Annotated in this window: 43 protein-coding genes (2 of these 43 cut by a window edge); 23 read left to right on the forward strand and 20 right to left on the reverse strand. The window is 67.2% G+C overall.

The window, feature by feature from the left end; genetic code table 11:
• Positions 1-649, forward strand: partial view of a LysR family transcriptional regulator gene (locus BMW54_RS16550; protein WP_090058245.1) — the 3' portion only. Its footprint begins 338 nt before the window's first position; the window shows 649 of its 987 coding nt (coding positions 339-987); its start codon lies off the left edge, out of view; it ends in the stop codon at positions 647-649.
• A 97-nt stretch (positions 650-746) separates the two neighbouring features.
• Positions 747-1,868, forward strand: a complete 1,122-nt coding sequence (locus BMW54_RS16555; protein ID WP_090058248.1) for a serine hydrolase domain-containing protein — start codon at positions 747-749, stop codon at positions 1,866-1,868.
• Positions 1,869-1,877: 9 nt separating this feature from the next.
• Here BMW54_RS16555 and BMW54_RS16560 read toward each other — a convergent pair whose 3' ends face one another.
• Together BMW54_RS16560 and BMW54_RS16565 are read right to left on the reverse strand one after the other, a co-directional pair.
• A complete protein-coding gene (locus BMW54_RS16560) occupies positions 1,878-3,425 on the reverse strand; it encodes a winged helix-turn-helix transcriptional regulator (protein WP_090058250.1) in 1,548 nt (515 codons plus the stop codon).
• A 9-nt stretch (positions 3,426-3,434) separates the two neighbouring features.
• Positions 3,435-4,229 carry an undecaprenyl-diphosphate phosphatase gene (locus BMW54_RS16565; protein WP_217642670.1) on the reverse strand — a complete coding sequence of 265 codons (795 nt, stop codon included), beginning with the start codon at positions 4,227-4,229 and terminating at the stop codon, positions 3,435-3,437.
• A 158-nt stretch (positions 4,230-4,387) separates the two neighbouring features.
• On the opposite strand from BMW54_RS16565, the gene BMW54_RS16570 reads away from it, so the two are divergent.
• From BMW54_RS16570 to BMW54_RS16580, 3 genes are read left to right on the forward strand one after another with little or no spacing between them, the layout of a single operon-like run.
• Positions 4,388-5,905 carry an efflux transporter outer membrane subunit gene (locus tag BMW54_RS16570; protein ID WP_090058254.1) on the forward strand — a complete coding sequence of 506 codons (1,518 nt, stop codon included), beginning with the start codon at positions 4,388-4,390 and terminating at the stop codon, positions 5,903-5,905.
• Positions 5,902-7,317, forward strand: coding sequence for an HlyD/EmrA/EmrK family protein (locus BMW54_RS16575; RefSeq protein ID WP_090058257.1), 1,416 nt, complete (start codon positions 5,902-5,904; stop codon positions 7,315-7,317). Before BMW54_RS16570 ends, BMW54_RS16575 begins: the two co-directional genes overlap by 4 nt.
• A gap of 3 nt (positions 7,318-7,320) precedes the next feature.
• Positions 7,321-8,868, forward strand: coding sequence for a DHA2 family efflux MFS transporter permease subunit (locus BMW54_RS16580; protein ID WP_090058260.1), 1,548 nt, complete (start codon positions 7,321-7,323; stop codon positions 8,866-8,868).
• 219 nt (positions 8,869-9,087) lie between these two features.
• Here BMW54_RS16580 and BMW54_RS16585 read toward each other — a convergent pair whose 3' ends face one another.
• The 5 genes from BMW54_RS16585 to BMW54_RS16600 all read right to left on the reverse strand — a co-directional run bounded on the left by BMW54_RS16585 (position 9,088) and on the right by BMW54_RS16600 (position 17,031).
• Positions 9,088-10,908, reverse strand: coding sequence for a peptidoglycan-binding protein (locus tag BMW54_RS16585; protein ID WP_090058261.1), 1,821 nt, complete (start codon positions 10,906-10,908; stop codon positions 9,088-9,090).
• A gap of 17 nt (positions 10,909-10,925) precedes the next feature.
• Positions 10,926-11,510 (reverse strand): hypothetical protein, encoded by a 585-nt coding sequence (locus tag BMW54_RS18640; RefSeq protein ID WP_139206130.1) that lies wholly within the window; start codon positions 11,508-11,510, stop codon positions 10,926-10,928.
• Between the two features lie 89 nt (positions 11,511-11,599).
• Complete coding sequence (locus tag BMW54_RS16590) at positions 11,600-12,631, reverse strand: lysozyme inhibitor LprI family protein (protein ID WP_175472900.1); 1,032 nt, start codon at positions 12,629-12,631, stop codon at positions 11,600-11,602.
• An 833-nt stretch (positions 12,632-13,464) separates the two neighbouring features.
• Positions 13,465-15,147 carry an acid phosphatase gene (acpA, locus tag BMW54_RS16595; protein WP_090058263.1) on the reverse strand — a complete coding sequence of 561 codons (1,683 nt, stop codon included), beginning with the start codon at positions 15,145-15,147 and terminating at the stop codon, positions 13,465-13,467.
• Positions 15,148-15,210: 63 nt separating this feature from the next.
• A complete protein-coding gene (locus tag BMW54_RS16600; protein ID WP_090058265.1) occupies positions 15,211-17,031 on the reverse strand; it encodes a family 43 glycosylhydrolase in 1,821 nt (606 codons plus the stop codon).
• Positions 17,032-17,276: 245 nt separating this feature from the next.
• Here BMW54_RS16600 and glnA point away from each other — a divergent pair, with 245 nt between their 5' ends.
• The 3 genes from glnA to BMW54_RS16615 all read left to right on the forward strand — a co-directional run bounded on the left by glnA (position 17,277) and on the right by BMW54_RS16615 (position 20,826).
• Positions 17,277-18,689 (forward strand): type I glutamate--ammonia ligase, encoded by a 1,413-nt coding sequence (glnA, locus tag BMW54_RS16605; RefSeq protein WP_090058267.1) that lies wholly within the window; start codon positions 17,277-17,279, stop codon positions 18,687-18,689.
• A gap of 85 nt (positions 18,690-18,774) precedes the next feature.
• Positions 18,775-19,554, forward strand: coding sequence for a glutaminyl-peptide cyclotransferase (locus BMW54_RS16610; RefSeq protein WP_090058270.1), 780 nt, complete (start codon positions 18,775-18,777; stop codon positions 19,552-19,554).
• Between the two features lie 99 nt (positions 19,555-19,653).
• A complete protein-coding gene (locus tag BMW54_RS16615) occupies positions 19,654-20,826 on the forward strand; it encodes an OprO/OprP family phosphate-selective porin (protein ID WP_090058272.1) in 1,173 nt (390 codons plus the stop codon).
• Positions 20,827-20,860: 34 nt separating this feature from the next.
• Here the strand turns inward: BMW54_RS16615 and BMW54_RS16620 are convergent, their stop codons facing one another.
• The 7 genes from BMW54_RS16620 to BMW54_RS16650 all read right to left on the reverse strand — a co-directional run bounded on the left by BMW54_RS16620 (position 20,861) and on the right by BMW54_RS16650 (position 32,123).
• The gene (locus BMW54_RS16620) at positions 20,861-22,426 is read right to left on the reverse strand and encodes an alpha/beta fold hydrolase (protein ID WP_090058274.1); all 1,566 of its coding nucleotides are present in this window, start codon (positions 22,424-22,426) and stop codon (positions 20,861-20,863) included.
• Positions 22,427-22,620: 194 nt separating this feature from the next.
• Positions 22,621-23,397 (reverse strand): 3-hydroxybutyrate dehydrogenase, encoded by a 777-nt coding sequence (locus BMW54_RS16625; protein ID WP_090058277.1) that lies wholly within the window; start codon positions 23,395-23,397, stop codon positions 22,621-22,623.
• 92 nt (positions 23,398-23,489) lie between these two features.
• Positions 23,490-24,998: an alpha/beta hydrolase gene (locus BMW54_RS16630; RefSeq protein WP_175472902.1), complete on the reverse strand. Its 1,509-nt coding sequence runs from the start codon at positions 24,996-24,998 to the stop codon at positions 23,490-23,492.
• Between the two features lie 287 nt (positions 24,999-25,285).
• Positions 25,286-26,947: an alpha/beta fold hydrolase gene (locus BMW54_RS16635; protein WP_090058281.1), complete on the reverse strand. Its 1,662-nt coding sequence runs from the start codon at positions 26,945-26,947 to the stop codon at positions 25,286-25,288.
• A 221-nt stretch (positions 26,948-27,168) separates the two neighbouring features.
• On the reverse strand, positions 27,169-28,854 hold the full coding sequence (locus BMW54_RS16640; RefSeq protein WP_090058283.1) for an alpha/beta hydrolase: 1,686 nt from the start codon (positions 28,852-28,854) through the stop codon (positions 27,169-27,171).
• Between the two features lie 117 nt (positions 28,855-28,971).
• A complete protein-coding gene (locus tag BMW54_RS16645; RefSeq protein ID WP_090058285.1) occupies positions 28,972-31,149 on the reverse strand; it encodes a glycoside hydrolase family 3 N-terminal domain-containing protein in 2,178 nt (725 codons plus the stop codon).
• A gap of 164 nt (positions 31,150-31,313) precedes the next feature.
• Complete coding sequence (locus BMW54_RS16650) at positions 31,314-32,123, reverse strand: BUD32 family EKC/KEOPS complex subunit (RefSeq protein WP_090058288.1); 810 nt, start codon at positions 32,121-32,123, stop codon at positions 31,314-31,316.
• 330 nt (positions 32,124-32,453) lie between these two features.
• Between BMW54_RS16650 and BMW54_RS16655 the strand changes: the two genes are divergently transcribed.
• The 6 genes from BMW54_RS16655 (at position 32,454) to BMW54_RS16680 (ending at position 42,757) form a co-directional block, all read left to right on the forward strand.
• Entirely contained in the window at positions 32,454-33,218 is a 765-nt protein-coding gene (locus tag BMW54_RS16655; protein WP_090058290.1) for an ABC transporter ATP-binding protein, read from the forward strand.
• Between the two features lie 38 nt (positions 33,219-33,256).
• Positions 33,257-35,608 (forward strand): ABC transporter permease, encoded by a 2,352-nt coding sequence (locus BMW54_RS16660; RefSeq protein ID WP_175472903.1) that lies wholly within the window; start codon positions 33,257-33,259, stop codon positions 35,606-35,608.
• Positions 35,609-35,645: 37 nt separating this feature from the next.
• Positions 35,646-37,025 carry a sigma-54-dependent transcriptional regulator gene (locus tag BMW54_RS16665; protein WP_090058295.1) on the forward strand — a complete coding sequence of 460 codons (1,380 nt, stop codon included), beginning with the start codon at positions 35,646-35,648 and terminating at the stop codon, positions 37,023-37,025.
• 7 nt (positions 37,026-37,032) lie between these two features.
• Entirely contained in the window at positions 37,033-38,379 is a 1,347-nt protein-coding gene (locus tag BMW54_RS16670) for a sensor histidine kinase (RefSeq protein WP_175472904.1), read from the forward strand.
• 498 nt (positions 38,380-38,877) lie between these two features.
• On the forward strand, positions 38,878-41,571 hold the full coding sequence (lanKC, locus tag BMW54_RS16675; RefSeq protein ID WP_090058300.1) for a class III lanthionine synthetase LanKC: 2,694 nt from the start codon (positions 38,878-38,880) through the stop codon (positions 41,569-41,571).
• Between the two features lie 163 nt (positions 41,572-41,734).
• The gene (locus tag BMW54_RS16680) at positions 41,735-42,757 is read left to right on the forward strand and encodes a L,D-transpeptidase (RefSeq protein ID WP_090058303.1); all 1,023 of its coding nucleotides are present in this window, start codon (positions 41,735-41,737) and stop codon (positions 42,755-42,757) included.
• A gap of 43 nt (positions 42,758-42,800) precedes the next feature.
• On the opposite strand, the gene BMW54_RS16685 is transcribed toward BMW54_RS16680, so the two are convergent.
• The gene (locus tag BMW54_RS16685; RefSeq protein WP_090058304.1) at positions 42,801-43,703 is read right to left on the reverse strand and encodes a LysR family transcriptional regulator; all 903 of its coding nucleotides are present in this window, start codon (positions 43,701-43,703) and stop codon (positions 42,801-42,803) included.
• A gap of 233 nt (positions 43,704-43,936) precedes the next feature.
• On the opposite strand from BMW54_RS16685, the gene BMW54_RS16690 reads away from it, so the two are divergent.
• Entirely contained in the window at positions 43,937-45,775 is a 1,839-nt protein-coding gene (locus BMW54_RS16690) for a tetratricopeptide repeat protein (RefSeq protein ID WP_254779420.1), read from the forward strand.
• A gap of 13 nt (positions 45,776-45,788) precedes the next feature.
• Here the strand turns inward: BMW54_RS16690 and BMW54_RS16695 are convergent, their stop codons facing one another.
• Both BMW54_RS16695 and BMW54_RS16700 read right to left on the reverse strand, forming a co-directional pair.
• Positions 45,789-46,553 (reverse strand): SDR family oxidoreductase, encoded by a 765-nt coding sequence (locus tag BMW54_RS16695; protein ID WP_090058309.1) that lies wholly within the window; start codon positions 46,551-46,553, stop codon positions 45,789-45,791.
• 90 nt (positions 46,554-46,643) lie between these two features.
• The gene (locus tag BMW54_RS16700) at positions 46,644-47,546 is read right to left on the reverse strand and encodes a hypothetical protein (protein ID WP_090058311.1); all 903 of its coding nucleotides are present in this window, start codon (positions 47,544-47,546) and stop codon (positions 46,644-46,646) included.
• A 261-nt stretch (positions 47,547-47,807) separates the two neighbouring features.
• On the opposite strand from BMW54_RS16700, the gene BMW54_RS16705 reads away from it, so the two are divergent.
• The 5 genes from BMW54_RS16705 to BMW54_RS16720 all read left to right on the forward strand — a co-directional run bounded on the left by BMW54_RS16705 (position 47,808) and on the right by BMW54_RS16720 (position 51,041).
• Positions 47,808-48,164: a carboxypeptidase-like regulatory domain-containing protein gene (locus BMW54_RS16705; protein ID WP_090058313.1), complete on the forward strand. Its 357-nt coding sequence runs from the start codon at positions 47,808-47,810 to the stop codon at positions 48,162-48,164.
• Between the two features lie 60 nt (positions 48,165-48,224).
• Positions 48,225-49,490 carry a flavin monoamine oxidase family protein gene (locus tag BMW54_RS16710; RefSeq protein WP_090058315.1) on the forward strand — a complete coding sequence of 422 codons (1,266 nt, stop codon included), beginning with the start codon at positions 48,225-48,227 and terminating at the stop codon, positions 49,488-49,490.
• A gap of 72 nt (positions 49,491-49,562) precedes the next feature.
• Complete coding sequence (locus tag BMW54_RS16715) at positions 49,563-50,240, forward strand: cupin domain-containing protein (RefSeq protein ID WP_090058317.1); 678 nt, start codon at positions 49,563-49,565, stop codon at positions 50,238-50,240.
• Positions 50,241-50,321: 81 nt separating this feature from the next.
• Positions 50,322-50,480, forward strand: coding sequence for a hypothetical protein (locus BMW54_RS18855; protein ID WP_175472906.1), 159 nt, complete (start codon positions 50,322-50,324; stop codon positions 50,478-50,480).
• A 9-nt stretch (positions 50,481-50,489) separates the two neighbouring features.
• On the forward strand, positions 50,490-51,041 hold the full coding sequence (locus tag BMW54_RS16720) for a GNAT family N-acetyltransferase (RefSeq protein ID WP_090058320.1): 552 nt from the start codon (positions 50,490-50,492) through the stop codon (positions 51,039-51,041).
• Here BMW54_RS16720 and BMW54_RS16725 read toward each other — a convergent pair.
• The gene (locus tag BMW54_RS16725) at positions 51,038-51,925 is read right to left on the reverse strand and encodes an alpha/beta fold hydrolase (RefSeq protein WP_090058322.1); all 888 of its coding nucleotides are present in this window, start codon (positions 51,923-51,925) and stop codon (positions 51,038-51,040) included. The two genes, BMW54_RS16720 and BMW54_RS16725, sit on opposite strands and share 4 nt — an antisense overlap.
• 52 nt (positions 51,926-51,977) lie before the next feature.
• Positions 51,978-52,910 carry a PNPOx family protein gene (locus BMW54_RS16730; protein WP_090058324.1) on the reverse strand — a complete coding sequence of 311 codons (933 nt, stop codon included), beginning with the start codon at positions 52,908-52,910 and terminating at the stop codon, positions 51,978-51,980.
• A 163-nt stretch (positions 52,911-53,073) separates the two neighbouring features.
• On the opposite strand from BMW54_RS16730, the gene BMW54_RS16735 reads away from it, so the two are divergent.
• Entirely contained in the window at positions 53,074-53,973 is a 900-nt protein-coding gene (locus tag BMW54_RS16735; RefSeq protein WP_090058326.1) for a LysR family transcriptional regulator, read from the forward strand.
• 16 nt (positions 53,974-53,989) lie between these two features.
• Here the strand turns inward: BMW54_RS16735 and BMW54_RS16740 are convergent, their stop codons facing one another.
• Positions 53,990-56,188 (reverse strand): hypothetical protein, encoded by a 2,199-nt coding sequence (locus BMW54_RS16740; RefSeq protein ID WP_090058329.1) that lies wholly within the window; start codon positions 56,186-56,188, stop codon positions 53,990-53,992.
• Between the two features lie 213 nt (positions 56,189-56,401).
• Here BMW54_RS16740 and BMW54_RS16745 point away from each other — a divergent pair, with 213 nt between their 5' ends.
• A complete protein-coding gene (locus BMW54_RS16745; RefSeq protein WP_090058331.1) occupies positions 56,402-56,869 on the forward strand; it encodes a hemerythrin domain-containing protein in 468 nt (155 codons plus the stop codon).
• A 133-nt stretch (positions 56,870-57,002) separates the two neighbouring features.
• Positions 57,003-57,671, forward strand: the beginning of a protein-coding gene (locus tag BMW54_RS16750; protein WP_090058333.1) for an ATPase domain-containing protein. 822 nt of this gene lie beyond the right edge of the window; only the first 669 of its 1,491 coding nucleotides appear in the window; it begins with the start codon at positions 57,003-57,005; the stop codon falls past the right edge of the window.

Raw genomic sequence — 57,671 nt, forward strand, 5'->3', positions numbered from 1 at the left:
ATTCGAGAGCCGTTATCCCGATATCCGCCTCGAACTGACCATGTGCGATTTCCCGTTCGATCTGAACGAGGAAGGCTTCGATTGCGCGATCCGCATGGGCGAACTGGCGGATTCCAGCCTCATCGCCCGCAAGATCGGGCACTTCAGCAACGTGCTCTGCGCCGCGCCCTCGTATCTGGCGCGGCACGGCCGGCCGGTGTCGATCGACGACCTGAAGCGGCACAAGACGGTCAACTTCGTCCATCCCAGCACCGGCAAGCCGTACCAGTGGCAGTTCGACTCGCCCGGTGGCCGCGTCTCGGTGGACGTCGACGCGAACATGCTGATCAACGACGGCGAATCGGTGATCCAGGCCGCGATCGCGGGCCTCGGCGTCATCCAGGCCCCGCATTGCCTCGCCGCCACGGCGCTGGAGAAGGGCCTGCTCGAAATCATCATGACGGACACGATTTCCACCGGTTCCAACCTGTGGATCGTCTACCCGCAGAAGCGCCACCTCTCGGCCCGGGTGCAGGCCTTCATCGAGTGGACCAGCGAACTGTTCACCCGTACCAGCGAGCCCAAGTGCAAGCTGGTCGAGCAGCAGCAGGCCGAGCTGGCCCGGCTGCGCGCGAACCCGCCGGCGATGGAGATCGCGGCCGTCGCCTGATCCCCGATACGGCGCCTTCATGAAACTTCATCGCGGTTTCAGGCACTTCAGGCGCCGTCACGGTTGACTCGGGGCTCCACCAACGGAGCCCCGGACCATGCATCGCATAACGCGTCACCTCTGCTTTCTCACCCTGATTCTTGTGTCGTCCACCGCCGCGGCGGGCCGTTACGAGCCACCTCGGGCGGCGTCCGACGGCTGGGCCGTGGCGGACGCCGGCACGCTCGGCTGGAACACCGCCACGCTCGCCACCCTCGACGACAAGGTCGCCGACGGCACCTATAAGAAGATCACCAGCCTGGTCGTCGCCGACCACGGTCGACTGGTGTTCGAGCGCTACTTCAACGGCGGTTCGCCCGAACTGCTCAACGACGTGCGCTCGGCCACCAAGAGCGTCACGGCGATGCTCGTGGGCGCTGCGATCCAGCGCGGCGCCATCCGCGACGTGAAGGCGCCGGTCTACGCCTTCTTCCCGGAGGTGCGGCTCGCGCACCCCGATGCGCGGAAGGCCACCATCACGCTCGAAGACCTGCTCACGATGAGCTCGATCTGGGAATGCGACGACGAGAATCCGTTCTCGTCCGGTAACGAGGAGCGGATGTACGTGACCGAGCGGTGGCTCGACTTCGCGCTCGACCTCCCGATCCGCGGCTACGCGCCATGGGTGACGCGTCCGAAGGACTCGCCGCATGGCCGTACGTTTGCCTACTGCACGGCCGGCAGCTTCGTCGCGGGCGCCGTGGTGGAGCGCGCCACGAAGCAGCCGCTGGCCGCGTTCGCCCACGACGTGCTGGAGGCCCCGCTCGGCATCACGGCGGTGCGCTGGAACACGTCGAGCGAAGGCATCGGCATGGGCGGTGGCGGCACGCGTTACCGGTCGCGCGACCTGGCGAAGCTGGGCCAGCTCGCCGTCGACGGAGGACGCTGGCAGGGCAAGCCGGTGCTGCCCGCCGCGTGGATCGACGCGATGCTCACCGTCCGCGCGCAGGCGCGGGACGATGCGGATTACGGCTACCAGTGGTGGCAGTTCCGCTTTCCGGTGCACGGCGTGGAAACGAAGGTATGGGCCATGAGCGGCAATGGGGGCAACTACGTCTTCGTCCTGCCCGAGCGCGGACTGGTCGCCGTCGTCACGAGCCAGGCCTACAACCAGGGCTTCGCGCATCCGCAGTCGCAGGGGATATTCCGGGACATCGTGCTCGCCGCGTTGCCGCGTTAAGGGCCTGGCTCAGTGCGACCCCAGCTCCGGCGGGCACCAGGGCGCCTCCCGCACCCGCTGCCGCTCGGCGGCGACGCGGCGTTCGATGGCGTCCACGACGTCGGTGAACGCGGGTGCCCGGCGCAACGAGGCGAACAGGGGCGACACGCGCAGGTAAGCGGCGTCGCGCCAGCCTCTCTCGACCGCGTCGGACAGCGCCGCGAGCGCGCCCCCGGTGTCGCCCGCCGCCTGGAGCAACAGCGCGAGCTCCAGCCGGCTCGCGGGCCAGGGATCGTCGTGCAGCGCGGTGCGCAGCCCGGCGATGCGTTCGCGCAGCCACGCCGGATCGACGGGGGCCTCGCCATGCAATGCCGCCAGCGTGGCAGGCAGGGACGCGTCGGGCCGCAGCGCTTTCGCTTCGGCGAACGCGTGCGCGGCCCCGGCGCGGTCGCCACGCGACAGCGCGAGTTCGCCGTCGAGCTGGGCGAGTTCGGCGCGCGCCGTGCCACGGGCGCGGGACTCGGCGACCGCCGCGCGCGCGTCGTCGAGGCGTCCCTGCGCGAACAGGAACGCGGGCCAGGCGATGTTGCCGAAGACGTTGTCCGGCGACAGGTCGAACACGTGGCGGTAATGGGTTTCCGCCTGCGCGGTGAACCCGAGCAGCTCGTATTCGCGAGCCACCTGCACCTCGCGGAAGCGCACGCGCGCCGGATCGCCGCGCATGTCGAGGTTCGCGCGCAGCGCGTCCGCGAGGCGGCCCTGCTCCTGGTACAGGTAGGCCGCCGACGCGCGGCTCGCGTCGTCATCCGGATCGAGGCGGACGGCACGCTCGTAGCCGCCGATCGCGCCGGCGATGTCGCCGAGGCAATCGCGCGCGTAGCCCAGGGCCGACCACGCGTTGCCGCTGTCGGTCCGGACCGAGACGGCGCGCGACGCCAGCTTCAGCCCCTCGCGGGCCTCGTCGGCACTCGCGTTGTAAAGACATGTACGGGCGGAACGGGCGCGACTGGCGCCTGCGAGCGCGTCGACATCGTCCGGCGCGTCGCGTAACGCGCGCTCGTACAGGGCGAGCGCGCGTTCATTGTTCTCCCGCTGGCCCATCGCCGCGTACCAGCGCGCACGATCGAGCACGTCGCGCTGCGCGCTCGCGGGGGGCTTGCGGTCGTGCGAGAGGAACGCCAGGGCGACGCCTCCGACCGCGAGCACGCCGACGGCGGCGACGGCGGGCCAGAGGAAGCGGCGATGCGCTCCACCATTCGTCAGCGGCACGGGCGGGGCGCCCAGCTGGTAACCGCGCCCGCGCACCGTGCGCACGTAACGCGGCTGCCTGGCGTCGTCACCCAGCGCCTGGCGCAGCAAGCGCACGCGCTGCGTGACGGTCTCCTCGTTCACCACGGCCGGCGCCCAGACCTCGGCCATCAGTTCGTCGAAGCCGACGACGCGGTCCGCATGCTCCAGCAGGCAGGCAAGCAGCCGGAAGCTGAGCCCCGTCACGTCGAGCCACCGGCCATCGCGCTCGACCCGCTGGCGCGCGAGGTCGATGGTGAGGTCCAGTAGCCGGTAACGGGTGCCATCCATGGAAGCGGGTCAGCCTCCGGCGGGAAGGAGCAGCAGCAGCGCGATGCCGAGCGCGATGCGGTAGACCGCGAACGCGGTGAAACGATGCGAACGGATGTAGCCGAGCAGCCACTTCACCGCCACGAACGCGACGATCGTCGAGACGACGAAGGCCACGCCCAGACCGGTCCAGTCCTCGCCCGCCGCGCCGCCGTGCGTGAACGTCTTCAGCAGCTCGTAGCCGGTGGCGGCGTACATGGTGGGGATGCCGACGAGGAAGGCGAATTCCGTGGCGGCGGCGCGATTGTTGGTGCCCGCGAGCATCGCGATGAAGATCGTCGCGGCGGAGCGCGACGTGCCGGGAAAGACGCCGGCCACGATCTGCGCGAGGCCGACCAGGATCGCCACCTTCCACGTGATGGCGGCGCGCTCGGGGCGGTTTTCCGCAAGCTTCTCCGCCAGCATCATCCAGATGCCGCCGGCGATGAGGGCCCAGGCGATGGGCGTCACGGTCTCGGGAAGCTTGAAGCCCAGCTTCGCGACGACCAGACCGAGCACGGCGGTGATCACGAACGCCACCGAGAGCTTCATCAGATAATCGCGCGTCTCGGGACGCCGCCAGTTGACGACGAAGCTCCACAGCGTGCGCCAGTAGATGAAGGTCACGGCGAGGATCGCGCCGGCCTGGATCGCAATGTTGAAGAGGTCGGAGCGCGCACCGAGCCAGCGTTCGGCGATGAGCAGGTGGCCCGTGCTGGAGATGGGGAGGAACTCGGTGATCCCCTCGACGATGCCGAGGAGGATGGCGCTGAGCAGATCGTTCACGTGGCGGGGATTCCAGTGGGGGACGACGGCATAGCTTAGCCGCTGCGCGCCCCGCACCGTCACGCGGCGCCCACGCGGGGCGCTGATATCGTCCCGATACGTGACGGAGGGCGCATCTCGCCCGTCCGGTTCGCAAGAACTTTCCATACGGACCTGCCATGGCGTTTCTCCTCCATTCGCCGGGCCGCCGACGCCGTGACCTGCGCGTCGCCGTCGTCGTCGCGGCGTTCCTGCTCGGTGCGTGCGCACCGCCGGTGCGGCCCCCGGCTTTCGTTCCGCGCGACGAGGTGCCCATCGCGGGCCTACCCGGCGGCAAGGCGGGGTGGCCGCCCGCCGAATGGTGGCGGAGCTACGCCGACGCTCAGCTCGACCGGATCGTCGATGTCGCGATGCGCGGCTCGCCGAACATGGAGCAGGCCGAGGCGCGCTATCGCGCGGCCTTGCGCGCGGTGGACACGGCGCGCGCGGAGCTGAATCCGCAGGTACGCGGTCTTCTGACCGGCAGCCACGGCTACAGCGATGTCGACGTGCGCGGTGAAGCGCCGGGTGCGGCGGGCAACGCGCAGGGCTTCCAGCTCAATCCGGGCAACAGCTGGAGCAACAGCGGCGTCGCGGGCGCGCTGGCGACGTGGGACCTGGATCTGTGGGGCCGGCAGAAGGACGCCGTCGCCGCGGCGGTGGGCCAGGCGCGCGCCGCGGAGGCCGAACGCGCCTCCGCTGCCGCGTCCCTGCAGTACAACGTGGTGAACACCTATTTCGACTGGCAGGCGCAGGAGGCGCGTCTCGCCGTCGCCAGGCACGCCGCCGAAAGCGCCACGCAGTATCGCGAGCTGGTCGCGCTGCGGGTGCGCAGTGGCCTCGACGACCCGACGGCGCTCGATCAGGCCGATGGCCGCGAAGCGCAGCTACGTCTTTCGGTGGCGCGGCTCGAAGGCGCGGCCGAGCTCGATCTCGTCCAGCTCGCCGCGCTCGCGGGCGTCTCGCCGAAGGAACTGGGCACGCTTGTCCCGTCGCCCCTTCCGGTCGCGGACACGAGCCTGCCCGCCGACGCGCGTCTCGGCCTGCTGGCGCGTCGACCCGACATCGCCGCCGCGCGCTGGCAGATCGAGGCCTCCGCGAAGAACATCGACCAGGCGCGCAAGGCGTACTACCCCAACGTCAGCCTGACCGGACTGGGCGCGTTCCTGCGCACGTATCCCGACCTCGGCTCCGGCACGCGGACGGATCTCACGCTTGGCAACATCGGCGCGTCCGTGCAGCTGCCGATCTTCAGCGGCGGACGTCTTCGTGCGCAGTACGAAAGCGCGCAGACGCAGCTCGACACCGCCGTGGCCCAGTACGACGCCGCCGTCGTGCAGGCGGCCGGCGAGGTCGCGCAGGGCGTCGCCACGCTGACCGCGCTGGCGGCGCAGCGAGCGCAGGTGGACCGTCAGTACGATGCCAGCGCCGCGCAGAAGGCCAAGGCGGCGGACCGCCGTTCGAAAGGCCTCATCGACGACCGTACCTGGCTCGACGCGGACATGCAGCTCGACCAGCAACGCGACGCGCGCCTGCAACTCGCCAGCCAGACGCTCTCGGCCAATCTCTCCCTCATCCACGCGCTCGGCGGCGGTTACCGCGCCGACGACCTGCCCGATCTTCCGGCCGCGGATGCCGGCAAGGACTCCACCCGATGACTCCCGAAAACGAAGGCCCGCGCGACGCCAACGACGACACCCCGCCGCCGCAGCCGTACAAGTACCGCTACAAGTACCTGCACAAGTACGGGGACGCATCGCCGCGTGGCGAGCGCGACGACGACACGGACGACGAGAAGAACGATGGGAAGGGCGAGGACGAGAACGCCCGGAAGGATGGCGAGCAGGGCAAGGAAGAAAAGAAGGAAGATGGCAAGAAGGACGACGACAAGAAGGAAGACCCGAAGGCGAAGCGGAAGAAGGTCATCGTCCTGTCGGTGATCGCGGCCGTCTTCATCCTTGCCGGCCTCACGTGGCTCCTGCTGTACATCTTCGTCTTCTCGCAGCGCGAAACCACCGACGACGCCTACGTGAAGGGCGACATGGTGACGATCTCCTCGCGTGTCGCGGGAACCGTCGTCGAAGTGGCGGTGGAGGAAACCGACCGCGTCCACGCCGGGCAGGTGTTGATCCGGCTGGATCCGGTCGACGCACGCGTGAGCCTGATGAACGCCGAAGGCCAGCTAGCGCAGGCCGTGCGCGAGGCGCAGGCGCGGATGCAGCAGGCCAACCAGGCCGACGCCGCGATTCCCCAGCGCCGCGCCCAGTACGAACAGGCACGCGACGAGTACAACCGGCGTCATCCGCTGCTCGAGCGCCGCGCCGTCTCGGCCGAGGAAGTCGACACGGGACGGCGCCAGATGCAGCAGGCGCTCGCGGCATTGCAGGCCGCGGAGCGCGAGGCGGCGGCCGCGCATGCGCAGGTCGACGGCACCACCGTGGAGGATTACCCGGCCGTGATCCAGGCACGCGCGCAGTTCCGCAACGCGTGGGTGAACAACGGGCGCAACGCGATCGTCTCGCCGATCGAAGGCTACGCGGCGCGGCGCCAGGTGCAGGTGGGCCAGCGCATCCAGCCGGGGCAGGACCTGCTCACGGTCGTGCCGCTGCAGGACCTGTGGGTGGACGCGAACTTCAAGGAGACGCAGCTCGAGCACATCCGCATCGGCCAGCCGGTGAAGATCAGCACCGACATGTACTCCGACGTGGAGTACCACGGCAAGGTCGTCGGCCTCAACGCGGGCACCGGCAGCGCGTTCTCACTGCTGCCGGCCGAGAACGCGACGGGCAACTGGATCAAGGTCGTGCAGCGCCTGCCGGTGCGCATCGCGCTCGACGCCGAAGACCTGCGCCGCCATCCGCTTCGCGTCGGCCTGTCGACCGACGTCAACGTCGATACCCATGATCGCGATGGCAAGGTGCTGGCCGAGACGCCGCGCACGAAGCCGCTGGCGGTGACCAACGTCTACGAGCGCGAGATGGGCGAGGCCGACCAGCGCGCGGAGGAGATCATCAAGGCCAACACCGTCGACGCCACACCGAAGCCGTTACCGGCGCGACGCGGCGCCTGACCGATGGCGGAGGCGAAGCAGGCATCGGCGAAGCCACCGCTGAAGGGCGGCGCGCTCGCGTTGCTCACGGCAGGTGTCGCGCTCGCGACGTTCATGGAGGTGCTCGACATCTCCATCGTCAACGTCTCGGTGCGCACCATCGCCGGCAACCTCGGCGTGAGCAGCAACGAAGGCACGATGGCGATCAGCGCCTATTCGATGGCGAGCGCCGTGATGCAGCCCCTGACCGGCTGGATCGCGAAGCGCTTCGGCGAAGTGCGCACGTTCACGATTTCCGTGCTGCTCTTCGTCGTGTTCTCGGCCATGTGCGGACTCGCGCAGAGCATGCCGATGCTGATCGTGTTCCGTCTCTGCCAGGGTGCGGTGTCGGGTCCAATGGTGCCGCTGTCGCAGACCCTGCTGCTCAACAACTACCCGGTGGCCAAGCGACCCATCGCGCTGGCGCTCTGGGCGATGACGGTCGTCGTCGCGCCCGTATTCGGCCCGATCCTGGGCGGGTGGATCACGGACAACTACCACTGGTCGTGGATCTTCTTCATCAACATACCGGTCGGCATCTTCGCGCTCGTGATCACGTACGCGCTGCTGCGCGATCGCGAATCGAAGACGGCGAAGATGCCCATCGACGCGGTGGGTCTATTCCTGCTGGCGGTTGGCGTGGGCTGCCTGCAGTTCATGCTCGACAACGGCAACGACGACGACTGGTTCTCCTCGACCAACATCGTCATCCTCGCGATCGTGGCCGTCGTCTGCCTGACCTTCCTCATCGCCTGGGAGCTGATGCACAAGCACCCGGTGGTCGAACTGCGCCTGCTCACCAAACGCAATTTCCTCGTCGGCGTCCTGTGCCTGTCGCTCGGCATGTTCGCGTTCTTCGGTGGCACGGTGGTGATGCCGATGTGGGTGCAGGAGGTCCTGGGATACACCGCCACATGGGCCGGCTTCGTCGTGGCGCCGATCGGCGTGCTCGCGATCATCATGTCGCCACTCGTCGGCGCCTTCCAGAACCGGTTCGACCTGCGCGTGCTCAATACCGTGGGCTTCGCGATCTTCGCCGGGGCGTCGTTCTACATGGCGAACCTGAGCACGAACGCGCCTTACAGCGAGCTGGCGATACCGCGCATGTGCATGGGCGCGGGCGTCGCGCTGTTCTTCGTGCCCGTGAACCAGATCATCCTCGCGGGCCTGCGCGACGATCAGGTCGCGAGCGCGTCGGGCCTGTCCAACTTCTTCCGTACGCTCGCGGGCAGCATCGCCACGGCCGTGAGTACCACCATGTACTCGCATCGCACGACGTATCACCACGCCGTGCTGTCCGAGAACGTGACGGAAGGCGGGCGCGCCACGACCGAATACCTCGACCGGCTGCAGACCTTCGGTGCGCAGGGGCCGACCGCCAACGCCGCGCTGAACCGCATCGTCGACATGCAGGCGGCGACCCTCGCGGTGAACGACGTGTTCTGGGTCTTCGGGCTGATGTTCGGCATCGCGATGATCGCGGTGTGGTTCGCCAAACCACCCTTCGCGCCGGGCGGCACGGGCGGCCACTGAACAGGGATCGGTGCAAGCACCCATCGCCGATACGATCGGCTCCCACCCATGCGGGGCCGCTCTGGTGGGAGCCGATCGCATCGGCGATCCCGCGGCAGCGGGCAGGGTGTCGGTGTAGCCGCTCCGCCATTCCTTGCCCGGAAACGCCAGTGTCTCGAGCCCGATCCGTCGCGTGATGAAGCGTGCGATGTAACGGTAGGGTAGATCGCGTGCGCTACGTCACAGGGACGGTCCGCTCCTGCTCATCTGCTGTTGCTGAGCCAGGTACTCGGACCGCACCAACGCCTGCTGCTGATCGTACTCCGCAATCTGCGCGACGGCCTGCTCGGGCTCCGGGGGCGCCTTTTTAAGGTCGACGGTAACCGGCAAGGAGAGAGCGCCATTGCCGAGGAAGCCCATCGTCAGGTTCCGCTCGTCCAGGTGACAGATGCTCAGGTTGTCGGCCGTGATTCGGCTGGTGTGGCAGGCGGCGGTGAACTGGAGCAGGCGGTCCTCCGAGGCGTCGGGTATGCGGCGGCCGAGTTCGGTGTAGAGGGCGTATTGAGCGTTTTCCGGGTGCCGGGGATCGTTGAGGTAAGGACCAAGCTGGGTGGCTGCGGCCCGCTCATCCACATAGGAGGGCACAGGAATGGCATCGGGCATTTGGTGTTCCGCGTATGGCGGCGCGTTCGGCCGCTGCCACTCAATCGGACGGGATTCGATGTTGCTCTTCTGAAGATGGTCGAGCGTCGGCAGCGCGCGAAGTTGCTGCGCATGCTCGTTCTGAAGGCCAGCGATGAACGCACGGCTCTCTATTGTTCGCCGTGTCACCTCATCGGCCACACCACTGATTTCGAGACCTTCCTGATGCTGAAATCGCGCGACGGCTGCCCTGGTGTACGAGTCGTATGAGCCATTCACCGAGAGGGGCTCGTTCCGGTAATCGACAAGTCCCAACTTATTGAGGTTTTCCTGGAGCTGCATCGTCGCCTCCGCGTCCAAGGGATCCGGCATTCCAGCAACTGTCACCGATGCTCGAAGTGATTGGCGCGAGTGAGCGGCATTCAGGTCCGCGTTGTCCATCATCGATACGTCGAACGATGGTTGCAGCGAGCCAACGACGTGACTGTGGCCTATGGACTCGTATGGCAAATCCCCGTCCCAGACCTCGGCGACGTTGATCTCGCCGTTCTGGAACGCCTCATCAGTCAGGTAACGCGCCATCGAGGGCGACCGCTTTGCCGCGTCAGCAAGAAACCTCTCTCTAGCCGGGGCAATCGCCTCAGATATGGTCGGGACCGCTCCAAACTCGGACGTGAGGTATTGATAGTCCCTGTTCGCCAAATAAATTACATTGGTTTCAGAGCGGGATTGTTGGCCATCAAAGTTCTGTCCGAAGCGTCGCTCCAGTTCATCAATATGCTGACGATTGTCGCGGATGATCTCATAGACCCTCCTTGCTTCCGTGGCGGTCACTGCCCGGGGATCGTCGTAGAGACCAAAGATCTGCGCCTCCATGGAACGCGCCTTGCGCAGCCCCACCTCGACACCGGCATTGCTCCCCCAGCTGTTGTATCGCATCTCGTACCAGGCAGTTGCACGGTCGCCCCGGCGAACGGCGTCCCGGAAAGGCTGCATTCGCGAGACAGCCGATCCGACACCGCGGTTATAGGTCAGTGCGACGTAAGCCGCTCGCTCGACGGAAGGCGGCATACCCAACGTGTTCGCAGGACCCTCGTAATTCGCAAGCGTCGAAGAAGACAATAGGTTGCTAGCCTCGTCCTTCGTAAGCACCCGACCGAACTTGACTGCGATACTTGTCTTCTCGTGTGCCGGCGCGGCGTCAACCTTCTTCAAATGTTCGCGCTCAGTATCGCTCAGGCGAATCCCCGCTTTCTCCCAGATGGCGAGATTGTCGTTGCGATTGAACGTATACCCATAGCCCGTAGTAGCCTTGCCATCGTCCAGCCTGTAGACGACGCCCTTGAAGCCTTCGATCTCCTGGATAATATTTGCGCACAGCTTCCGGTAAGTGCGATCGTCGAGTTCCCTGTACTTCATCAACTTCTCCTTGCCATCTATTCCATACCTCGGTTCGCACCTTTGCAGGCACCCGCTAATTGCTCGACGGCCGCTTCAGCTAACGCAGCGGCTTGCCTTCTCAGCACGGTTTCACTAGGAATGCTCGATATGTCCGGGTACCTCGCGGGCTCGATCGTGCCCACGACGCTCCAGACCAGGGTGTCGGATCGCTCAACGATTCGAGCCCGGAGCAGAGCACCCGACCGGCCGCTTCGGATACCGACCACCGCGCCCGTAGTACTCACGCTGCCCATCACTGAACCCGCATACCCTTCGTCGAGACGAGACGCGCCAGCCAGGCCAGCATCGTGCTGGCCACACACCTCGTTGCCTTCCTGCAAAAGCGTCAGATAAAAGAAATCGCATTTCGCAAGATCGTCGGATCCTGATGGCGAGCATGTGAGGCTCACCCAGCGCCCCGTGAGCGACGTTGCTGACAGGACCGTCGCCTCTTCTCCTTGCCCGCCGCGCTTGCGGCCATCGCCAGAAACGCCGATTGCAGAGGCCTGCGACGCGACAACAAGCACCGCAAGCAACCCTGCCGCGACGCCAAGAGGGCGCGCATAATAGGGATATGTCATCACTACTCCTTGCAGGGCACATGGAAGCCCTTCGTGATCGCCGGTCCCGACGACTTGCCGAAGCGTTGCTAAAAGAACCACCTTCCTTCTCAGGGAGGTAAGGTCCTCTTGTTCTTGGCGAGCGCGTTACGAAGCGATGCCTCGTCAATTCGTTCCATAGGCATCATCCGGAAGTCTCTCGGATAGGACGCCACTTCCTGAATGATCCTCACGGCAGCATCCGCAGGTGTGGAAACGTCTCTGTAATAGCTTTCTGCTCTCGAGAGGTGCCACTGATCTTTCTTCATGGCGAACGAGTAGGAATACGAACCACCACGGATATTGACGTTCCTGAAAGTCACCCGTCGGTGCTTAACCTCGAAGTCATCGTTGAGTTCCAGAGGCCCTGCGCGCCTGTTAGCGACGTTGTTCTCGCAGTCGACCGCCTGGCTCGACCGCCCGAAGATGTTCTTCTTCCCGTTAATCGCAGCAACGACGAGCTCGCACCGGTAGGCAACACGATCCTCCCAGCCACCGGGATCCATAGGCTCCGACTTCCCCGGGCTCCGCAGGATCAAGGCGTGCGTCGTCTCGCCGCCTGGGGCGCTAACGTACTTGTACGCAAGCACGGCTTTGTCCCCAACGACGGACGAGCGCATTGCCTCGGGCAGCGATAATGCAAACGCTGCAAGGTCGGCGGCATCGTGGCGCGCCTTTTCCAGAACGTCTTCCAGCACATGCGCCCGTGCAGCAGTCTGTATCAGGTAGCACGTAGCGATGCTCGTTCGCCCCTCCAGCCCGGCGGCTTCCGTTGAGTTACAGAAGCTGTCCTTGGCCTGGATCCACGCCCGCTCCTCCGCACGCAATTTGCCATTACCGTTATCGCCAAGTGCGTCCATCGCGCGCTTGTACGCCACGTTCAGACGATGGTCCTGGGACTTGTACTCGTCGTCCGCGCAGACCAATGCCGCGAATTGATCCTCTCCAGCCCTCCGCACACACTCCGAGTACCTGGAAAAGGGACCAAGGTCGACAGACGCGACAGTTTTTCCACTAAGCAGGCCGCTCAGGACGTCATCCTTTGCGTCCTTTGCGCCGAAAGGAGACATCTTCTGCTGGTGATCATCCGTGGGTGCCGCCATCGCTGGCGCCGGCCTCGAACACCCACCCCCGCCGACGGCCATCGCAAGGAGCAGCGCACAGGCCAAGGGCAAACGAGGCAGCTCATCCCGCGCTCCATGACGTACTTGCAAACGCATACTCTTTCCTTGAGGGATCGCGCCGGAGACAAGGGCCGGCCATGAGTCCTCGGCACGGTACGTCAACCTTCGGGTGCGATATATGGAAGTTTTCGGAAAAGTGTCTCAATCGTCCTGCGCCCTCTTCCACGTCAGCCGCGCATGCGCCTGCGCCGTGCCGCGGACCATAGGGCTCGTGGTTTCACCGGCTGCCCGCGACGCGCGTCGGACAGCTTGATTGACGCCGCGGATGGCGTCAGCGCGTGAAAGCGGCGCGCAAGAGGACAAGCCGGGTCATACGGCCGAGCGTCGTGCCTGATTTCGGCATCGCGATGATCGCGGTGTGGTTCGCCAAACCACCCTTCGCGCCAGGCGGCACCGGCGGCAGCTGAAGAGGGATCGGTGCAAGCACCCATCGCCGATACGATCGGCTCCCACCCTTCGGTAGCACCCTCACCGGGTGACCGAGACCAGGGTCGCTCTGGTGGGAGCCGATCGCATCGGCGATCCCGCGATAGCGGGCAGGGTGCGGGTGTAGCCGTGCTGTCGGGCCTTCGCGCCAGGCGGCACGGGCGGCCACTGAAGAGGGACCGGTGCAAGCACCCATCGCCGATACGATCGGCTCCCACCCTTCGGTAGCAGCCTCACCGGGTGACCGAGACCAGGGCCGTCCTGGTGGGAGCCTATCGCATCGGCGATCCCGCGGCAGCGGGCAGGGTGCGGGTGTAGCGGCTCCGTCAGACCTTGCCCGGAAACGCTAGCGTCTCGGTCAGATCACCCGGCGCCGGACCGCCGGCGGCCACCATCGCGTCTTCGCGCATCTTCAGGCCCGGCAGCTTCTCGAGCCCGAAGCGTCGCGTGATGAAGCGTGCGATGGAACCCGTGTCGTAGATGGTGTGCTCGACGTGGCCCTTCTTCGCGAACGGCGAGATCACGAGCGCGGGAATGCGGGTGCCCGGTCCCCAGCGATCGCCCTTCGGCGGTGCGACGTGGTCCCACCAGCCGCCATTCTCGTCGAACGTCACCACCACGAGCATGTTCTTCCACTGCGGGCTCTTCTGCAGCGCATGCACGACGTTCGCGATGTGGCGGTCGCCGGCCTCGACGTCCGAGTAGCCGGCATGCATGTTGAGGTCGCCCTGTGGCTTGTAGAACGTCACGGGCGGCAGCTTGCCTGCGGCGACATCGGCCAGGAAATGGTTCGTCGACGCCGTCTCGCCAAGTCCGCCGTCGCGCAGGTGCCGCTTGCGCGCGTCGGTTCCCGGTGCGAGCGACACGAAGTAATTCAGCGGCTGATGGTGAGGCTGGAAGTTCGGCGTCTGCGGGAAGCTGGCGTCGTCGCCATCGCCCTTGCCATCGAGCGCGGCCTGGAACGCGCCGCCATACCAGGCCCAGTCGACGTCCTTCGCCGAGAGCATGTCGCCGATGTGCTTGTGCGTCTGCGCGACCAGCGTGTTGGCGCTCGTCGCATCCGCGAGCAGCGGGTTCGTGCGGTCGACGTTGAAGCCCGGCGAGTACGGCGGGCCGATCGTGTTCACCGCGTAGAAGTCCGGGGTCAGCGTGTTGTGGTGCGCGAACTTCGGCTTGCCGTCCATCGCGCTCTTCGGCGAATCCTCGGCCATCTTCAGGCGGAAATCGGTGGGTTCACCGCTTTCCGTGACCGCGATGTTGAACTGCGCCGGACTCTTGTCGGCATTCGGATAGAACGGCGGGCGCGCGGCGACGAGGTACTGGTGGTTGAGGAACGAGCCACCGAAAGCGCCCATGAAGAAGTTGTCGCACAGCGTGAATTGCTCGGCGAGCCGCCAGAGACGCAGATGGACCGGTGCGCTGGCGTAGTGGCCCATGGTCAGCGCGCCGTTGTCGCCCCAGGCGACGAAGCCGTCGTTCTTTCCGCCGTTGATCTGCAGCTGGTTGTTGTAGAACGCATGCACGAGGTCGCGCGTGACCAGGCCGTGCGGCAGCGGCGTGCCGTCGCCGGTGTGCAGCGCCCACGGCGCGTTCGGCAGGCCGGTGATGTCCTTCTCGCCGATCTTGTACGTCTTGTGGTCGACGACCTGTTCGTGCGGCACCATTCCGCCCCAGATCGGCGGCAGCGTCTTCAGCGGCGTTCCGTCGCGATCGCGCTGCACCAGCCGCTCGGCGGGCACGGCGCTCAGCGGCTGCTGAAGACCGGGGAAGTCACCGAAGAGGTTATTGAAACTGCGATTCTCGGCGTAGATCACCACGACGTTGTGGATGTGCTTCGCGAGCAGGGCGTCGAGTGCCTTGCCGCCCGGTGCCGGCGTCGGGGCGAGCTTGCCGTCGGCCGCCGCGGCATCGAGGCCACCGAGCGCGAGCAGCGCGCCAGTCGTGGCCATGCCGCCAAGCAGGCGTCGACGTCCTTCGTCGGGCGTATCGTCGTCGTGTCGGTTGGTCATGCGAAAACCCAAGGAAGTGGAACGATTCCCGCCGTCGGGCGGGAGCGCGCTCGCGCGCGAAAGCTACGGAGCGATGACAACGGTCTGCGACAAGGCCGAAACGCCACGCTCGTCGAACGCCTCCACGGCCACGACATAGCGAACGCCCTTGTTCAGAGCACGGAGCGTAAACGATGTGGGCTGGTCCGCGAAACGCTGGTACGTGGCATGCAGGCGATCGGCGGCGAGGCCCCAGCGCACGTTGTAGCCCACCGCGCCCCCGACGGGCGCCCACGAGATCGTGGCCTCCCGGGAATCGGTGCCGCGCGTCGCCGTGACGCGAACGGGCGCGGCGGGCGCAGGACCTTCCGCGTTTCCGAAGACCCGCAGGTCCGAGATCGCAAGATGCTTCGCGCCGGCATGTTTATGCACATAGCGCACATAACGGAGCTTCGTCGGGTGTGTCAGTTCGATGTACGCATTGGGTCGATCGCGTGACTCGTTCGAGAGATCGGCGAGCACGTTCCACCGGCGGCCATCGAGTGAACCCTGAAGTACGAATTGCGTCACGAGATCGGGAGCGTCGCCGTAGCGATCCGATCGGTAGTCGGCGTAATTCACCTGTACGGCGCGCACGGTGGGCGTGCCACCTAGGTCGACCGTGAGCGTTTGACCGGCCGTGTTGTCGCGGGCCACCCAGAACGAGCGCGGGTTTTCGTCGGTCACGGTGGACGCGGGGTGGTCCGGTAGCGAAGAGGACGCGGTGACGGGCTTGCGATACGACAGCAGCATCCATCCGGTGAACGTGCTTTCCCCGTCGCGCAGCTTGTGATCCGGCATGCGCTGGGGAAAGTCGCCGAATCGCGTATCGATCCACATCTGGCCGTCGTCATGCCAGCCGGCAGGGAACAGGTCGATGCGACGTTCGAACGTCCAGTTCACGCCGAGCCACGCGGTACCCGCGTTCCAGGCGTTGCCGAACGCGTCTTCGAACGTCGAGCCATGGCCCGCGCCCGTGACGAAGCCGCCCGGCTTGTAGCCCACGGGGTTGTACGGGGCGTATTCGAACGGTCCGAGCGGCGCCCTGCCGACGTAAACGCCGGTGCCGTAGACGTTGTACTCGGTGCCGGGCGCCGCGTACTGCAGGTAATAGCGGTCGCCGTGCCGGTTCATCCATGCGCCCTCCATGTACGCGGGCCGGTCGCCCAAGGTGTGATCGGGGCCGAAGCGCTCCCAGCCGTGATTCGCGGGATCGAGGTGGATGAACGCCGCCGGCGTCGTCAGGAAGGCGAGCCGCTTGCCTTCGCCCTCGTCGGAGTCGAGCCGTAAATCCATCCGCGCGCCGTAGAGCGGGTGTCTGTCCGACGAACCCCAGTAGAGGTACACCTGGCCGTCGTCATCCCGGAACAGGCCCGGATCCCACGGCCCTGGCGGCAGCGGTCCGTTCGCTACTCGCGTGCCGGTCTCGTCGTACTGCGTCGCGCCCGGTACCGCTGGCAGCTGCCGCGTCCAGAACGACCAGCGACCATGCGCGGGATCGGTCGAGACCATCAGCGGGCGCGGCGCGAACGCGGACTGCATGAGAAACAGCTTGCCGTCGGCCACGAGCGTCGCCGGCGCGACCTCGCTGTCGAAGGGCCAGTGATCCGGCTTCACGAAGCGCCAGTCCACCAGATCCTTCGACACCCAGTACCCGTCGGCCAGCGTCTGGAACAGGTAGTACGCACCGTCGTACCGGACGATCGCGGGATCCGCGCCCGTGCGGTACGAGATCCCCTCGTTCATCTGCTCGAAGTTGTAGCGGTAGTCGATGTCGATCGGGTTGGCCCAGGTGCAGGGCGCGGTTTCCGCCACGGCGGCGGACGTGGCGACAGCGATGAACGAGGCGAGTAGGGCGAAGCGCATGGCGGCGGCCGGGGGGCGGGAACCGCCGCATGGTGCCAGCGTAAATCCCGTTACGCCCCGAGGCGCCGACATCGGACCGGAGGAGGTGCAAGATCCGTCCTGTTGCACCATGTCGGTGCATTTGCACATGGCCACCTCGCCCGGTCTATGATGCCGGGGCTTGGCCCAGGCCGGTCCGCGAGACGCGGAGGCGCTGGCACAACGTTTGCTCCGTCCCCGAAGCCCAACACCCATTCGAGGTTTGTATGTCCGCCGTCTCCAAAGTGCTGAACCTGATCAAGGACGAGGAAATCGAGTTCGTCGACCTGCGCTTCGCCGACATCCTCGGCAAGCACCATCACGTGACGTTCCCCTCGCATGCCATCGACGAAGGCACCTTCGAAGACGGCAAGATGTTCGACGGCTCGTCGATCGCGGGCTGGAAGGGCATCAACGAGTCCGACATGGTCCTCATGCCGGACCCGGAAACGGCGCACCTCGATCCGTTCAGCGCCCACAAGCAGCTGATCATGCATTGCGACGTGCTCGAGCCGAGCACCATGCAGGCCTATGGCCGCGATCCGCGTTCCATCGCGAAGCGCGCCGAGGCGTACCTGAAGTCCACTGGCATCGCCGACACGGCGTTCTTCGGTCCGGAGCCCGAGTTCTTCATCTTCGACTCGATCCGCTGGCAGAACGACATGGGCCGCGTGTTCTACGAGATCAACTCGGAAGAAGCCGCGTGGGCCTCGCGTTACAAGTACGACGGCACCAACACCGGCCACCGTCCGGGCGTGAAGGGCGGCTATTTCCCGGTCAGCCCGGTCGACAGCCTCGGCGACCTGCGCGCCGACATGTGCAAGGTGCTGGAGTCGCTCGGCCAGGTGGTGGAAGTGCACCACCATGAAGTCGCGAACGCCGGCCAGTGCGAGATCGGCACGCGCTTCAACACGCTGGTGAAGAAGGCCGACGAACTGATGACGATGAAGTACGTCATCAAGAACGTCGCGCACCAGGCCGGCAAGACCGTGACGTTCATGCCGAAGCCGATCGTCGGCGACAACGGCTCGGGCATGCACGTGCACCAGTCGCTGTCGAAGAACGGCGAGAACCTCTTCGCGGGCGACCTCTACGGTGGCCTCTCGCAGACCGCGCTGTGGTACATCGGCGGCATCTTCAAGCACGCCAAGGCCATCAACGCCTTCGCCAACTCGACGACGAACAGCTACAAGCGCCTCGTCCCGGGCTACGAGGCACCGGTCATGCTCGCCTACTCGGCGCGCAACCGCTCGGCCTCGTGCCGCATCCCGTACGTGTCGAGCCCGAAGGGTCGCCGCATCGAGATCCGCTTCCCGGATCCGATGCAGTCGGGCTACCTGACGTTCACCGTGCTGATGATGGCCGGCCTCGACGGCATCCTGAACAAGATCGACCCGGGTGCGCCGGCCGACAAGGATCTCTACGACCTGCCGCCGGAAGAAGAGAAGAACATCCCGCAGGTCTGCGCGAGCCTCGACGAAGCGCTGGTCGCGCTCGACAAGGATCGTGAGTTCCTCAAGGCGGGCGGCGTGTTCACCGACGACTTCATCGACGGCTACATCGCGCTGAAGATGCAGGAAGTCACGCGCTACCGCGCGAGCACGCATCCGCTCGAGTTCCAGATGTACTACGCCATCTGATCCTCCCGGATCGCGTGCGTGCGACGAAAAGGGGCGCTCCGGCGCCCCTTTTTCTTATCATGCGCCGTCCGCCATGGAGTCTCTCGTGCCCAGGTTCCCGTATCTCCGCCTCGCCGTGGTCGTTCTATCCCTCGCGTGCGTCCCCTCGCTTGCCGCGGCGACGATCCCGGTCTACGGGTACAAGATCGTGCGCGAATTTCCGCATGATCCGGGCGCCTTCACCGAAGGTCTCTTCTACGAAGACGGGTTTCTCTACGAGAGCACCGGTGAACTCGGCGCGTCGACGGTGCGCAAGGTCCGCCTCGACACCGGCGAGGTGGTACAGCAGGTCGATACGCCGACGGGCTATTTCGGCGAGGGCATCATCACCTCGGGCACGAAACTCGTGCAGCTTACCTGGCAGGACGGCGTGGCCTTCGTCTACGACAAGGCCACGATGAAACTCGCGGGCGGCTTCCGTTATCCCGGCGAAGGCTGGGCGCTGACGCGCGACGCGACGCACATCTACATGAGCGACGGCACGCCGACCATCCGCGTGCTGGATCCGGCCAGCTTCCAGCGCACCGGGTCGATCGACGTCACCGCGAACGGGAAGCCTGTGCGGCAGGTCAACGAGCTGGAGTGGGTCAAGGGCGAGATCTACGCGAACATCTGGCAGACCGAACGCATCGCGCGCATCGATCCGAAGACAGGCCATGTCGTCGGCTGGATCGATCTCGCTGGACTGCTCGATGTCTCGAAGCTCGACAATCCGGTGGACGACGTACTCAACGGCATCGCTTACGATGCCGCGCACGACCGCCTGTTCGTCACCGGCAAGCATTGGCCGAAGGTGTTCGAGATCCGGTTGGTTCCGAAACGCTGAGTCGCGCGCCGGATTGATCGGCGTCTTCCGCGCAGGGTAAGGTCGGGGGCTGACTCGCGCGCCAACCTCCGTAGCGCGCCCTGGAAGGGGCAAGGATCCTTGAAGACGTTCATCATCGGCGCGCTGGCGTTGCTGGCGCCTTTCGCCGCCAGAACCGCCGATTTCAGCTGGCGCGAGCACTGGCCGACCCATCATGTCTTCGCCGACGGTACCGATCTCGGCCTCATGCTGAAGTACCAGTACGACGTCGATCGCTTCTCGCACGACGGCGATCTTTACGAAAATGCGCAAAGCTTCCGGCGGAAGGAGCTGGGATTCTTCGTGAAGAAGAAGGGCGTCTACGACGCCATGGGCCTGTTCGATTTCCAGGCGAAGGTATGGCTCGACGTGTTCTTCCGGATGCAGACCAAACCCGTGGTCGGCACCGATCTCGGCGCCGTGCGCGTCGGCTTCACGAAGACACCCGTGGGTTTCGAGGGCAACACGAACACCGGCAGCACCTCGTTTCTCGAAGCGTCGATTCCCATGCAGGCCATTTACGCCAACCGGCGGATCGGCGTGGATTGGGCCCTGACGCGGAAGCGGTATCTGCTGCAGCTGGGTTACTACAACGGCGGCAATCTACAGGGCAAACTCGACGGCCGCATGGTGGCGGGCCGCGCGGCGTGGACGCCGCGCAACGATCCCGGCGACGTCCTGCATCTCGGGATCTCGGCGTCGCGCGAAGTTCCCTACGGCAGTACCGACGGCCGCGGTCGCTACACGCCGCCCGGTATTCGTCTGCGGGCCGTGCCCGAGGCGGGGCTCGCCACGACGCGTCTCGTGGACACCGGTGTGCTCGCCGTCGCCGACCACGTCGACCGGCGGGGTACCGAACTTCTGTGGATCGGTGGCCCGTGGTCCGTGCAGGGCGAATACCTCGACGCCCGCGTGAAGCTCGTCGACAAACCGGCGTACAGGGCCCACGGCTGGTACGCGTTCGGAAGCTGGGTGTTGACCGGTGAATCGCGTGGCTACAGCGGTGGCAACAACGCGGACGTCGTTCCGAAAGGACCCTGGGGAGCGGTCGAGGTGCTGCTTCGCTACAGCACGCTCGACCTGGACGACGGCCCGGTGCTCGGCGGCACCGAGCACGACTGGACGATCGGCGCCAACTGGTACGTCACGAAATACCTGAAGCTGCAGGCCAACTATGTGCGCGCCGTGAGCGATCGGCGCGACGTACGCGCCGATCCGCGCATCCTCGAGGTGCGCGCCCAGATCATGTTCTGACGTTGTCGCACGAGTCGGACGCCGCCCGGCGAGATCACTTCGCCGGCGGATTCTCCGGTGGGCGACAGTTCGTCAGCGGCATCGACGGCAAGACGCCTTCGCCGAGATACCGCGCCACGGCGCCGCTCACACAGGGACGGTCGTGACGCGTGGCTACGGAGTGCCCGCGTAATCCACGCGCGACGACGAGCTTCGCGTTGGCGTGCGTCTGCATCGACATGGCGGCGCCGCGCAGCGGCGCTTCGGCGTCGAACTCCGCGTGCACCATCAGGAACGACCGCATCAGCACCGGGACCGACGACGGCCCGAATGCGCCCGGCCAGTAGCTGCACACCATGCCCTGGAAGAGCTCGTTGCCGACGCTGCCCGGCCACGACGCGTCGAGTTCTCGCACGCGCTCTCGCCAGTAGCGGCTGTCGGCGCCCCAGTAGCCATCGTTGCAACGGGCCGCGAAGGCGGTCGCGATCCGTGCCGGCGCCGCGTCAACGGCACGCGGGCCGAATCCGTAGGCGTCGGCATCGCCCTGGCGATCGCCGGCCGCCAGCAGCGAAGCCGCGGCGGCCCGCACGTCGCGGGCGATGACCGCATCCGGCGCAAGCGGCGCCGTTGCCAGCGCGTCGCCGAGCGCCGCCGCCGTGAGGCCCGCGTCCGCATCGAGCTGGCGTCCCATGGCGAGGGCCGCGGCGACGTGGACCGCGTCGACCATGCCCGGCGCCCACGCCGCGCGCCATGCTGGCGGGATACGAGCGATGCGTGCGCGTACGTCGGCGGCGTCGCTTCCCCAGCCGTAACGCGCCGGTGCCTCGACGAGATCCGAGATCGCGCGACGCAGCGTGCGGCCGCGCTCGGCGATGCGGGCCTCCATGGCCTCGGCGACCGAACCGTCGATATCCCAGCTGCCGTCGAGCAAGAGGCGATCGACGCGCCGAGGATGTCGCTCGGCGTATCGGGCCGCCACCCAACCGCCGCGACCGGTGGCGAGGATGTGCAGTCGTTCCTGCCCGAGCGCCTCGCGCAGGCGCTCGATGTCCGCGATACGCGGCTCGGTTCCGATGCGGTCATGCATGGGATCGTTGCGGCATGCGGCGGCGATCGCGACGGCCAGCTGATCGGCCGCGGCGAAGTTGGCATCGGTCATGTCGATGCCGAGCGTGCGATGCCGCGGCAAGGCCGCGGTCGCGCTGAGGCAATCGTGTCCTTGCGCATCGTCCATGCGTCGGGACGCGAGACCGACGAGGTCCATCCGGCGCGATAGTTCGCGCCACGTATCATCCCCCGCCCGCCACGAGGCGGCCGTGGCGGGCACGGCAACCCGGACGGGATCGGCGAATTCGTCGGGCTCGAGCAGAAGCGTGCCGTCGTGGCGGTCGCCGCGGGCGCTGTCCGCGACGACCCGCACCACGTCGAGCTCCAGCGTGCCGGATGTCGGATCGGCGTAGTCGCGCGGCACGATAAGGCGGGCGCATTCGGTTCGCGACGCGACGTCAGGGGCGGCCGCCCCGCAGGCCGTCCAGGAAAGCGGGGCGACGGATTCCGCGGCGGCGGGGAGCGCGGCCGCGAGTGCTCCGGCGAGGAGCGTGAGGGAAACGATGGTCTTCATGGCGATCCATGTCCAGGGTGGACCCCGGCGGGCTTGCCGGCCGGAGGTGCCCGTGTGGGCGCCGGTAGCGTAGCGACCGCCGCGGCGAACACGCAGACGCCGACTTCTTCCGCGCGCGTCGTCCACGCCCTCGCGGCGATAGGACGGACGCCAGCACCGCGTCCGCCTGCGCCGGCATCGAAGGTGTCGCGCGCCTACTGCATGTGCCAGCCGTGCGTGACCACGAGCGACTGCCCGGTCAACGCGTTCGAACGGAAGCCGGCGAGGAACAGCGCGGCCTCGGCGATGTCCTCCAGCGTCGTGAACTCGCCGTCGACGGTATCGCGCAGCATGACGTTCCGCACCACCTCGTCTTCGCTGATTCCCAGTTCGCGCGCCTGTTCCGGGATCTGCTTCTCCACGAGCGGCGTGCGCACGAAGCCGGGGCAGATCACGTTCGAACGGATGTTGTCGGGCGCGCCTTCCTTCGCGATCACCCGCGCGAGCCCCAGCAGACCGTGCTTGGCCGCGACGTACGGCGCCTTGAATTTCGACGCGACGTGCGAATGCGCCGAGCCCATCAGGATGATGGAGCCGCCTCGCCCGGAGGCGATCATCTGCCGCATCGCGGCGCGGCTGGTGAGAAACGCGCCGTCCATGTGGATGGCGAGCATGCGCTTCCAGTCGGCGAACGCGAATTCCACCAGCGGCGAAATGATCTGCACGCCGGCATTGCTGACGAGGATGTCGACGGGACCGATGTCGCGCGCCGTCCGCGCGAAGCCCTCGTCGACCTGCGCCTCGTCGGCGACGTCCATCGCGATGCCGAGGGCGCGGTTGGCCATCGACGCCGCCGCTTCGCGCGCGGCATCGATGGCCAGGTCGGCGACGATGACCCGCGCGCCCGCGTTCGCGTAAGCCGTCGCGATGGCGCGACCGATGCCACTGGCCGCGCCCGTGACGAGGGCGACCTTGCCTTCGAGCTCTTTCATCGATGGGTTCCTGAGGAATGTCGCGGACGATTATGCGCGTCGCGCACCCTAGGTGGCATCGTACGAAGGTACGTGGCGGACCGGCGACGGCGTCAGCTTCGCCGCAGTCGCACGCGCAGGGTCTCGCGGATACTGTCGAGAGACGGCCAGCCATCCGCCGCACGTTCCTCGCGGCCCGCGGCCCGCGGCACGAACGGGCACGCCGTGATGCGCTCGTCCGGGAGCGTGCCCGTCAGCAGGAAACGGCCGACCGCGTGCTCCACGCAAGGGGTGTCGGACATACCGAATACACCGTGACCCACCATGCCCTGCGCGACCACCATGCGAGCGTCGCGTGTTCCCTCGAAAGCGCGCAACGCACCGTCGATGGGCGTGATGACATCGAACTCGGCATGCACCATGAGAATCGGCGGAACCGATTCCGCGAGGCGCTGTGTCGGGATGGTCAGGCGCGGCGCATGGGGCCAGAACCGGCAGATGAGGCCGGTGAGTACGGGCCCGCCACCGTGCAGGGGATAGCGCTGCCCGAGCACGCCGGCAAGGTGGCGAAGCTGCTTGAGGTCTTTCGTCCAGCGGCCGTCGCCGCAGGTGGTGCCGAAGTAGACGGCCATATCGGTCATGGACGACGGCGCCTGCGGCGAATCGAGCCGGTCGATGAGCTCGGCGGCGGCATCGCGGACTCGCGCGTCGGTCGTCGCGTCGGGACTGAACACGTGGGCTCGCGCGCGTCGCGTCAATTGCGCGGGGACGTCCGCCCACCGTTCGGCATCCGTCCATGTCGCGCGCATTTCGCGGATCCATTCCGCGAGCGAGAGCATGGCCACCAGTTCGTCGGGCGTTTCAATGCCGCCCAGCCATGCGCGGAGCGCTTCACCGGGTACGGCGCGAATGGCATCCAGCACGCTGGCTTCGGTTCGCTCGCGCCAACCGTAGGCAGGGTCGCGCAACGCGGGCCGTACCGCGCGGCGCAGGAGGAGGTCGTGCGTTTCGGGGGCAAGGCTGTCGATCTGCTGCTCGAACGTGCCGGTGTAGTCCATCGAGGAGTCGAGCACCATCCGTCCGACATGGCCTGGGAAAAGGGCGGCATAGAACGCGCCGACCCAGCTGCCGTAGGACACCCCCAGGAAATGGACCTTCGGCTCGCCGAGTGAGCGGCGCACCTTCTCCATGTCCAGGACGTGCGTATGTGTGTTCACCGTGCTCTGCACCGCGTCGGCGGAGCATGCCGTCGCGAAATCGCGCGCTTCGCGCACGAACGCCGACCAGTTCCAGTCCGCCAGGTCGATGGTGGGATCGGGGCCACCGCTGAAGCCGGGCGGTGTCCCGCAGGTGACGCGCGGACCGCCGCGCAGTCCGCGCGGAACGATCGCCAACAGGTCGTAACGGTCGGCAAGACGACGCTTGTCTCCGTCGATGGCGCTATCCGGCGAGGCGAGCGCCCACGTCGCAGCCACCTGCGGAAGGAAGTCGAGCGGGTTCGCACCGGGGCCGCCGAAATGGAAGAACATTGTGCCCTGTCGTTGGGCCATCTCACCCGCGCGCACGCGGACGAGACCGATGTCGACCGCGCCGGATTCGGGCGCGCCGTAGGCACGGGGCACGGAGAGGGTTCCGCACTGGAGCCTGGGTCCCCAGGCATCCCTCCACTCGGCGTCGACCAGGTCATCGGTGCAAGCCGCCCAGGCGATCGATCCCGGTGCCAGTTCATCGGTGGTTGCCACGCTCGCGGCGGGCGACAGGGTCGCGAGTGCCAGGCTCGCGGAAAGCAAACATGTTCTGAGGAACGTCATTCGAAGGGTCCACGGAAGCGGAGCGCTACCGTAGGTTTCAATCGGCGGGTCAGACAGAGGGCAAGGCCGAGAAATCGTGTCGGCCTTGCCCGAATCGCTTAGCTATGACGGAGCATCCGTCGCAGCTCGTCCTGAGCCATTCGCACGGCGTCACGCTCGTCCGAACGCCCCTCTTCCGTCGCGCGGAGGGTCGGAACGAAGTCGCATTGCGTGTCGTGCGACGTCGGAAGCTTGCCGTCGAGCAGATAATCGCCGACCGAAGCCTCGATGCAGGGCGTCTCCGACATGCCGAAGACGCCGTGGCCAAACATGCCGCGCGCCGTGACCATGTATGCATCGTGCGATGCTTCGAATGCTTTGCGTGCGAGCTTCAGTGGCGTGGCAGGATCGAACTCCGCCTGCACGAGAAGCAATGGCTGCGCCTCCGACAGTGAACTGAGGAGCGGTCGCCACTGGGTGGGGTTGGGCCAGGCCCTGCAGGCGAGCGCGGCGCTGATGCCCTCACCCGAAGCCTCGGGCCTCGTCGTACCGATCTCGTTCGCCAGTGTCCGCAGTCCACGAAGGTCGCGCTGCCACGGCGTATCGCCGCAGATCACGCTGTAGTAGACATTCCAGTCGATGAACGACGTGGGCTTCGGGCGGATCGTCGGTGCCAGCTCGATCGCCGCCTTGCGGATCTCGTCGTCGACGTCGGCCTCCTCGCTGAAGTGGTGCACCCCGGCGCGTTCGATGAGGTCGGCCGCCGTCACGCTGGCCTCGTCGCCGATCCAGTCGGCCATCGTGAGCGCCGCCGCCAGTTGCGCAGGCGTGGTGATCGACGTGGCCCAGGCCTCGCGCGCGAGTGGCGGCATGTCGCCCAGTCGTCGCATCACGGCATCCGGATCGCATCCGAGACCGTAGGCGGGCGTTGACGTGGCAGGCAGCAGTGCCAGACGGCGGAAGAGGTCGCTGCGTTCCGCCGGCTGGTCGTCGAACTGCTGTTCGATGGTGCCCGCGTAGTTCATCGAGGAATCGAGCACCATGCGGCCGGTGTGCTGCGGATAGGTCGCGGCGTAGAACGCGCCCACCCACGTTCCGTAGGAGATCCCCAGGAAATTCATCCTGGATTCGCCCAGGGCGACTCGCGCCCGCTCCATATCTCTTACATGGCCCAGTGTTCCCGCGCTGGCGGGAATGCCATTTTCGCCGCCGCAGCCATGAGCGAACGCGGTGCCCGATTCGATGAACTGCAGGAAGTCGTCGTCGCTGCGGCGGACGGCGGGATCGTGCATGAAGTAGGGGTAGGGATCCTTGCACGTGAAGCGCTCTCCGCCGTGCATCCCACGCGGGATGACAGCGACGAGATCGTAGCGGTCGGCGATGCGACGTCGGTAGGCGGCGGGCGAGTCATCGTCTGGGGTTTCCGACCAGACGTAGCCGTAGAGGGGAAGGAAGCTCAGCGGGTTGCCGCCGGGCCCGCCGAAGTTGAAGAACAGGGAGCCCTGCCTCGCCTCGGGTTTGCCCGCCCGGATCCGCACGACGCCGACGTCGATGAGGCGAGGCAGCGCCTCGGCCTCGCTGAGCGGTGCCTTCATGACGCCGCACTCGAGCCGGTCGCCGAGGGCGTCGATGAACGTGGCATCGACGAACTCGGCCGCGCAGGAGGTCCAGGCGATGGCGGGATCCGCCGCGGTCGATGCCGCATCGGCGGTGCGACAAACCGTGAGCGCCAGCGCGGCGGCGGCGATGGCAAGGGGAAGAGGACGAACGCGTGGTGTCATGGGTGACGCTCCTTGGGGGGAGCGCTCACCTTAAGGACGGCGTCGAGCCGGCGTCAGCGGCGAACGTGCAGCGCATTGGTACGAATGAGCCTCGTCGTTTCCGCGGGCGTCGCCGTCATACGACGTGACAGGCGAAGCACACCGGCGACGTGCGGGCGCCGAGCATTCGAAAGGCCGGGGCCGAGCGCTCGTCCCGGCCCCGGCTCCCGCGTTGCCTGGGTTCAGCTCTTCTCCAGTATTCGCCGCAGGCGCTCGCGCAATGCCTGCAACGAATCGCCCTCGCCCGTACGCTCGTTCACGGCGTCGGCCGGGTCCGGCTCGTAATCGCATTGGATGTCGTGCTCCTTCGGGAGCACGCCATCCAGCAGATAGTCGCCCACCGTCTTCTCGACGCAAGGCGTGCTCGACGCGCTGAACACGCCATGCGCGCGCATTCCGCGTGCCATCACCATGTAGGTGCCCGGCGTCCCAGTGAATGCCTCCCGCGCGGTGACCAGCGGCGTGGCGTGGTCGAATTCGGCCTGCGCCATGAGCATGGGCGGCGCCGACGACAGGGCGCTCAGGGGTGGCCGCCACTGGGTAGGGATAGGCCACTGCCGACAGACGAGGTTCATGGCGAGAAACCCGGCATGGGACTCCGGCTGCGTCTCCCCGATCTCCTTCGCACGTCTCCGCACTGTCTTGATGTCGGGATTCCAAGCGGAATCACCACACACCACGCCGAGGTAGACGTGCTGATCGAGCAGGGGCCGCTCTGCGTCTTCTTGCTCCGACGACCTCGCCGATCCGACCGACCGAAGCATGGACGCATACCGGTTGGCCGCCTCTCGAATCGCTTCATCCACGGCTGGTACGTGACTGAAACGATGGCGTGTCACCCGATCGACGAGGGCCGCGGGTTCGATATCGGGGTCCTTGGCGATCCACTCGGCAAGGGTGAGCACGGCGGCAAGCTGAGCGGGTGTTTCGACGTCGCGGGCCCAAGCTGCGCGAGCCCAAAGAGGCATGTCGCGCAGGCGGTTGATGACGTCGGCCGGGTCGTTGCCGACGCCGTAGGCGGGTTCGGCAAGGGCCGGCAGGAGCGCCTCACGACGGAAGGACGCGCTGCGCTCGTTCGTGACCGCTTCGAAGTGGTGTTCGAACGTGCTTCGGAAGTTGACGGAAGAATCGAGGACGACGCGGCCCGCATGCTCGGGATACGTAGCGGCATAGAACGCGCCGACCCACGTGCCGTACGAGTACCCTAGGAAGTTCAACGTCGGCTCACCGAGGGCGGCCCGGGCGCGTTCCATGTCGCGCACGTGACCGAGCGTACCGACGCTCGCATGCATTCCGGCGGCGCAGCTGTCGGCGAAACGTATACCGCCGTAGATGGCCGTGACCCAATCCTCGTCGCTCTTGAATAACGAGGGGTCCCCGACGCTCGGTTCGGGCTCGCTGCAGGTGAATCGTACGCCGCCGCGCAGTCCGCGAGGAACGACGGCGACCAGATCGTAGCGGTCGGCGAGCCGGCGCCGGTAAGCGCGAGGCGAGCCGTCGTCTTCCGCTTGCGACCAGACCTGCGCCAAGACAGGCAGGTCGTTAAGGGGATTCCCGCCGGGGCCGCCGAAGTTGAGGAAGAGGGAGCCCTGTCGGGCGGCGGCGTTACCCGCCTTGACGCGTATGACGCCGACATCGACCAGCCGGGGCAATGGCGCGTCGTCGTCCAGCGGCGCCTTCATGCTGCCGCATTCGAGACGGCCGCCCAGGTCGTCGATGGAGCCCTCGTCGACCTGCTCCGGCGAACAGGGTCCCCACGCTATGACCGGAGCGTAGGGGGTGGTCTCCGCCGCGGCGGTGCGGCACACGGTCAGCGCCAGCGCCGCGGCGGCGATGGCAAGGGAAAGAGGACGAACGCGTGGTGTCATGGGTGACGCTCCTTGGGTGGGGAGCGCCTACCGTAGGGAGGCTACCGAGCCGGCTTTAGCGGTGGTGTCGGATGGCGGCCGTGCGAGAGTCCCTCGCCGCGTCCGCGGGCGAAGCCGTCAGGAATCGCGGAGCACGAAGCGCGCGCTTTCGCCGGCCGCCGATGAGCCCGCGATCCAGACGTCGAACTCGCCCGGCTCGGCGTCGAAGGTGGTGCCGTCGCGGTGGGTGAACGCGAGGTCCCGTCGCGTGAGTTCGAACGACACGTCTTCCGACTCTCCCGGTGCGAGCATGATCTTCCGGAACGCCTTCAGTTCACGCACCGGCCGGACGCGGCTGGCGACGCGGTCGTGGATGTAGAGCTGCACCACCTCTTCGCCGGCGACCTTGCCGGTGTTCGTCACGGTCGTGGACACGGCGATGGTCTCGTTCCAGCCGATGCTGGCCTGTACCTCCGGTGCCGTGTACGCGAACGTCGTGTAGCTAAGGCCGTGCCCGAACGGGTACAGGGCGTCGAAGGTGATCTCGCGGTACCGCGACTTGAACGCCGGGGGCTGGTCGGCCAGTTCGGGACGACCGGTACGCGGGTGGTTGTAGAAATAGGGCTGCTGGCCGGCATCCTGCGGGAAGCTGACGGGCAGGCGCGCCGCCGGGTTGTAGTCGCCGAAAACCACATCGGCGACGGCCGGACCGGTCTGGCTACCGAGGAACCACGTGACGAGGATCGCGCTGGCTTCTCGCACCTTGCCCGTAAGCGCCAGCGCGCGGCCGTTCTTCAGCAGCACGACGACCGGCGTACCGGCCGCGATCACGGCGTCCGCGAGCGCCTGCTGCGCAGGCGGCACGATGATCTGCGTGCGCGACTGCGCTTCGCCGGAATAATTCTGCGGCTCGCCGATGGCGAGCAGCACGACGTCCGCGCGGCGCGCCGCGGCGACGGCGGCCTCGATGCCGCCTTCGATCGCCGCCTCGATACCGGAGCCGGCGACCACCTCGATCGAGGCGTCGTCGCCGAGCGCGTCGCGGATGCCCGTCTCGATGTTCACGTGACGACGGGCATCGCCGAAGAGCGTCCAGCATCCTTCGAGGTTGTCGATGTCGGCACCGAACGGCCCGATCAGTGCGATCTTCGTCCCCGATTTGCTCAGCGGCAGCACGCCGTCGTTCTTCAGCATCACGATCGAACGGCGCGCGCCATCGCGCGCCAGTGCCGCATGCGCCTCGTTCGTCGACGTGTCGGCCTCGACGGCGGGGTCGAGCGAGCGGTAGGGATTGTCGAACAGCCCGATCGCATCCTTTACCGAAAGGACGCGGCGGACACCTTCGTCGAGCACGTCCATCGGAACCTCGCCCGAGGCGACGAGGTCGCCCAGGTGGTCGGCGTAGAAGCCGCTCTGCATGCTCATGTCGACGCCGGCGAGGAAGGCGAGGCGCGTGGCGTCGCGCTCGTCGGCGGCGAAGCCGTGCGCGATCAGCTCCATGTCGGCCGTGTAATCGGATACCACGAGGCCCTTGAATCCCCACTCGCCGCGGAGGATGTCGGTCATCAGCTCACGATTCGCCGATGCGGGCACGCCGTTGATGTCGTTGAAGGCGCTCATGAAGGTGAGCGCACCGGCATCGAGCGCCGCCTTGAAGGGCGGAAGGTGCACGTCACGCAGGGTCTGCGGCGCGATGTCGACCGCGTTGTATTCCATGCCGCCAGCCACGGCGCCGTAGGCGGCGAAATGCTTCGGCGTGGCGAGCAGCGCGTCGGACGCCTTGAGATCCGGGCCCTGGAAACCGCGCACGCGCGCGGCCGCGAACGCCGATCCCAGCACCACGTCTTCACCCGCGGCTTCCGCGACGCGGCCCCAGCGCTGATCGCGCGCGATGTCGACGGCGGGCGCGAACGTCCAGTGGACGCCCGCCGCGGTGGCTTCGATCGCGGTCGCGCGCGCGGTGCGCTCCGCGAGGTCCGGCTCGAACGACGCCGCCTCTCCCAGGGGAATGGGGAACACGGTACGCATGCCATGGATCACGTCGGCGCCAAACAGCAGCGGAATGCCGAGACGGCTCTCCTCCACCGCCACGCGCTGTGCTTCGCGACCTTCGGCTGCGCCCACGCCGTTGAACAGCGCACCCACGCGCCCGGCCCGCACCTGGTCGAGCACTTCGGCGGCGCCCTTCGCGTTGACCTCCGGATTGATGTCGGGCGCGAAGGGACGCACCGCATCGGCGAATACCCCCAGCTGTCCGATCTTTTCCTCGACGGTCATGCGGGCGATCAGGTCTTCGATGCGGGGGTTACGTTTCATGGGTAAGGCCTTGGGGACGGGATGACGCGGCGGCGGCGCGTCAGGCGGGCAAGGATACCGGCATCCGCACGTGAAGTGGGCACGTAAATGGCGTTACACGTAAACGATTACAGCCTTGGGCCGCAATGACTTCACGCACGTGAAATCGTGAGGCTCCGGAACGGTCAGATGGCGGCCTGGCGCACGGCGTCGACAACCGCGATCAGGACGTCGCAGTCCCCGTCGCTCAGGACATCCAGCAGCAGGGCGGCGATGGCCACGCTGGCGAATCCTTTGCGCATCGCGCCGACGGCAGCCCCGAGCACGCCCATCCGGCGGCCCAACAGGCGGCCGGTGCGTTCGAGAAACCCTAGCCGTCCGGCGATCCGTTGGACCTCGCGTGCCACCTGTGGCTCGACCTCGTGGGCTTCGTCGCGGATGAGGCCGGTGAGCACGTCCATCCGACCGGTGTAGTAGATGCCGACGCCGGTGGTGAACATCACCCAGTCACGGGCCTGCGCCTGCGCGAGGCTCATGATTTCGCTGGGATCTTCCTCGAAATCGATGAAGCCGACACCCTGGTCGCCCACGGTGATGTTGCGCGCGAACGCCTGGCCGAGATAGCCGCCCCGGCGGTGCAGCCTGCCGATCGCGTGCGCCGTCTGCCGGACAAGCATGTCGGCGTCGTTGGCGCTCTCGAGGCGCTTCAGGCGATGCGCCAGCGTCGGACCCATGTCGCTGAGGATGAGGCTGCGCGGGCCCTCTCCGAGGATCCGGGGCACGGGAGCGCCACACGCACGCAGGGCTTCGAGGCGGCGCGCCTCGACTTCCTTCGCACGTTCGCCCACGTGACGCGGCGGCGATCGCAGCGCGTCGACCCCGAGGCGACGGGCGAGACCATTCCAGAGCCGGACCAGTGCGGGGCGAAGCCAGCCGTCGGGGTCGTAGCGCTTCAGCCAGGCGGCGCTGCCGCCAAGGGACAAACGTTGAACCATGAGAGATCTCCGTGCGTCGGTACCTCGCCGCGGCGCCCCCGCTCGCGGTCCGGTTCCGACACGTCGAAACACCGCGCCGAACGAGGCGCGTTCCTCCCCATCAGCGAATTGTAAGGCGCGTCGCACTTTCTAGCGATACCAGGCCTAGAATCAGCTTTCGCCGTGGTTAGAATCTAGTTAAACCATGCGCCCGCGACCGCAGAGTTTTCCAATCGCTGCGTCTTTTCGGCAGCTTTGACCTTTAATTCGCCCGAAACGTGGTGCGCCCCGCGACACGCGTGGACGGCGGCGCTAGGCTTCACGCGAATCGCTCCCGAAGTGAGTGCGCCCATGCAAGCCCCGGATCGGCCCGTGATCGTCGAGATGAGAGGGGTCGGCAAGGTCCTCCAGACCGGGTCGGTCGAGACGCACGTGCTTACCGACATCCATCTGTCCGTGCGCGCTGGAGAATTCGTGGCGATCGGCGGCCCTTCCGGATGCGGCAAGACCACGCTGCTGTCGCTCATGGGACTCCTCGACGTGCCTTCCTACGGCGACTTCCGTTTCGCGGGCGAATCCATGCGCGGCCTCGGCCGAGCGGAACGTTCGCGGCTGCGCAACCAGCACATCGGATTCGTGTTCCAGTCGTTCAACCTGATCGACGATCTCACCGTGGCCGACAACGTCGCGTTGCCCTTGGCCTACCGCAAGGACATCGGCTGGCGCGAGCGCACGAGGATGGTCGCGAGCGCGCTGGCCAGCGTGGACATGGCCCATCGCATGCGACACTTCCCCACGCAGCTGTCGGGCGGGCAGCAGCAGCGGGTCGCGGTCGCGCGGGCGCTCGTGGGCGATCCAGCCATCCTTCTGGCCGACGAACCGACGGGAAACCTGGATCTGCGCAATGGCGAGATCGTCATGGGCCTGCTCGCCCGCCAGCACGCCGCCGGCCGGACGGTGTGCATGGTGACGCACGACGATCGTTTCGCCGCGATGGCCGATCGGACCGTCCGACTCCTCGACGGCCGCGTCGTCGACGAATCGACGTTCCAGCAGCTGCGCAGCGAGTCCGAGTCGGGACTGGAAGCCCTGCGCGCCGGCGATACGCTGTGGTGACATGGGCGACCGAGGTCGCAAGAGCGGGTGGTGCGCTCTTGCGCCAGCCCGCCTTCCTTGCGCTCGCTTCGGTCACTCTCTCCCTGGGCGTCGCCGCGTTGCTCGGTGCATTCACCTTGCTCGACGCGCTGTTCGTCCGCCCGCTCCCGTGGCCCAACCACGAGCGCGTCGTCATCTTCGGCGGGCGAACCGCGGGCGATCCGATGCGCGCGATCTCGCCACGACTTTACGCGGCCATCGCGCCTTCGCCCCTGTTGAAGTCGCATGGTCTTGCCTACATGCCCGAGCCGGTCAACGCGACATGGAACGGCCGTGACGAACTGCTACGCGCCCAGCGCGTCGACGCGGGATTCCTCGATACCCTGGGGGTGCGTGCCGATGCCGGTCGTGTTTTTCGCGGCGGGACCGGCAACAGCGAAGTCATGCTCTCGCATGCCTTGTGGAAACGTGGCTTCGGCGGAAGCGGGGGTGCGGTCGGGAGCACGATCGTCGTGGACGGAAGCGCGATGCATGTCGTCGGCGTGCTGCCGCGTGACTACCGCTTCTTCAGCGATGTCGACCTGCTCATCCTGCCGGTCGCACCGCCCGTGGGCAGCGCCACCGCGGAAAACATGACCGCGGTCGGGCTGCTTGGCCCCGGGGTGGGTCCGGACGCCCTGTCGCGCTCCGTCGCCCTGGCCGTGAACCGCGATGCCGCGGCGTTGCACCTCGGTCCGGACGACATGCCGTGGTACGGGGCGACGCCGATCGACGATCTCGTCGCGCGCACCGGACGCGCACCGGTCTGGCCGTTCGTGTTCTGTGCCTGGCTGGTACTCATCCTCGCCGCACTGAACGTAGCGAACCTGATGCTCGTCCGCTCGCTCCGGCGTTCGCCGGAGATAGCCCTCCAGGTCGCGCTCGGGGCGAGCGGGTGGCGCCCCTTCATTCCCGCCTTGACCGAGGGCGCCACGGTCGCGATCGTGGCCACGCTCCTGGGCCTCCCGCTCGGCACGCTGGTCGTCGTCGTGTACCGCCCGTTCCTGCCGGACCTGTGGATCGCCTCCGCGGCGCCGCCCTTTCCCGAAGTTCGCACGGTATGCGCCACCTTCCTCGTCACGGCCGCGATCGGGCTGGTCGCCGCGCTCTGCGTCGCCGCGCGGCGGACGTCGGACGCGATCCTGCGACAGCAACTCGCCGCGAACGGCGCCGGCATCGGCAGCCCTGGCATGCGTCGCGCACGAGCGATGGTGACCCTCTCGCAGTCGGCGTTGGCGACGGTACTTCTGATCCTCGGCGTCGCCACCGTCACCCGATACATGCAACTCGAGGGACTGCCACTCGGCTTCGATCAGGCGAACACCGCCGTGGTCGAAGTGCATCCGGACCGGAACCGCTATCCCGAGACGAGAAACGTCATGAGCCTGCTGGATGAGATCAGGCGGAAAGCGACGGGGCTGCCCGGCGTGTCGATGTTCGGGTGGTCCAGCGAACTACCGCTCGGCACGCGCTTCGTCATGCCGTTCCGTCGTGGCGACGGCGGTACCGACTACCTGAGGTTCGCGATGGTGACGCCCGGTGCCGCCAAGGCGCTCGGGTTCCAGAAGGTCGCCGGGCGCTGGTTCGACGAGGGTGACGTCGCCGGCGCGCCGGCGGTGGCGATCGTCAACCGCGCCTATCTCGAGAAGATCGACGGCCGAGGACTCGGCGCGGACCTGCGTCAGGCCGGGTCGGCGACCGGAACGGCCCGGATCGTTGGCGTCCTCGCCGATACCCGGCGATCGGAGAGCGGCGACGCCATGGACGGCGAGCCCCTGGTGGTGATGCCTATCGCCCAGGTGACGGCGTCATACGGCGCGGTGCGAAATCTCCTGCCCATCTACGCGGTCCTGCGCGGGCCCGGCGCGCGCGTCGCGGCGCACGAAGCGTTCACCGATCTGGTACGTGGCATCGCCCCAGGGCTTGCGCTCGGCAACGTACGCCCCCTCGACCGGATAGCCAGACTTGCGAACGCGGCCGCGCGACGCGACGCGGTCCTGTTCGCCACGCTCGCCGCGTTCGCGGTGTCGCTCGCCTGCGTCGGCCACTATTCGGTACAGGCTTTCGAGGTAGCCGCGGGAACGCGCACTCTCGCGATTCGTAGCGCGCTCGGCGCAACGCCCGCGGCTCTCGTGACACTGATCGTACGCCACGCGCTCGGCAACGCGGTGCCCGGCGTCGCGCTGGGCCTGCTGGGCGTTCTCGCACTCCGTCACTGGCTGTCGCCGACGCACGCCGGCGCGCAGGCCGTCGATGGTTCCGATGCCGCCACGGGTGCGGCGATCATGATTCTCTTCACGACGCTCGCCGTTCTCGGGCCGGCGCTTCGCGCGGCATCGATCGACCCGTGGCGCGCGTTTCGCCGCGAGTGACGCGCCGTGGCGTCACAACGTCCAGATGAGGTGTGCCATGAAGTTCGATGCCCACGCTGCGGGCGCCGCCGTGCTCGTCGTCGACGACCACCCCGATGTTCGGCTGGCCATGCGCATCCTGCTCCGCGCCGAGGGGATTCGCTCGGTCGAAGTCGACTCGCCGGCGGGCGCGATGAACGCGATCGCTCGTGAAGACTTCGAGTGCGCGCTCGTCGACCTGAACTATGCCGCGGACACGACCTCGGGGCACGAGGGCCTGGAACTCGTCACGCGCATGCGCCACGAAGCGCCGGATGTACCGTTGATCGCGATGACTGGCTGGGGGAGCGTCGACCTCGCGGTTCGCGCCATGAAGCTCGGCGCCGCCGACTTCGTCGAAAAGCCGTGGAACAACGCAAGGCTGGTCCACTCGGTCCGTAGCCAGATCGCGCTGCGGACGATGCGGGACGAAAACCGGCGCCTGCGTGAAGAAGCGGCACTCGCACGACAGTCGGGAGACATACTTCGGGCTTGCGAATCGTCGGCCATGCGCCGTGTGGTGGAGCTCATCGACCGCATCGCCCGTGGTGACGCCCATGTTCTCATCAGCGGAGAGAACGGTACCGGGAAATCGCTGTTCGCGCGCGAGATCCACGCGCGCTCGCCGCGTGCGGAGGAGCCGGTCATCCGCGTGGACATGAGCAGCCTTCCGGAGTCGCGCTTCGCGGACGAGATGTTCGGCGAGGAGGGTCCTGTGTCGCGGCCCGGGCGCTTCGAACTGGCGAACGGCGGCACGCTGATCATGGAAGAAATCGGCAGCATCCTGCCTTCGCAACAGGCGAAGCTGCTGCGCGTCCTGGAAGAGGGCGAGCTCGAGCGTGGCGGCACCATGCGCACACGGCGTGTCGACGTACGCGTGATCTCCACCACGAACATGGACCTCGAGGCGGCCATACGCAGCGAGCGTTTCCGGAGGGACCTCCTCTACCGCCTGAATGCGATGCAGGTGAGATTGCCGCCGCTTCGCGAGCGCTCGGATGACATCGTGCCGCTCGCGCGCCACTTTCTGCTCTACGAGTGCCGGCGGCGGTCGCGCTCCGCCATGTCCTTCGCGCCATCGGCGGAGCGTGCGCTGCGCGGGTATGACTGGCCCGGCAACGTCCGCGAGCTCGAGCACGCGGTCGAGCGCGCGGTGCTCCTCGCGGCGGGAGACGAGATCGACGCCGATTCGCTCGGCCTGCACCGTTCGTCCGGCACCCCGCTGCTGCTCGACACGCTGACCCTGCCGGAAGCGGAGGACCTGCTGATCCGGCAGGCGCTGGCCCGTCATGGCCGGAATCTGCAGAGGGCCGCCGACGACCTCGGCATCTCGCGGCAAGCGCTGTACCGCCGTCTCGAGAAGCAGCGATCCCGTGGTACCTTCGAGTCCGTCGATTGAGGTCTCCATGACGCAGGACGCCAGCGGCATCGCACTCGTGGATGGACGCCTCGTCCGGCTCGGCGCGGCCGCATGGATCGGTGCGAGTCTGGCGCCGACGACGATCGCCGGCGCGATGCTGGTACTCGTCGACAACCTCGGCTGGACGGATCGGCTACTCATCTTCTGCCTCGGCATGGGGGCGACGCTCCTGCTTGGCTGGATCGCGACGAACCGCATGCTCGGCACACTCACCACGGTGTCCGACCTGCTCGCCGCGATGAGCGAGGGAGACCTGGGCATCCGCGGTCGCATACGGCCCGGCTACGACCCGCTGCAGCAACTGGTGCGCGACGTGAACCGTCTCGGCGACGAGCTGCGGGACGGGCGCCGCAAGCGCACGGAGGCATCGCGGTTCCTCGGGAAGACGCTGATCGCCTTGCAGGATCCGATCTTCGTGGTCGACGACCAGAACAGGCTGCGCCTCATCAATCCGGCGGGCCGTCGCCTGATCGGCGCGGAACGCACCTCGGTGGTCGGCCGCGATCTGTCGAGCCTCGCGCTCGGCGAAGCGCTCGAAGCGCCCGACAACGCCGTGATCTCCGGTCGCTTTCCCGGGGGGCATGGGCGCTGGGCGATCCGTCGCGCATCATGGCGCAGTAACGGGCGCGATCACCGGCTGATCATGTTGCGCGACCTCAGCGTCACGCTGGGTGAGGAAGAGCGCCGCGCATGGCAACGACTGATTCGCGTGCTGAGCCACGAACTCAACAACTCGCTCGGTCCCATCGGCTCACTCGCAGGAAGTCTTGCCTCCCTTCTCGGACCGGAGCTCGACGCGGCCGAGGAGATGCGTCTTGGCCTCGAGGCGATCGGACGCCGGGCCGATTCCCTCGGTCGCTTCCTTTCGGGCTATGGGAAGCTGGCAAGACTTCCGCCCCTGCGCCCATCCATCTTCCGGCTGGACCTGTCGCTGCTGCGGCTGGCGGTCCTGGAGCGCCGTCTACGCATCGTGGTCGAGGGGACGGCGCCCGTCACGATCCACGGCGATGAGGACCAGCTCGCCCAGGCGTTCATCAATCTGCTGCGCAACGCGGTGGAGGCGGCGCTCCCCCTGGGCGGCGGCGTCCGCCTCGACTGGTCGGCGGACGAACGCTTCGTCTGCGTCGTGATCGAAGACGACGGACCCGGGCTTCCGGATAGCGATGCCCTGTTCGTGCCGTTCTTCACCACGAAGGCGGAAGGCTCAGGTATCGGACTCAGCCTGGTACGGCTCATCGTCGAGTCGCATGCGGGCAGCGTGGATCTCGTTCCGCGCCGGGACGGCCGTGGCGCCATAGCGAGCGTCCGTCTTCCGCTCGAACCCTTGCGATGACATCGGCGGCTGTCCGGAAGTGGACGGAGGCGTCCGCTTCCGGACGACCGTCTGACCGGATTCGATACGGTCGGCACAAAAACATCACGCGCCAGGCATCGATCGACGCGCAAGCCGCAGTCAGGGTGTTGTCTGCCCGTCCCTGGCGGTCCTAGATTCTGCCCGCGCCCGCACCTTCCGCAGGCGTACGTTTCCAAACCAGCAACGGAGGCACGATGGAGCGGATACTCGATTTACAACGCCTGGAAGCGGACATGGGACAGGCGGACGAAACTGCGACGAACCACAGCAGCTGTAGCAACCGAGGCTGCTCGGCCGCCAACGCGGACGGATTCGAAGAGTAGGGGACGCGCCACGACGCGCGGGAAGCGTGATGTCGTCCGCTGTGGGTAGCGGCGGCGGCATCGACGGAAGACGGGAGGCGAAGGCGGTGGATGGGGCGGAGTCCTCGTCCGCCGCCGGGTTCCGGTCACAACACCAGGGGACGATTCGGCAGCCATGGAGCGACGCACCGAGCTTTTGCAGTACACGGCGGTAGATCGGGAATTCTTCGAACCCTTCGCACGACGCGATGTCGATACCGCCGACTTCATTGAACCCGTAAGACGCATCGTTCCCGGCACATGGACCTTCCACAGGTCGGGCATCTGGATGCAGTGCACACCACCGGGCGCCTGTCTGCCCACCCAGGGATGGAAAATCCACATCTCCAGCGTCGCTTCGACGGCCCGCATCGTGCTCGCCATCGCCGCGGCCACGCTGGTCGCCTCGGGAACGGCATTCAAGTTCGCCGCGGACTCACGCATGCACGCGGCCATCAACGGCAAGCGCTGGCCGCGCGGCGGCTCGGGCAAGTTCATCACGGTGTACCCGCGCGGCGTGGAAGACTTCCGGCGCGTGATCGAAGACCTGCACGAAGCCTTGTCCGGCTATGCGGGACCCTATGTGCTCAGCGACCGGCGCTACCGCGACTCGCGGGTGCTCTACTACCGCTATGGCGGGATCGCGGGCGAGCATCGCACCCTCGCGGACGGACGGCGTGAGTGGCTCTTGCGCCGGCCCGATGGCGCGATGGAGCCCGACGAGCGCAAGCCGCACTTCCACCTGCCCGAGTGGCTGCGCGACCCCTTTCCTCGCGACGACGATGCGAAGGGCATCCGCGGCGCGAACCTCGCGGGCGGCCGCTATCGGATACGCCGCGCTCTGACCTTCTCTTCCGCGGGCGGCGTCTACCTGGGCGACGACCTCGACGAAGGCCGGCCCGTCGTCATCAAGGAAGCGCGGCCGTATGTCGGCGGTGGCGAAACCGCCACCGCGACGTTGCGCAAGGAGTTCCGTCTGCTTCGTCGCCTCGCGCCGTTGCACGTGGCGCCGCTCCCCGTCGCGCACTTCCAGGACTGGAAGCACAGTTATCTCGTCCAGGAGTACATCGAGGGCGATACGTTACGCAGCTGGCTCGCGCGCCGGTACCCGTGGCTGAAGACGCGCGCCGGGCGCAAGGACGTACTTGCCTACCTCGACGACGTCGTGCGGGTTTTCACGCGCATGGCGCAGGCGGTGGAGCGCGTGCATGCGGCGGGTGTGTCGCTGGGCGACCTGTCGTTCCACAACTGCATCGTCATGCGGGATGGCGACATCCGCCTCATCGACATGGAGGCGGCGGTCGAAGATGGGCTCGATATGCCCCTGGACGTGCGCACGCCTGGCTTCGCATCACCGCGCCCCCGGCGTGAAGAACCGGTGGACACCCGCGCCGAGGACGCATACGCGTTCGGCTCGAACCTGCTCGCGGCGATGATGCCCATGAACGCGATGCTGCCGCTCGACCGCGACGCGGCGCTGCGTTTCACGCGCACGATGTGCCGCGACATGGGCTATCCGATGGTGTTCGTCGAGACCATCGACGCGCTGTTGTCGAGCGACCCCGCGCGGCGTCCGTCGCCGACGGCGGCGATGGACACGTTGCGAGAGGCGGTCGAGGCGCTTCACCGCGATGACGGGCCGTCACCTGCGCGCCCCGCGACACATCCCGGCGCCATGGACCCCGCCGGCGAGCTCTTCGCATTCATCGACGCGATGGCGTCCGTGGCACGTCCGGACCGCTTCGTTCCCGCCGGTCCCGAAGTATTCGAGAGCCACCCGTGGGGCGTCGCGCACGGTGCCGCTGGCGTTCTCCATGCCTACATGCGCGGCGGCCGCCGTGCGCCAGAGGGTTTGCTTTCTTATGTCCTCGCCGGTGCGCGCAGCAAGCGGGACCGCGGGTCGAGCCTGATGTATGGCGACGCCGGCATCGCCTGGGTGCTGTTGGACGCTGGCGAGCGGGAAGCGGCGTTGACGTTGCTCAGGGCTCCGCTCGACGAGGCTATCCGGGCGCGAGCCGGGCTCTACGACGGCATGGCGGGGTGGGGTCTGGCGCGGCTGAAGGCCTGGTACGAGACGGGCGATCACGATTTCCTCGATGCGGCCATCGACGTGGGCGAAACGCTGTTGCACGACGCCGGTTACGACCGGGGTGGAGATGGCACGCTGCACTGGGAGTCGTCCCGGCCACAGCCGGTCGGACTGGGGCATGGCGCCTCGGGGGTCGCGCTCTTCCTTCTTCACCTGCATGTCGCGGCGGGCGCGAACGCGCGCTTCCTCCACGCGGCGCGGGAAGCGCTGGCATTCGACATCGCGCAACGCCGCGCGAATCCCGATGGCGATCCCAGCTGGCCGAAGCAGGTCGATGGGGTGACGCTGTACCCGTACCTCCGGCATGGCACGGCGGGCGTGGCGGCCGTCGCCGCGCGATTCCACGCGGTGACCGGCGAGCAGCGCTACCTCGATATGACGAAGGAAATGCAGCGTGACCTCATGCGACGGCACGCGATCTCGCCCGGCATGGCCGAAGGCCTCGCTGGCATCGGCGAGGTCCTGCTCGACCTCGCCATGCTGTTCCCGGATGGCGAGGAGGCCTATGTCGCCGCGGCCCGCCAGGTGGCAGGGGGCATCGAGCCGTTCCTCATCCGCCGTGCCCAGGGGCTCGCGGTGCCTGGCACCGAACTGCTCCGCCTGAGTTGCGACCTCGCCACCGGCAACGCAGGCGTGGCCGCCTTCTTCGATCGACTGCGGCGTGGCGCCTCCGCGTCGTTCATGCTCGACGAACACCTCCCGATGGTCCACGTGCATCGTCAGGTCCACGCGGCCGCCTGACACGCGATGGCGCTTCCCTAGGCGTCGTCGCGCAAGACGGCTCCCACCGGCGCCGGTGCCGGTGGGAGCGGGACGAAGCGCGTGGACAATCGACGGCACGAACGTACTCGCGCGCATCCGCCGATGCGGCTAACCTGCGGCGCATCGGGGATCTGGAGTCGTCATGAAACGCTTGCTCATCGGCATCGCGCTGTCCGTCGCGCTCGCCTCGGCCGCTCAGGCCGCCGTACCCATCTGGGGCTCCCTCCAGTCGAGTCCGGCGGATACGCCGCCATCCGCGCTCAAGCCCGGGCAATGGATCTGGGGCGCCCGCGACAAGTCGCCTGGTCCGATGGCGGTGATCGTCAGCCTCACCGAGCAGCGCGCGTACGTGTATCGCAACGGCATCCTGATCGGCGTCAGCACGGTAAGCACCGGCAAGAAGGGGCACGAAACACCGACCGGCGTGTTCTCCATCCTGCAGAAGGACAAGGACCACCACTCGAAGAAGTACGACAACGCGCCCATGCCCTATCAGGAGCGCCTAACCTGGGATGGTGTGGCGTTGCACGCCGGTGGTTTGCCGGGGTATCCGGAGTCGCATGGCTGCGTGCACATGCCGACGGAGTTCGCGCGCCTCCTGTTCGACACCACGAACATGGGCATGACGGTCGTCGTGGCCGAGGAAGGTACGGCGCCGGTATCCGTGGTGCATCCCAGCGCCGTCATTCCGATCGACCCGCGCAACGGCGCCGATCTCGCGCTGGCGCCGCTGGCGGATGGGCAGCCCTATCGATGGACGCCCGATGCGTCGCCGAGCGGTCCGATCTCCATGGTCCTGAGTGTCGCGGACGGCACCGTGATCGTGATGCGCAACGGCATCGAGATCGGACGCAGCCGCGTGCAGGTCACCGACCCGCTGGTGGGCACGCACGCCTTCATCGTCGCCGCGGGCTTCATGCCGGAACGCAACGGCCTGCGCATGCCGAACTGGATCACCATCGGCATTCCCGGCCACGGTGACGAAGCCGGCAAGGTCGTCAGCGAGGCGCTGGTCGATCGCGTCGCGGTGCCACGCGAATTCATGGAGAAGGTGCTGCCCCTCCTTACCCCGGGTTCCGTCCTCCTTGCGACCGACGAGAGCATGCAGCCCGAATCGACGGGCCCGAAGGTCAAGGTTCTCGACTCGAACCCGCCGGGCGTCTGAGCGAGCATTCGCCTGGCCGCGCCTTCGGCAAGGAAGCCGACCGTCAGAACTCGAAACCGTCGTCGCCGATGGCCTCGACGAGATACGAGACGAATGACGCGATGCGCGCCGAGATGGCGGTGTTGCGGTAATACACCGCGTTGATCGGCTGACGGTGCTCGGACCAGTGTTTCTCCAGCACGGGTACCAGTGCGCCCGATGCGCGATCGGCGCGTGTCATGAAATCGGAAAGGCAGACGATGCCGTTCCCTTCCAGGGCGAGATGCCGGAGCGTCTCGCCGCTGGACGAACTCAGCGTCGGCCGGATGTGCACGTTCTGCCCCTTCTGGTCGAGCACGGGCCAGTGGTTCAGCGAGTCCGGCTCGGTGAAGCCGAGCAGCGAATGCTTCGCGAGGTCGGCGACCTTGCGGGGCGTGCCCGCCTTCGCGAGATACGCCGGGCTGGCCAGGCAGCGCACGCGGCTCGTGGCGATGGGTCGCGCGTGCAGCGTGGAATCCTTCAGGCGCCCGATCCTCAGCGCGACGTCGGTGCGACGTTCGAGGAGGTCGATGTAGCCCTCGCTGCTGTGCAGCTCCAGCTCGACATCCGGGTATCTCGCGCGATAGCCCGCGACCAGCGGCACGACGACGTGGAGCATGAAGGGCGACGCGGCATCCACACGCAGTCGCCCGGCGGGACGACTGCGACGCGACGCCATCTGTTCCTCGGCGCCTTCCACGGCCGCGACGATTTCTCGCGCACGCTCCAGGAACGCCTCGCCCTCCTCGGTCAGCTCGAGACGGCGCGTCGTGCGTCGGAGCAGCGTGGTGGACAGTTTCTGTTCGAGCCGACCGAGGGTGCGGCTGGCGGCGGAGACGGTCTGGTCGAGTTGCTGCGCGGCGGCGGTGATCGATCCTGTGTCGACCACGGCGATGAAGTTCTGGATCTCGTCGAGCGTGATGTTCATCGTTGCCGCCTGCGTAAGGATGAATCGCTTATACGAGGCTTTTCGGGCAAAGGTAAAGCGGTGCGCCGAGACTTGCGCAAGAGAGCGCCGGAAACGCGCAATTCGCGTAAAGGTGTGACGCGCGTCCCCCTTTATTGGTGCTAGGGTGGTTGCCCGCGACCGTCAGGGCCGGTCGCCCACGTCCGGCTTCCACCCCGTGTGGATGCCGACATCGGTGCAGGGAGCGCCAGCCCATGGGAATGACGCGCGTGACGATCCAGGCCGCCCCGGTTCCGGCATTCCGGTACCGCGTCTTCGTCAGCTACAGCCATCAGGACGACGGCTGGGCGCGTTGGCCGCACCGCGCGCTGGAGAGTTACGCGGTGCCGAGGAGGATGATCGGCCGTCCCACTGCGTTCGGATCGGTACCGCGAAAGCTTTGGCCTACCTTTCGCGTGAGCGACGAGCTGGGGCGCCGGGACGTACAGCGCCGGACGCGTCGTGCCGTCGCACTCGCCGTCGTCGCCGCCGGCGTCATGGCGATCACGAGCGCGCTCGCGGTGCAGGCGTGGCTCGCGCGGCACGCTGCCGAGCGTCGGCAGAAAGAGGCCGAGGATCTCGTCGCGTTCATGCTGGGCGACCTCAACGACAAGCTCGCACAGGTCGCGCGCCTCGACGTCATGGCCGCCGTCGACGATCGGGCGATCCGCTATTTCCAGGCGCAGCCTGCCGACGAGCTGAGCGCGCGCTCGCTCGCCCAGCGCGTGAGCGCGCTGGAAAAGATCGGCAGCGTGCGGCTCGACCAGGGCCAGCCTGGCGACGCGCTCGCCTCGTACCAGGCCGCGCTGCCCCTGGCTGCGCGACTCGCGGGCAACAGGCCGCAGGATGCGGCAAGCCAGGCCGCGTTCGCGGAAGTGCATGGGTTCATCGGCATCGTCCACTGGCGGCAGGGCCGCCTCGACGACGCGCAGACGAGTTACGCCGCCGCGCAGGCGATCCTGCGACGCGCGCTCGAGCAGACGCCCGACGATCCCGCACTCACGTTCCAGCTGGCCCTGGTGGACAACCACATCGGACACGTCATGGAAATGCGTGGCCAGCTCGACGATGCCGATAAGCAGTACCGGCGCATGCTCGTGCTGATGCGGCGCCTCGTCGACCTGCAGCCGGCGAACGGCGAGTGGGCCGAATCGCTCGGCATCGCGTACAACAACCTCGGCAAGCTCGCGTTGATGCGTGGCGACCTCGGGGACGCCGTCGCCAAGTACTCGCTCGACGAGCGCCTGCAGACCCGGCTATCGCTTGCCGACCCGAAGAACATCGACCGCCGCGGCAACCTGATCAGTGTCCAGGCGATCCTCGGTCGCACGCAGGCGCTCGCGGGCGACGTCGCATCCGGAATGGAGCGCCTGCAGCACGCCGTGGACGAAGCGACGGAACTGGCCGCGCTCGACCCCAGCAACGCCGACCTGCAGGAGCAGATCGCCTTGTATGGGACCCAACTGGCGCGGCTCCGCCGTCTTTCCGGCGACCTGCTCGCGGCGATCCGTCTGACCACGAAAGCCGAATCGATCTTCCTCCGGCTGACGCGACAGGATCCATCCAACGCCGCCTGGCAGCGTGAGTACGCGGAGACGCTTGTCGAGCGTGCCGCGCAGTCGCGCGCGCTCGGCGATGCCGCCGTGGCGCGACAGCAGGCCCAGGCGGCGCTGCGCCTGCTGACTCCCCTTCGCACGAAGCAGCCCGACGACCGGGCGACGGTGCTGGCCATGGCTTCCGCGCGACTGGTGCAGGCCAACGCCTCGGCCGACCCGGGCACCGCGCATGCGCTGCGCGTCGACGCCTTCCGCGACACCGCCAACGCGAAGAGGGGGAAGGACGACCCGCGCCTGCTCGCGTTGCGCGCCGAAGCGCTGCTGGCGCTGGAGCGCAAGGACGACGCGGCGCCGTTGATCGAGCGACTGCGCGCCGGGGGATACCGCGACGCGGCGTTGCTCGCGGTGTTGCGGGATCACCGTGTCGACTACCCGGCCGACGAACCGCCTGTCCGCCAGGTCGCCACCGCGGACGGTGGAGCGTTGGGATCGCGATGAACGACGCGGTGACCTACCAGTCCACGCGGGCGAACTCGGACTGCGACAGCCAGGCCTGGAACCCGAGTTCGCCTCGCCTCGCGCCGTCGCAGGGCAACAACACGCGTTCCTTCACCCGCGCGCCGAAGTACGGAGCGTCTTCGATGGTACGTACGTCGCACGGCGCTTCCATGATCGTGACGAAACGACGAATCAGGTCGGACAGGCGTTCCCGCTCCGGTCCGCCGATCTCCAACGAACCAAGGAGGGGATCGCTCGACGCGAGTTCCGCGATCACGGCCGCCACATCGGCGGCCGCCACAGGCTCGATCCACGCGGGCGCGAGCTCGACGATCTGCTCGCGCTCGGCCGACACGACGATCGCCACGAGAAACTCGTAGAACTGCGTCGCATGCACGATCGAGAAAGGAACGCCCGACTTGCGGATCCGCTCGTCCTGATAGCGCTTTCCGCGAAAGTAGATGCTGTCGTCGATGCGTTCGGTGCCGACGACCGAAATAGCGATGTGATGACCGACGCCGTTGATCCGCTCGGCCTCCAGGATGTTGTCGATGCCCTTCCGGAAGAAGTCGAACGTTTCTTGCGTGGTGTACGACGATGCGTTGGTCGCGTCGATGACCACGTCCGCACCTGCCAGCGCATCGACCAGGCCTTCGCCGGTGCCGATGTCCACACCTGTCGATCGCGACGCGACCGTCACGTCGTGACCTTCGCCACGCAGACGGTCCACCACATGGTGTCCCACCACACCCTTGCCACCCAGGACGACGATGTTCATGCCTACCTCGCAACGATGACCGGCGACGCGGAGCGGCCGCCGGCATTCGATGCTATGCCGCCCGCGGAAGGCGCGGTAGGCACGGCCGGGTCAAGGGGATGTTTCCCTGGACGAACCAGTCGTCCGGGGATGCTCGCCCAGCCAGAACGCGAGATTGCGGACGTAGCGGTGCGTCGAACGGAGCGCCTCGGGAAACGCGAGCATCTTGTCGCCGGGTGCCTCCGAGACGAACGATGGGCAACCCGCCTGCACGTCCCAGTTGTAGTCGGCGAAGTGGTGGAAGGTGGACTGCGCGATGGCACGGCCGCCCTCGTTCGATGCCTCGAAGGCGACGGCGACGTTGAAGTCGCGGCCGGTGGTCTGGCTCTTTCCGCGCAGGATCACGCGAGCGGACGGGTCGTCCGGCGGCGCGCTGACGGCGCCTTCGTGAGGATGCGCGGGGAGGAAACGGATCACGCCCGTCTCGGATTCCGGATCGGCCAGTACCGCGTGCGCCGGGCCTTCGACGAACACGTCCTGATAGTCGCCGTTGGCGCCCGAGTGGTAATTGGGCCACGAGATATAGGTGGTTTCGCGATCGTCGATGCAATGCCGGCTCGGATCCGGCTCCGGGTTTTGCGAGTGGAAGTGGTGCGCCGCGCCGACCCCACCGAGCGTGCAGACGGAGCTGCCGAGGTCCATGTGATCGCGCGTGACCATCAGCGCTCCGCCTCTGCGGCGGAACCGGCTGATGCCCTCGCAATCGTTGGCCGTGAGACCGTGCCCGGTATCGACCGCGAAAAGCCAGAGCTGGTCGACATCCGACTCGTGCAGGCGCGACAGCACGCTGTCGTCTTGCGGCAGCGGATCGCGATTCCGGGCCGTGACGCGAAAAGCGGCCTCGCCCGTTTCGTCCTGGAGACCCTCGAGATGGGCCTTCAGCAGGCTGAACCGTTCAATCGCCCAGTCGTTGTCGTCGTGTTCGATGGTGGTCTGCAGCAGTATGTTCTTCATGATTCCTACCTCACGCGTCCACCGATCCTACCCCTTCGGACTCCCGAGTATTGGTTCATTGTGTGAAACACGGTCTGGGGGACGCCACCCGGTCGCTTCGAACCGAGGATCGCTTCCCTGGACGCACCATTCGCGGCCGTCCCGCCGCCGCATTCGTATCGTTTTGTAACAAAGCTCCAGACGAGGCCGATCCCGCTTTCCCGCGGCGTCCTCATCGCTTAGATTGCCGTGCGGGCAGCAAACGATGCATAGGGGGAACACATGAAGCACATACTTTCGACGAACGGCATGCGCCGCGTGGCGCTCGTCGCCGCCGTCGCCGTGGGAGCGGCGATCTGCGCGCCGGTGCAGGCCCAGTCGACCGCTGGCACCATCGGCGGTCACGGTCCGGCGGGAGCGAAGGTCGTGGCGGTGAGCAGCGCGGGCTTGCACCGGGATACCACGATCGACAAGAAGGGCCGTTACCGGCTGGGCAACCTGCCGATGGGGACCTATACCGTCACGCTCGACAAGGACGGTACGACGGTGGATACACGCAAGAACATCCCGATCCGTGTCGGTGCCAACAGCCAGATCGACTTCGCGTGCGAGAACGACGTGTGCGAGGCCGGCGGCTGATCACGCGGCGTCGATGACTCCCGCGCCACGATGCGCTCGTAGCGTCCGGGAGATCATCGGGTGACGGGCAAGACGTTCGATGTCGACGTGGCGATCGTCGGCGGCGGTGCCGCCGGCATCGGCGCGGCACGTCGCCTTTCCGGACAGGGTCTGACGGTGTGGTTGCTCGAGGCGTCGCAGCGCCTCGGCGGCCGCGCATGGACACGCCACGTCGATGGCATGGCCCTCGACATGGGTTGCGGCTGGCTGCATACGGCCGACCGCAACGCGTGGCGGCCCATCGCCGAGGACCTGGGCTGGGAGATCGACCACCGCCCCGCGGCGTGGGACAAACCCCAGCCGCATCCACGGTTTTCCGCCAGCGAACAGGCCGAGGCCCATGCGGCGTTCCGTGCCTGGCACGATCGGCTCATGGCCTCGCCGCCGGCATCGGACAAGGCGTCCGACGCGCTCGCCGACGGCGGACGCTGGAACGGTTACCTGCAGGCGATGAGCGGATACATCAGCGGTGCCCCGCTCGAACGCATCTCCGCGGCCGACTACAACGCCTACGAGCGCGCGGCGACCGAGAACAACTGGCGTGTTCCACGTGGCTACGGCACCCTGGTCGCCGCGAGCCTGCCTCCGGACGTGGTGTGTCGCCCGGCGACGCCGGTCGAGCGTATCTCGCTCGGCGCCCCGGGCGTCACGCTGTCGACGCCGTCCGGCACCGTGCGCTGCCGCGCCGCGATCCTGACAATGTCGACCAACGTCCTCACCGGCGACACCCTGCGGCTTCCCGACGCGCTGGACCCATGGCGACACGCGGCCTCGCGCCTTCCCCTCGGCTGCGACGAGAAGTTGTTCCTGCGCATCGATGGCGACATCGAGCTGCCGACGGAAACCGCCCTGATCGCCGATCCCCACGACCCGGACAGTCCGGTGTTCTACCTGCGCCCGCTCGACCGTCCGGTGATCGAAACCTTCCTCGGCGGCCGGAGCGCATGGCGCGTATCGGCCGAGGGCGAAGCCGCGACATTCGACGCGCTTCTCGGGATGCTGGAGGGCCTGCTCGGCAGCGACGCGCGCCGTCACCTGCGCCCCCTGGTCGCCTCGTCCTGGAGCAGCGAGACCTACGTACGCGGCTCCTACAGCCACGCGCTGCCGACTCATGCCGGCGAGCGCGCCGTTCTGGCCGCGCCATTCGAGGACACGCTGTTCTTCGCGGGAGAGGCGACGCACCCCGCGTCGTTCTCCACCGCCCATGGCGCGCTCGAGACGGGAATACGCGCCGCGGACGAGGTTCTCTCGCGGCTTCTGCCGGAACCTCCAGCGATACGGATCTGAGGCGCCGTCTTCCGCTCGATTCCGAGGGACGGCCGGCGTAGATTGCGGCAAACGCCTCGGGAGGGATTCGACATGCGATCGTATCTGACTGTCTTGTTACTGGCCGTCGCTGCGGGCGTCTGGTCGTCGATGTCGCTGGCGGCGGACGATGGTGCGGTCGTGACATCGCGTCCTTGCCCTGCGGGCGTGGCGACGGAACCGCCGGGTCCCGCCTGCCTGCTGGCGCGCAAGGCACTCGGCGCGCTTCCCGACGAGCCGATCTACTGGCACATCGACAATTACCCTGACGAGGCGGCCGCCCGCGCCGCGATGGATCGGCATGGCGCCGTGGTCAGCGACTTCGGCAAGGTGTGGCTCTTCACGATCGCCGGCGAATCGTGGCGCGCCCCGGGAGGAACCCACGTCGCGACCGTGGGGCCGCTGCCCGTGACGAAGGCGGCGTCGTTCGACGCCGAGTACGTGCACTCCTATTTCTCGCCGGGCATGAGCGCGCCGGTGCACAAGCATTCGGGGCCGGAAGCCTTCTACGCCATCGACGGCGACACCTGCCTCGAGATGAAGAGCGGTGTCCACACCGGACATGGTCCCGGAAACACCGTCGTCATGCCCGGCGGAGAGCCCATGTTGCTGATGGCGATCGGCAGCACCCCGCGCCGTGCTTTCGCGCTGATCCTCCACGACGCCGACCTGCCGGCGACCACGCGCGTGACGAACTGGTCGCCCCCGGGGCGCTGCGCCGCGCAGCGGTGACATCGCGGATCGGGCCGTTCACTCCGCGCGCATTCGCATGATGGTTTGCTGGTCGCCTTGACGCACTCACCGAGACGTGACATGGCCAAGCACGACCCACGCGTGACGCACCAAGCGGAGCCCGACGAGACACCGAGCGACGTGGGCGCGTCCGTGCTCGGGCGGCTCGCGGCGGTCGGTCTCGCGGTGCTGGTCGTCGTCGCCGTGCTGGTGCTGGCGATCTACTTCGTCGCGAAGTAACGTTTCCGCATGACCAGAACCGCGCGTCTCCAATTGCGGCCCGTGGCCTCCGGCGACGCGGCATGTGTGTTCGCCATCTACGGCGATCCGGCAACCAACACGTTCAACCCCGCGGGCCCGTTGCCCGACCAGGCGACGGCCGATCATGTCCTGGAAACCTGGCTGGCCTGCTGGCGGAATCATGGTTTCGGCCCCTGGGCGGTCTCGACCAACGACGAGCCTGCGCACGTCATCGGGTTCGGCGGCCTGTCGCATTACGACTACGGCGGCGTCAACCGCATCAACCTTGGCTACCGCTTCGCCGTCGAGGCATGGGGGAGGGGATACGCGACGGAAGTCGCGCGTGCGGCCCTGGAAAACGCCTTCGGCGCGCTCCGGCTCGACGACGTCTATGCGCTCGTCAGGCCGGACCACGCCGCATCGATCCGCGTGCTCGAGAAGGTCGGCATGCGCCGTTTCGGCACGCTCGACGATGCGCCGCCGCTTGCCGAAAGCCTCGTCTTCGTCGCGGCCCGGGCGGCATTCCACCCGGGCTCGACGTCCTTGCGGACGGCATCCTAAGCGAGCTTGCGATCCAGGAAATCCCTGATCATCGGAATCACCTCGTCACCGCGGTCCTCGAGGACGAAGTGGCCGGTCGGGATGAGGTGGAACTCCAGGTCCTTCAGGTCGCGCTTGTACGGGTGCGCACCATCGGCGGGGAAGATGACATCGCGCTCCCCCCACACCAGCAGCGACGGCGGCTGATGCTCGCGCAGCAGACGCTGCACTTCGGGATAGAGCGGCACGTTCTTCCGGTAGTCGTACATCACGTCCATCTGGATGTCCTCGTTTCCCGGCCGGTCGAGCAGCGCCTGGTCGTGGATCCAGTTGTCGGGCGAGATGCGCTCCTTGTCGTCGACGCCGTCGGTGTACTGGAAGATCGTGGTCTCGAGCGACACGAGGTTACGGATCGCGTCGCGACTCTCGTTCGACCCATCGGCCCAGTACTTCTTGATCGGATCCCAGAAACCTTTCAGTCCTTCCTCGTAGGCGTTGCCGTTCTGGATCACCAGCGCGGTCAGCTTCTCCGGGTTCTTCAGGAACAGTTGCCAGCCCACCGGCGCGCCATAGTCCATCACGTACATCGCATAACGCTCGACCTCGAGGTGCGCGAGCAGCTTGCGGACGAGGTTGCCGAAGTTCTCGAACGTGTAATCGAACGTCGGTCGATCCGGCGTGCCGCTTTCACCGTAGCCCGGGTAGTCCGGCGCGATCACGTGATAACGGTCCGCGAGTGCCGGGATCAGGTTGCGGAACATGTGCGACGACGTCGGGAAGCCATGCAGCAGGAGCATCACGGGACCGTCGGCGGGGCCGGCTTCTCGCCAGGCGACCTTGACGCCGTCGATGTCGACGTGGCGATGGAACGTGACGGGAAGTTTCTTCAGGTTCGTGGTGTTCATGGTGGTTTCTCCGGGTGCTTTGAGCGTGTGCGCGAGGTTCGTAGAAGAGCGATCAGGGTGCTGAGCTGTGCGGGTTGTAAGGCGACGCGTCGAGGTACTCCCACTGCGCGCGTGGCATCGCGTCGCGAAGGACCCACCGATCGACGTGGAACTCGAGGAACCGTCCGGTGCCGCCGGTTTCGTTCGCGGCGTCCGGACCGTCCCACCGCACGGACGCCCGTCCAGTCAGTTGCAACAGCCGGCCGCCGGCGAAGTCGGGGATCGCGAGGCCGGCGCGCGGGTCGACGCCGAGGTTGCCGAGCGTGTTGAAGAGGCTGTTGCCCACGAAATCGGGTATGCGCAGCGTCGCCTCATCCACGACGCGCACGAATCCGGCGTCGCCACCGCGATGCGACACGTCCGCGCCGTGTTCGGCATGCTGGCTCGCGATGAAGAGGGTGTCGGCGGCATCGACGACATCGCGGACGCTGCCACGGAGCACACGGCCCGAAGCCGCCTGCGGGGCCGCTGCGACATCGGCGAACCCACGCAGTTCGCGTCGCTGAATGTATTTCGGGCAGTTGGGAAACGCTTCGTGCACGGCCATCTCGATTCCTTCGTCGTCGACGCGAAGCACGGTGCCGTTGACGCGATACCGGCGACGCGTGCCGAGTTCGATGAACAACATGGCCAGGTCGTTGCCCGGAGCGACACCGCTCCAGATCGGATCCATCGGGTCACGCGCCTGAGCGGCCAAAGTCAGGTGGATGGATCGACCGTCGAGGGTTTGCGCGAAGCCCGGCTGGCCGTACAGCACCGAGGCCCAGACCTTTCCGGATGCATCGACGTTCCCGACGACCACCATGAACTGCTGCGCGATGAAGGGTCTTGCACCGGCTACCACGAAATTGGCCACGATGGCCCGGTTGCGCATCGCGATGGCGGACTCACCGGCCCGTTCCTGCGCCGAGCGTTCACCGGGATGGAAGAAGAAGGAATCGTTCATGGCCGTCGTTTCGCCTGGAATGGGTTCATTCTGGCCAGCGTCCCGAGCGGGCGGAACGTGGCGACGCGTAATTGACTCTTTCGCCCTGCGGAACGATGCCGCCGGCTACCTCTTGCCGTCGCCTTGCGAAATAATCGGACCGTCGCCCGTCCGGAACCGCACGATGGATCAGCTCCACCTCATGAAAGTCTTCGTGGGCGTCGGCGAGGAAGAGAGCTTCGCCGCGGCATCGCGACGCCTCGACCTGTCGCCCGCCGCCGTGACGCGCGCCATCGCGTCGCTGGAAGAGCACCTCGGCGTCAAGCTGCTGGCACGCACCACGCGAAGCGTGCGCCTCACCGACGCGGGCCGGCGCTACCTCGACGACAGCCGCAACATCCTGGCCAGCATCGCCGAAGCCAACGAGGCCGCCGCCGGCGTCAACGCCACGCCCAGGGGGAATCTCGCCATCACGGCACCGGTGCTGTTCGGCAAGGCGTACGTCATGCCGTGCATCGTTCGTTACCTGAAGGACTTCCCCGACGTCGACATCGCCGCGTACTTCCTGGATCGCGTCGTCAACATCGTGGACGAGGGCATGGACGTGGCAATCCGCATCGGCCCGCTGCCCGACTCCGGCCTGCGCGCCACCCAGGTGGGACGCACACGTCGCGTGCTATGCGCGTCGCCGGAGTACCTGGCGCGCCACGGCACGCCCGACCATCCCGCCGACCTGCTTCGCCACACCATCGTCGCCGCGAGCGGCGTCTCGCCCCGTGTGGACTGGAAGTTCGGCACCGCCGACGACCCGACGATGGTGCACATGCATCCGCGACTCACCGTCACCAGCAACGACGCGGCCATCGCCGCCGCGGTCGCCGGCCTCGGCATCGCACGCCTGTTGTCCTACCAGGTCGCCGCGGAGCTGGAGGAGGGGCGTCTGGTCGTCGTGCTGGCGGAGTACGAGGAAGCCCCCTGGCCGATCCACGTGCTCCATCGGGAGAGCAAGTTCGGGTCGATCAAGGTTCGCCAGTTCATCGACCGGCTTGTCGAATACCTGCGCGCCCATCCACACCTGCACTAGCCGGCACGCGATCCGGTCAGACTTGGCCGAACAGGCGACGCGCGTGCTCGTATTCCCGGCGCATCTCGTCAGCGCTCAATGCCCGTTGCCACACCGCGACGTACCGCGTGAGGATCGCCCCCATGCCGCCCGCGTCGCCGCCGTCCTTCCACGCGTTGACGAGCACCTTGCCGTTGAGCGGCCGTGTCGCGAGCCCGTCGTGAGCCTCTTCCCGTAGCGCACCTTCGACGACCGGGCAGTAGAACCGCACCGTCCCGCTCGCCGCGTCGATGGAGACGATCGCGAAACGCGGCTCCGCGCGGGTCGCTACCGGTTGCGGCGTCGCCGTCGTCAGGGCCTTCATGTCGTTCGTGAGCGCCAGGCGGAAGCCGGTGCGCCCGGAGTCGTCGACCGCGGCGTCGTAGGAGTGTTGCAGCGTCGAGCCCGCGAGCCGCGGCGCGAAACCCTGGAACGTCCCGAGCGCGCGACCGGCGTTGCTGGCCGGACCGACGCCGACCGGCGTGCTGAACACGGCGGCGTAGGTGATGCTCGCCGTCTCGTCGATGTCCGTCCGGAAGCCGTGGGTGTTGTTGGGCGAGAGCGCGCCACGACTCGTGAATGTCGGCCGGCCGATCGGAACGAGCGCGGCGGCGCCGCTTCCCGATCGGTCGATGAGGTCGCTGCGCGCATCGCCATCGAAATGCCATTCGCCGTTCGGCTGAGCCCGCGCCATCCAGGCCAGGTCGATGTCGCCGACCAGCGCGTAGTTGTGCATCGGCCGTGTGCTGCCGTCGCTGGCGATGTAGATGTCGAGGTCGCCCGCACCGTCACGAATGTTGGTGCGCGGTCCGCCGATACGGCCCGCGATCCCGGCGGGCTCCGCGATGTCGCCCCAACCCAGCGTGACCTTGCGCGCATGGTCAGGCAAGTCGGTCTTCAGGCCAAGACGAATCGTGTCGACGGCGACGACGTCCACCGTGTCGATCAGGTTGTCGTCGGCGTCGTCCGTCATCACGAGCGCGTCGTTGGCGTCGCGCACGTCGAAGCCGGCGTTGCGCGTCGCGCCGACCCAGCCCGTATCGATCTTCACGCCGCCCGCGGGGACGTTGAAAACGATGTCGATCGTCCGCGCGTCGACCCGGACGGCCGCGACCATGTCCAGCGCCGGATGGCGTAGCGGGACGCCGGCGGTGCGGTCCTGGATCAGCTGATGGATGGCGCGTGCGAAATAGCGGCCCTGCCAGCGGTGGCTTTCGTTGGTCAGGTGGAGCATCGGCTGGTCGAGCGACGATTCGTCGACGTAATCGAAGACGTACTGCGGGTTCACCATGCGGAGGTACGGGCTGGACGCGCATGCGTCGCGCTGCGCGAGCGCGATGAAGGGATTGCAGAACGCCATGCTCGTCGTGCCGTAGCTGTTGTGGCTGCACACCTGTGCGACGAGCCAAAGCGGGCGCCATGCCTGCTCGGGCAGGTCGACCTGACAGAGCTTCAGCCAGTGCGCGCGCTCCAGCGCCACGAGCTTCGTCCGGTAGCTGGCACGCGTTTCGGTGAGACCCGTTGAATCCGTTTCCCCCTGCTGCCATGTCGTCGCGAGCCAGCCGATGCTCGTGCCGTCGCGCCGGCCTTCCTCGCGCATCAGGGCGAGCATCGCCTTCAGACGCGTCCGGCTGTTCAGCCAGCCCTGGTAGCCGCCGGGGTTCGTATCGTCCAGGAACGTCGCGAAGTAACCGATCGGCCGGCCGCCTTCCGCGCTGGTGAATGCGCAGTAGCGGCTGTACTGCGCTTCGTAGGGAACGCCATCGAGCGCGGCGGTGTATTCGACGAGGCCGTCCGTGCAGGCGTTCGTACCGACCTCGCCGCCGGTACCGTGGCCGCCGTCGTACTCGACCAATGGCGCGAGGCTCGTCATCGCCGCGGCGTCGGTGCCCGGGCGTACGCCGCCATTGAAGGTCACGTTGGCATAGATCTGCTGCAGCGTCAGCGCCGGTCGGCCGCCGGTGCCCACGGCGTTGGACTGGCCGTGGAACATGATGAGCTCCCGGCGCGCGCGGACGATCGTTTCCACGGCCGGCGCATCGGCGGCGACCGCAGGCGTCGCGAGCAGCCAGGACCATCCGGCGCCCGCAAGGCCGAGGCCGCCAGCGACGGTGGCACTCCGGAGGAGAAACGCGCGCCGCGAGACATCGGTCTCGTCGTGCGCTACCGCCTGTGCCGTTGTCTGTGGTGTCTTCATGGCGTCATTGAAGAAAGCGACGTGTCGACGAAACGGCACTCGGGCGGCCTTCTGGCCGAAATTGACTAGCGATCGACCGCGACACGCCAGACCACGCCACCGGGATCGCCCTTCCGGGTCAACTTTTCGTCGTCGGCATAACGGTTGGGCGCTACGCGACCGTCACCGTGTCGCTGTGAGGCTAGACCTTCCCAGCCATCGCCAGGAGAACCCATGGATGCCATCGCATTGCTGAAGCAGGACCACCAGGTGGTCAAGCAGCTGCTCGAAGAACTCGCCGAGTCCACGACCCGTGCCGTGAAGAAGCGTCAGGAGCTGCTGCAGAAGATCCACGTGAACCTCAAGGCGCATACGACCATCGAGGAGGAGATCTTCTATCCGGCGTTCAAGGCCGCCGGCAAGAAGGACGAGGAAAAGATGTACTACGAGGCCCTCGAGGAGCACCGCGCCGCGGAAGACCTCGTTCTGCCCGACCTCCTGAACACCGACCCGTCGACCGAGCAGTTCTCCGGTCGCGCAAAGGTCCTGAAGGAACTGATCGAACATCATGTCGAGGAAGAAGAGGGCGACATGTTCAAGGATGCGAAGAAGCTCCTGAGCAAGGAGGAGCTGCAGGACCTGGGCGCCCGCATGGAGGCTCGCAAGGCCGAGCTGCTCGCCGAGCTGAAGGCGGCGGCCTGACGACGCGATGCGAGCGCCCGACCCTGGTGGCGGGCGCTCACGTCGCGCTTACTCACACCGGGCCACGATACACAGCGCTCCGCGCCGGTCGTGTACCGGCTCGCCCTGTCGCCTCATAGTCCGGTAGCCGTCCATGCCCCCAAAGCGCGTTTCGACCGGTACCAGCGGTCTCGATACCATTCTCGGCGGTGGGCTCCCCGCCAACCGGCTCTATCTGCTCGAAGGACAACCCGGCTCGGGCAAGACCACGCTTTCATTGAGTTACCTGCTCGACGGCCTGGCCAAGGGCGAGAGCTGCCTCTACGTCACCCTTTCCGAAACGGCCGACGAGCTCGCCGAAGTCGCCGAGGCGCATGGCTGGTCACTGGAAGGCCTGCACCTGTTCGAGCTCGCGTCGGCGGAAGCGGTTCTGGGCGACGGTCGCCAGCAGTCGGTGCTCCATCCCTGGGAGATGGAACTCGACGGCACCGTTCGGTTGATCCAGGCCGAAGTGGAACGTACCAATCCGAGCCGGATCGTCTTCGATTCGCTGTCCGAACTGCGGCTGCTTGCGCAGGATCCGCTTCGCTACCGGCGCCAGGTCCTGGCCCTGAAGCAGTTTTTCGCACCGCGCAACATCACGGTGATGCTGGTGGACGACCTGACGGGTGAGGGCGGCGGACGCGACGCCCACCTGCACAGCCTCTGCCACGGCGTCATTTCGCTCGAACGCCTGACGCTCGATTTCGGTGCGGCCCGGCGCCGGCTTCAGGTCCAGAAGCTCCGCGGCGTCGACTTCATGGCCGGCTACCACGATCTTGCC

The sequence above is a fragment of the Luteibacter sp. 329MFSha genome (assembly GCF_900111665.1).
Lineage (GTDB): Bacteria > Pseudomonadota > Gammaproteobacteria > Xanthomonadales > Rhodanobacteraceae > Luteibacter.

Bases quoted from the DNA above. Each gene is read 5' to 3' on its own strand.
- BMW54_RS16580 (WP_090058260.1), top strand. From the start codon at position 7,321: ATGGCGGAGGCGAAGCAGGCATCGGCGAAGCCACCGCTGAAGGGCGGC.
- BMW54_RS16655 (WP_090058290.1), top strand. From the start codon at position 32,454: ATGCAAGCCCCGGATCGGCCCGTGATCGTCGAGATGAGAGGGGTCGGC.
- BMW54_RS16740 (WP_090058329.1), bottom strand. From the start codon at position 56,188: ATGAAGACACCACAGACAACGGCACAGGCGGTAGCGCACGACGAGACC.
- BMW54_RS16700 (WP_090058311.1), bottom strand. From the start codon at position 47,546: ATGAAGAACATACTGCTGCAGACCACCATCGAACACGACGACAACGAC.
- BMW54_RS16645 (WP_090058285.1), bottom strand. From the start codon at position 31,149: ATGAAACGTAACCCCCGCATCGAAGACCTGATCGCCCGCATGACCGTC.
- BMW54_RS16690 (WP_254779420.1), top strand. From the start codon at position 43,937: ATGGGAATGACGCGCGTGACGATCCAGGCCGCCCCGGTTCCGGCATTC.
- BMW54_RS18855 (WP_175472906.1), top strand. From the start codon at position 50,322: ATGGCCAAGCACGACCCACGCGTGACGCACCAAGCGGAGCCCGACGAG.
- BMW54_RS16585 (WP_090058261.1), bottom strand. From the start codon at position 10,908: ATGAAGTACAGGGAACTCGACGATCGCACTTACCGGAAGCTGTGCGCA.
- BMW54_RS18640 (WP_139206130.1), bottom strand. From the start codon at position 11,510: ATGACATATCCCTATTATGCGCGCCCTCTTGGCGTCGCGGCAGGGTTG.
- BMW54_RS16685 (WP_090058304.1), bottom strand. From the start codon at position 43,703: ATGAACATCACGCTCGACGAGATCCAGAACTTCATCGCCGTGGTCGAC.
- BMW54_RS16670 (WP_175472904.1), top strand. From the start codon at position 37,033: ATGACGCAGGACGCCAGCGGCATCGCACTCGTGGATGGACGCCTCGTC.
- BMW54_RS16560 (WP_090058250.1), bottom strand. From the start codon at position 3,425: ATGGATGGCACCCGTTACCGGCTACTGGACCTCACCATCGACCTCGCG.
- BMW54_RS16650 (WP_090058288.1), bottom strand. From the start codon at position 32,123: ATGGTTCAACGTTTGTCCCTTGGCGGCAGCGCCGCCTGGCTGAAGCGC.
- BMW54_RS16725 (WP_090058322.1), bottom strand. From the start codon at position 51,925: ATGAACACCACGAACCTGAAGAAACTTCCCGTCACGTTCCATCGCCAC.
- BMW54_RS16555 (WP_090058248.1), top strand. From the start codon at position 747: ATGCATCGCATAACGCGTCACCTCTGCTTTCTCACCCTGATTCTTGTG.
- BMW54_RS16575 (WP_090058257.1), top strand. From the start codon at position 5,902: ATGACTCCCGAAAACGAAGGCCCGCGCGACGCCAACGACGACACCCCG.
- BMW54_RS16620 (WP_090058274.1), bottom strand. From the start codon at position 22,426: ATGAAGACCATCGTTTCCCTCACGCTCCTCGCCGGAGCACTCGCGGCC.
- BMW54_RS16735 (WP_090058326.1), top strand. From the start codon at position 53,074: ATGGATCAGCTCCACCTCATGAAAGTCTTCGTGGGCGTCGGCGAGGAA.
- BMW54_RS16715 (WP_090058317.1), top strand. From the start codon at position 49,563: ATGCGATCGTATCTGACTGTCTTGTTACTGGCCGTCGCTGCGGGCGTC.
- BMW54_RS16695 (WP_090058309.1), bottom strand. From the start codon at position 46,553: ATGAACATCGTCGTCCTGGGTGGCAAGGGTGTGGTGGGACACCATGTG.
- BMW54_RS16730 (WP_090058324.1), bottom strand. From the start codon at position 52,910: ATGAACGATTCCTTCTTCTTCCATCCCGGTGAACGCTCGGCGCAGGAA.
- BMW54_RS16590 (WP_175472900.1), bottom strand. From the start codon at position 12,631: ATGGCGGCACCCACGGATGATCACCAGCAGAAGATGTCTCCTTTCGGC.
- BMW54_RS16720 (WP_090058320.1), top strand. From the start codon at position 50,490: ATGACCAGAACCGCGCGTCTCCAATTGCGGCCCGTGGCCTCCGGCGAC.
- BMW54_RS16600 (WP_090058265.1), bottom strand. From the start codon at position 17,031: ATGCGCTTCGCCCTACTCGCCTCGTTCATCGCTGTCGCCACGTCCGCC.
- BMW54_RS16680 (WP_090058303.1), top strand. From the start codon at position 41,735: ATGAAACGCTTGCTCATCGGCATCGCGCTGTCCGTCGCGCTCGCCTCG.
- BMW54_RS16745 (WP_090058331.1), top strand. From the start codon at position 56,402: ATGGATGCCATCGCATTGCTGAAGCAGGACCACCAGGTGGTCAAGCAG.
- BMW54_RS16640 (WP_090058283.1), bottom strand. From the start codon at position 28,854: ATGACACCACGCGTTCGTCCTCTTTCCCTTGCCATCGCCGCCGCGGCG.
- lanKC (WP_090058300.1), top strand. From the start codon at position 38,878: ATGGAGCGACGCACCGAGCTTTTGCAGTACACGGCGGTAGATCGGGAA.
- BMW54_RS16570 (WP_090058254.1), top strand. From the start codon at position 4,388: ATGGCGTTTCTCCTCCATTCGCCGGGCCGCCGACGCCGTGACCTGCGC.
- BMW54_RS16625 (WP_090058277.1), bottom strand. From the start codon at position 23,397: ATGAAAGAGCTCGAAGGCAAGGTCGCCCTCGTCACGGGCGCGGCCAGT.
- glnA (WP_090058267.1), top strand. From the start codon at position 17,277: ATGTCCGCCGTCTCCAAAGTGCTGAACCTGATCAAGGACGAGGAAATC.
- BMW54_RS16635 (WP_090058281.1), bottom strand. From the start codon at position 26,947: ATGACACCACGCGTTCGTCCTCTTCCCCTTGCCATCGCCGCCGCCGCG.
- BMW54_RS16665 (WP_090058295.1), top strand. From the start codon at position 35,646: ATGAAGTTCGATGCCCACGCTGCGGGCGCCGCCGTGCTCGTCGTCGAC.
- acpA (WP_090058263.1), bottom strand. From the start codon at position 15,147: ATGACCAACCGACACGACGACGATACGCCCGACGAAGGACGTCGACGC.
- BMW54_RS16705 (WP_090058313.1), top strand. From the start codon at position 47,808: ATGAAGCACATACTTTCGACGAACGGCATGCGCCGCGTGGCGCTCGTC.